The sequence below is a fragment of the Prevotella falsenii DSM 22864 = JCM 15124 genome (genome assembly GCF_000613945.1).
In the GTDB taxonomy this organism is placed as follows: Bacteria; Bacteroidota; Bacteroidia; order Bacteroidales; family Bacteroidaceae; genus Prevotella; species Prevotella falsenii.
In genome coordinates, this window is record NZ_BAJY01000019.1 from 1 (window position 1) to 51,825 (window position 51,825).

Annotated in this window: 39 protein-coding genes, 1 tRNA gene and 3 pseudogenes; 19 read left to right on the forward strand and 24 right to left on the reverse strand. The window is 42.2% G+C overall.

Translation table 11 applies throughout. The features are described from left to right. Nucleotides 1-216 precede the first annotated feature (216 nt). Nucleotides 217-1,035: a hypothetical protein gene (locus JCM15124_RS16625; protein ID WP_232220132.1), complete on the reverse strand. Its 819-nt coding sequence runs from the start codon at nucleotides 1,033-1,035 to the stop codon at nucleotides 217-219. A gap of 20 nt (nucleotides 1,036-1,055) precedes the next feature. Continuing rightward, entirely contained in the window at nucleotides 1,056-1,793 is a 738-nt protein-coding gene (locus JCM15124_RS16630) for a tetratricopeptide repeat protein (protein WP_232220133.1), read from the reverse strand. A gap of 294 nt (nucleotides 1,794-2,087) precedes the next feature. On the opposite strand from JCM15124_RS16630, the gene JCM15124_RS08045 reads away from it, so the two are divergent. The 5 genes from JCM15124_RS08045 (at nucleotide 2,088) to JCM15124_RS08070 (ending at nucleotide 10,651) form a co-directional block, all read left to right on the forward strand. After that, complete coding sequence (locus tag JCM15124_RS08045; protein ID WP_024999014.1) at nucleotides 2,088-3,908, forward strand: leucine-rich repeat domain-containing protein; 1,821 nt, start codon at nucleotides 2,088-2,090, stop codon at nucleotides 3,906-3,908. 231 nt (nucleotides 3,909-4,139) lie between these two features. Next, nucleotides 4,140-5,912, forward strand: coding sequence for a leucine-rich repeat domain-containing protein (locus JCM15124_RS08050; RefSeq protein ID WP_024999015.1), 1,773 nt, complete (start codon nucleotides 4,140-4,142; stop codon nucleotides 5,910-5,912). 718 nt (nucleotides 5,913-6,630) lie between these two features. After that, nucleotides 6,631-8,688: a protein-disulfide reductase DsbD family protein gene (locus JCM15124_RS08060; RefSeq protein WP_024999017.1), complete on the forward strand. Its 2,058-nt coding sequence runs from the start codon at nucleotides 6,631-6,633 to the stop codon at nucleotides 8,686-8,688. A gap of 313 nt (nucleotides 8,689-9,001) precedes the next feature. After that, the gene (gene rsmI, locus JCM15124_RS08065; RefSeq protein WP_024999018.1) at nucleotides 9,002-9,724 is read left to right on the forward strand and encodes a 16S rRNA (cytidine(1402)-2'-O)-methyltransferase; all 723 of its coding nucleotides are present in this window, start codon (nucleotides 9,002-9,004) and stop codon (nucleotides 9,722-9,724) included. A gap of 18 nt (nucleotides 9,725-9,742) precedes the next feature. Further along, a complete protein-coding gene (locus JCM15124_RS08070) occupies nucleotides 9,743-10,651 on the forward strand; it encodes a Cbp1 family collagen-binding glycoprotein adhesin (RefSeq protein WP_024999019.1) in 909 nt (302 codons plus the stop codon). Nucleotides 10,652-11,018: 367 nt separating this feature from the next. On the opposite strand, the gene JCM15124_RS08075 is transcribed toward JCM15124_RS08070, so the two are convergent. Then, complete coding sequence (locus JCM15124_RS08075) at nucleotides 11,019-11,471, reverse strand: nucleoside deaminase (RefSeq protein ID WP_024999020.1); 453 nt, start codon at nucleotides 11,469-11,471, stop codon at nucleotides 11,019-11,021. A gap of 132 nt (nucleotides 11,472-11,603) precedes the next feature. Here JCM15124_RS08075 and JCM15124_RS08080 point away from each other — a divergent pair, with 132 nt between their 5' ends. The 3 genes from JCM15124_RS08080 to pyrH are packed head-to-tail and all read left to right on the forward strand — an operon-like array spanning nucleotide 11,604 to nucleotide 13,489. Then, nucleotides 11,604-11,969: a YraN family protein gene (locus JCM15124_RS08080; protein WP_024999021.1), complete on the forward strand. Its 366-nt coding sequence runs from the start codon at nucleotides 11,604-11,606 to the stop codon at nucleotides 11,967-11,969. Nucleotides 11,970-12,003: 34 nt separating this feature from the next. Then, on the forward strand, nucleotides 12,004-12,792 hold the full coding sequence (locus JCM15124_RS08085) for a biotin--[acetyl-CoA-carboxylase] ligase (RefSeq protein ID WP_024999022.1): 789 nt from the start codon (nucleotides 12,004-12,006) through the stop codon (nucleotides 12,790-12,792). Beyond that, nucleotides 12,779-13,489 carry a UMP kinase gene (gene pyrH, locus JCM15124_RS08090; protein WP_024999023.1) on the forward strand — a complete coding sequence of 237 codons (711 nt, stop codon included), beginning with the start codon at nucleotides 12,779-12,781 and terminating at the stop codon, nucleotides 13,487-13,489. Before JCM15124_RS08085 ends, pyrH begins: the two co-directional genes overlap by 14 nt. Nucleotides 13,490-13,735: 246 nt before the next feature. Here pyrH and tsaE read toward each other — a convergent pair whose 3' ends face one another. The 6 genes and pseudogenes from tsaE to JCM15124_RS13805 form a co-directional block, all read right to left on the reverse strand. Beyond that, complete coding sequence (gene tsaE / locus JCM15124_RS08095; protein ID WP_024999024.1) at nucleotides 13,736-14,146, reverse strand: tRNA (adenosine(37)-N6)-threonylcarbamoyltransferase complex ATPase subunit type 1 TsaE; 411 nt, start codon at nucleotides 14,144-14,146, stop codon at nucleotides 13,736-13,738. A gap of 6 nt (nucleotides 14,147-14,152) precedes the next feature. Further along, a pseudogene (gene porX / locus JCM15124_RS13800) lies at nucleotides 14,153-15,747 on the reverse strand (T9SS response regulator signal transducer PorX). 73 nt (nucleotides 15,748-15,820) lie between these two features. Next, nucleotides 15,821-19,372: a type IX secretion system periplasmic lipoprotein PorW/SprE gene (gene porW / locus JCM15124_RS08105; RefSeq protein ID WP_024999025.1), complete on the reverse strand. Its 3,552-nt coding sequence runs from the start codon at nucleotides 19,370-19,372 to the stop codon at nucleotides 15,821-15,823. A 71-nt stretch (nucleotides 19,373-19,443) separates the two neighbouring features. Then, a complete protein-coding gene (locus JCM15124_RS08110; protein WP_024999026.1) occupies nucleotides 19,444-19,842 on the reverse strand; it encodes a hypothetical protein in 399 nt (132 codons plus the stop codon). 18 nt (nucleotides 19,843-19,860) lie between these two features. After that, complete coding sequence (locus JCM15124_RS16640) at nucleotides 19,861-20,040, reverse strand: carboxyvinyltransferase (protein ID WP_232220134.1); 180 nt, start codon at nucleotides 20,038-20,040, stop codon at nucleotides 19,861-19,863. Then, the gene (locus tag JCM15124_RS13805; protein WP_232220135.1) at nucleotides 20,025-21,113 is read right to left on the reverse strand and encodes a carboxyvinyltransferase; all 1,089 of its coding nucleotides are present in this window, start codon (nucleotides 21,111-21,113) and stop codon (nucleotides 20,025-20,027) included. Before JCM15124_RS13805 ends, JCM15124_RS16640 begins: the two co-directional genes overlap by 16 nt. 158 nt (nucleotides 21,114-21,271) lie before the next feature. Here JCM15124_RS13805 and JCM15124_RS08120 point away from each other — a divergent pair. Further along, nucleotides 21,272-21,346, forward strand: a tRNA-Pro gene (locus tag JCM15124_RS08120). 445 nt (nucleotides 21,347-21,791) lie between these two features. Here JCM15124_RS08120 and JCM15124_RS16650 read toward each other — a convergent pair. The 6 genes from JCM15124_RS16650 to JCM15124_RS08140 form a co-directional block, all read right to left on the reverse strand. Next, on the reverse strand, nucleotides 21,792-23,027 hold the full coding sequence (locus tag JCM15124_RS16650) for a T9SS type A sorting domain-containing protein (RefSeq protein ID WP_232220136.1): 1,236 nt from the start codon (nucleotides 23,025-23,027) through the stop codon (nucleotides 21,792-21,794). 23 nt (nucleotides 23,028-23,050) lie between these two features. Beyond that, on the reverse strand, nucleotides 23,051-23,647 hold the full coding sequence (locus JCM15124_RS16655; protein ID WP_232220137.1) for a hypothetical protein: 597 nt from the start codon (nucleotides 23,645-23,647) through the stop codon (nucleotides 23,051-23,053). After that, on the reverse strand, nucleotides 23,620-23,901 hold the full coding sequence (locus JCM15124_RS16660; protein ID WP_232220138.1) for a hypothetical protein: 282 nt from the start codon (nucleotides 23,899-23,901) through the stop codon (nucleotides 23,620-23,622). The genes JCM15124_RS16655 and JCM15124_RS16660 overlap by 28 nt, the downstream gene beginning before the upstream one ends. Before the next feature lie 944 nt (nucleotides 23,902-24,845). Further along, a complete protein-coding gene (locus JCM15124_RS08130) occupies nucleotides 24,846-25,112 on the reverse strand; it encodes a hypothetical protein (RefSeq protein WP_024999027.1) in 267 nt (88 codons plus the stop codon). Nucleotides 25,113-25,157: 45 nt separating this feature from the next. Next, nucleotides 25,158-25,853 carry a CDP-diacylglycerol--serine O-phosphatidyltransferase gene (gene pssA / locus JCM15124_RS08135; RefSeq protein WP_036885252.1) on the reverse strand — a complete coding sequence of 232 codons (696 nt, stop codon included), beginning with the start codon at nucleotides 25,851-25,853 and terminating at the stop codon, nucleotides 25,158-25,160. Nucleotides 25,854-25,874: 21 nt separating this feature from the next. Next, nucleotides 25,875-26,567: a phosphatidylserine decarboxylase family protein gene (locus JCM15124_RS08140; protein ID WP_024999029.1), complete on the reverse strand. Its 693-nt coding sequence runs from the start codon at nucleotides 26,565-26,567 to the stop codon at nucleotides 25,875-25,877. A 133-nt stretch (nucleotides 26,568-26,700) separates the two neighbouring features. On the opposite strand from JCM15124_RS08140, the gene dnaE reads away from it, so the two are divergent. Further along, nucleotides 26,701-30,417 carry a DNA polymerase III subunit alpha gene (dnaE, locus tag JCM15124_RS08145; RefSeq protein WP_024999030.1) on the forward strand — a complete coding sequence of 1,239 codons (3,717 nt, stop codon included), beginning with the start codon at nucleotides 26,701-26,703 and terminating at the stop codon, nucleotides 30,415-30,417. Between the two features lie 79 nt (nucleotides 30,418-30,496). Next, on the forward strand, nucleotides 30,497-30,811 hold the full coding sequence (gene trxA, locus JCM15124_RS08150) for a thioredoxin (protein WP_024999031.1): 315 nt from the start codon (nucleotides 30,497-30,499) through the stop codon (nucleotides 30,809-30,811). Nucleotides 30,812-31,344: 533 nt separating this feature from the next. On the opposite strand, the gene lpxA is transcribed toward trxA, so the two are convergent. The 6 genes from lpxA to JCM15124_RS08185 form a co-directional block, all read right to left on the reverse strand. Then, nucleotides 31,345-32,127, reverse strand: coding sequence for an acyl-ACP--UDP-N-acetylglucosamine O-acyltransferase (gene lpxA / locus JCM15124_RS08160; protein WP_024999033.1), 783 nt, complete (start codon nucleotides 32,125-32,127; stop codon nucleotides 31,345-31,347). Nucleotides 32,128-32,152: 25 nt separating this feature from the next. After that, nucleotides 32,153-33,532 carry a TolC family protein gene (locus JCM15124_RS08165; protein WP_024999034.1) on the reverse strand — a complete coding sequence of 460 codons (1,380 nt, stop codon included), beginning with the start codon at nucleotides 33,530-33,532 and terminating at the stop codon, nucleotides 32,153-32,155. A 25-nt stretch (nucleotides 33,533-33,557) separates the two neighbouring features. Beyond that, nucleotides 33,558-36,818 carry an efflux RND transporter permease subunit gene (locus tag JCM15124_RS08170; protein ID WP_024999035.1) on the reverse strand — a complete coding sequence of 1,087 codons (3,261 nt, stop codon included), beginning with the start codon at nucleotides 36,816-36,818 and terminating at the stop codon, nucleotides 33,558-33,560. A 19-nt stretch (nucleotides 36,819-36,837) separates the two neighbouring features. Beyond that, nucleotides 36,838-38,175, reverse strand: coding sequence for an efflux RND transporter periplasmic adaptor subunit (locus tag JCM15124_RS08175; protein WP_024999036.1), 1,338 nt, complete (start codon nucleotides 38,173-38,175; stop codon nucleotides 36,838-36,840). Between the two features lie 282 nt (nucleotides 38,176-38,457). Next, nucleotides 38,458-39,882 carry a CCA tRNA nucleotidyltransferase gene (locus tag JCM15124_RS08180; protein ID WP_024999037.1) on the reverse strand — a complete coding sequence of 475 codons (1,425 nt, stop codon included), beginning with the start codon at nucleotides 39,880-39,882 and terminating at the stop codon, nucleotides 38,458-38,460. Between the two features lie 693 nt (nucleotides 39,883-40,575). Continuing rightward, complete coding sequence (locus tag JCM15124_RS08185; protein ID WP_232220139.1) at nucleotides 40,576-42,825, reverse strand: TonB-dependent receptor family protein; 2,250 nt, start codon at nucleotides 42,823-42,825, stop codon at nucleotides 40,576-40,578. A gap of 452 nt (nucleotides 42,826-43,277) precedes the next feature. Between JCM15124_RS08185 and JCM15124_RS08190 the strand changes: the two genes are divergently transcribed. From JCM15124_RS08190 to folK, 6 genes and pseudogenes are all read left to right on the forward strand, one after another. After that, nucleotides 43,278-44,156, forward strand: a complete 879-nt coding sequence (locus JCM15124_RS08190) for a cell division protein FtsX (protein ID WP_024999039.1) — start codon at nucleotides 43,278-43,280, stop codon at nucleotides 44,154-44,156. Nucleotides 44,157-44,222: 66 nt separating this feature from the next. Then, nucleotides 44,223-44,464, forward strand: a pseudogene (locus JCM15124_RS13815) (DUF3098 domain-containing protein). Then, nucleotides 44,464-45,279: an undecaprenyl-diphosphate phosphatase gene (locus JCM15124_RS08200; RefSeq protein WP_024999040.1), complete on the forward strand. Its 816-nt coding sequence runs from the start codon at nucleotides 44,464-44,466 to the stop codon at nucleotides 45,277-45,279. The pseudogene JCM15124_RS13815 and the gene JCM15124_RS08200 overlap by 1 nt, the downstream one beginning before the upstream one ends. Nucleotides 45,280-45,305: 26 nt before the next feature. Further along, nucleotides 45,306-46,013, forward strand: a complete 708-nt coding sequence (gene truB / locus JCM15124_RS08205) for a tRNA pseudouridine(55) synthase TruB (RefSeq protein ID WP_024999041.1) — start codon at nucleotides 45,306-45,308, stop codon at nucleotides 46,011-46,013. Continuing rightward, a pseudogene (queA, locus tag JCM15124_RS13820) lies at nucleotides 46,010-47,196 on the forward strand (tRNA preQ1(34) S-adenosylmethionine ribosyltransferase-isomerase QueA). Before truB ends, queA begins: the two are co-directional and overlap by 4 nt. A gap of 36 nt (nucleotides 47,197-47,232) precedes the next feature. Next, nucleotides 47,233-47,643 (forward strand): 2-amino-4-hydroxy-6-hydroxymethyldihydropteridine diphosphokinase, encoded by a 411-nt coding sequence (gene folK, locus JCM15124_RS08215; protein WP_024999042.1) that lies wholly within the window; start codon nucleotides 47,233-47,235, stop codon nucleotides 47,641-47,643. Between the two features lie 67 nt (nucleotides 47,644-47,710). On the opposite strand, the gene JCM15124_RS16665 is transcribed toward folK, so the two are convergent. Beyond that, nucleotides 47,711-47,929: a hypothetical protein gene (locus tag JCM15124_RS16665; RefSeq protein ID WP_084608971.1), complete on the reverse strand. Its 219-nt coding sequence runs from the start codon at nucleotides 47,927-47,929 to the stop codon at nucleotides 47,711-47,713. A 454-nt stretch (nucleotides 47,930-48,383) separates the two neighbouring features. Here JCM15124_RS16665 and JCM15124_RS08230 point away from each other — a divergent pair, with 454 nt between their 5' ends. Together JCM15124_RS08230 and JCM15124_RS08235 are read left to right on the forward strand one after the other, a co-directional pair. Then, entirely contained in the window at nucleotides 48,384-50,339 is a 1,956-nt protein-coding gene (locus JCM15124_RS08230) for a leucine-rich repeat domain-containing protein (RefSeq protein ID WP_024999044.1), read from the forward strand. A gap of 22 nt (nucleotides 50,340-50,361) precedes the next feature. After that, the gene (locus tag JCM15124_RS08235; RefSeq protein ID WP_024999045.1) at nucleotides 50,362-50,550 is read left to right on the forward strand and encodes a hypothetical protein; all 189 of its coding nucleotides are present in this window, start codon (nucleotides 50,362-50,364) and stop codon (nucleotides 50,548-50,550) included. Nucleotides 50,551-50,698: 148 nt separating this feature from the next. On the opposite strand, the gene JCM15124_RS16965 is transcribed toward JCM15124_RS08235, so the two are convergent. Both JCM15124_RS16965 and JCM15124_RS08240 read right to left on the reverse strand, forming a co-directional pair. After that, nucleotides 50,699-50,833 (reverse strand): hypothetical protein, encoded by a 135-nt coding sequence (locus JCM15124_RS16965; RefSeq protein ID WP_262499275.1) that lies wholly within the window; start codon nucleotides 50,831-50,833, stop codon nucleotides 50,699-50,701. Between the two features lie 79 nt (nucleotides 50,834-50,912). Next, the coding region (locus JCM15124_RS08240) for a WG repeat-containing protein (protein ID WP_024999046.1) at nucleotides 50,913-51,825 on the reverse strand (913 nt) is incomplete at its 5' end.

A 51,825-nucleotide genomic window follows, 5' to 3' on the forward strand; every position in this document is an offset into this window, starting at 1 on the left:
GAAACCAAGTAGCTCGCTCGTTTCCAAATCGTTACCTGTTTAGTTATAGCAACAAGGTAACTTCTTTATTTTCAATAAGTTGTATTTTAAGAATTATCTTGCAATGCAAAACAGCCGCTTTTGGAATGCAAAACAATAGGTTTTATAATGCACTGATAACAAGGTGGTTATATAAAAGATACCCTTTGAAAAAATATTTACACTTTTGTGGTGTTTTTAATAGGTTGTTCTGCGCTTGTTAATCCTCGAACGAATGGAACGGATAGAGCCGTCTGCCAGTCCCATAATGCGCATAATGTCTTTGTCGGTCTTGCCCAAATGTTCCACGACGAGGAAGAATTTATATTTCGGAGAGAGGGTATCGTATTCCGAATCCATAGCGTCTACAAAACTCATGTCTACCAAACGATAGTATTCTATGAAGTTCTCGAATTCTTTTTTCCGCCAAAGCACTGTCGTTTGCCCCTCCATAATGTGGGTATAGAGTCTGTGCCCCTCGCTGAGTGTCTTTCGGTGCTTGTCGAGCAGTATCTCCTTTTTTCTGTATAACGATTCTATTTCTTTCTCTTTTTCTTGTCCCTGCTTCTCAAATTCGACTATTTGGTATTCAAAATCCTTGATGCGCCGTTGGTCGATGGCAAGTGCATTCTTGGCTTTATAGGTTCTGTATCGCAGGAAAAAGAAGACTACGACGAACGAGAGCGACAGTAAGATGATGGCAAAGACACCCGTTTCTATCTTCCGCTCGTATTCCTGCCTTGCCTTTATATTGTCGAAAGCCATTTGGTTGCTCCGTATGTCGTTCTCTCTCCAGCTCATATACAGGCTGTCTTTCGTTCTTATAAGTTGTCGTGCCGTCTTTGTGGCTCCCTTATAGTCGGCAGTGGCACACTGATGGTTGAACCTTGAGTTCATTACATCGGTTCTCACTTGCATGTCGTTCGTCTTCAATGCCTTGTCCCACAGCTCGTTTGCCTTGGCTGTGTCGCCCTCCCCGACGTAGATTGTGGCGAGATTGTCGTATGCAGCCCCCATCGGCGCAATGCTAATTGCTTTCAGCAGCGTTGCCTTTGCCTTTTGCGGTTGGTAGCTATGAGTTGTGCTCCGATGTTGTTGAGTATGTATATTTGTTCCTTTCGAGGTATGTAGTGCAACATTTCCATACTTTTCTTTATATAAATGTTGGCACTGTCGGCTTTGTTCAGCTTGTTGTAAGCCACTGCAATATTGTTGTAGGCGCGGGCAAGCTGTATCTTATCCTTTGCCGCAGTGGCAAGGCGAAGTACTTTCTTGGCATATCCGAGGGCAAGTTGCCGCTCGCCTGCCTCCTCGTTCATAATGAAAAGGTTCTCGTAGATTTTAAGTTTTATATTGTCAGAAGCGAGTTTTTCGGCAGTATATTCGGCTTTTTTCATACAGACAATGGCATCTTTCACCTGTCCTTGGTCGTAGACAATTGCCCCTTTGTAGAAGTAAGCATCTGCCAACTGCTCTACATTGCCTTTCCGATTTTCGTAGTATTTGATGCTGTAATCTATCATATCGGTAGACTCTATGGGCTTGTAGAGTTTGTAAAGAAGTTGTGTTTTCTGAAGAAAGAAAGCGGCAGAATCGGCACTACTCGTCAAGTTGCCGGCATCTACCATATCTATTATTCTAAAGGCAGAGTCGAGTTGGTTGTGTCGAATCAGCGAGTCAATTTCAGATAGGCGGTTGCTTGTCTCGGACGGAGTACGCCTACAACCGCATAATATGACCGTAAACAATAGCAAAATAAGGAAAGGTTTGTTCATTTCAGTTTGTTTTGTCGTGCTACAAAAGTACATTTTTTTTCTTAGAAATCGGCAGATTTTAAGTATTCACATACTTTTTTTTTGTTGCATTTTTATATTGTATAGCTCTTTCAGCGAGCCTGAAAAGCATTGCAACAGTCTTATAATCAGATACTTCTTACTTGTCTTATGTTGCAACGGCGCGTTTTAATAAAGCGATGGAAAACTTGCATTTCTGAATAATTAATTCTATTTTTGTCTTATAAACACAAATAAAGTACACTGAAATAGATAACGACTTAAACAATTATCAGTATGGAAAAGAACATAAAGAAAATGCTATTGTTGCTTACAATCTTCCTTGTAGGCTTTTTGAATGTTGCGTGGGCACAAGATAATCAGCCTACCGAACCTTATGTGAAAATGCACTTTGCAGGTGCAGTCAATAGCAAATATGCACTGTTGATTATGGGTGCGGAAGAAGGAGAGTACACCCTTGATTGGGGCAATGGCAAGACTTACAAAGGCAAACTCCACACAACAGCCACGCGTCTACAAGGCAATACCGAAGGACAAGACCTGACTATATACGGAAACATTGCAGTTTTGGAGTGTTCCAACAACCAACTGACGACCCTTGATGTTACAAAACTGCCCGCACTGACGCATCTTATATCGCGCAAGAACTTTGTCAAGGCATTGGACGTATCAGCCAATCCCGAACTGCGACTTATCTATGTGCAGGACTCACCTTTAGAAAAGCTCAACCTAACTGCCAATACTAAGATAGACAGTCTTATTCTTACAAACAACAGATTGCAGGAACTGACGCTCGCATCGCACCCAACGTTGGAACTGCTGATGTGTACATCGAATGCGCAACTGAAGAAACTGAACCTTAAGGATTGCCCTAAGCTAAAGCATCTTGATGCCTTACAAACCTTCGTAGACGAATACGACTTGAGCGCGAATGGTGAGTTGAAGTATGTTGCCGTAGGAATGGGACGGCCGTTGCGTACACTTACATTGCCCCAAGACAACAAGATTGATACGCTGATGGTACCTGCTGCGGGACTGAAGAAGATAGATTTGTCGCAGACAAAGCACTTGAAGCTGTTGGGAATAGACAACAACTACGAGCTATCACAGCTTGATTTGACGGGCATGAAGCAACTACGGGATTTGTCGTGCGAGGGAAATAGCATAACGAGTCTGAACTTATCGGACTGTCGAAACCTTGTGTCGCTGGTTTGCAACAATAACCAACTGTCGGCACTTGATGTGAGTGGATTGGATAAGTTAGAGATTTTGACCTGCTTTTCCAACGACCTTTCCTCGCTGAAACTGACAGGTTGCACCGGTCTTACTAACTTGGACTGCTCGGTAAATCCCAACTTGAGTACGACCGAATTTCCCCATTCGCTGACCTCTCTCAATTGTAGCAGTTGCAGTTTCTCGCAGATAGAAACAGCAAAACTGCCGTTGCTGACCAACCTTACTTGCGATGGTAACCGGATTAGCACGCTTGATTTGTCGGCACAAACAAAACTTACTGCTATCAATTGTGGCAATAATAAAATCGAACAACTCGATTTCAGCAACTGTACCAATCTGCTTGACGTCGTCATTGCAGAAAATCCAATCAACGGCGGTGTCAGTTTCGCTAATTGCAACAACCTGCGTTATGTTTCTGTGAACAATACAAAGCTGGACGCTTGCGCCCTGAACGATATGTATCGCTCTCTCAGAAAGAAGCGTCCGGAGGACGATGAGAACGACCTGCACGGCATTCTTCTGTTCAATAATGTCCCCGGAGCAGCAGAAGTAAGTCGTACACAGATTGCAACAGATAAGGGTTGGTTGGTTTCTGTCGTTGGTGATGGCACGGGTTGTCAGGAGGACGGAATTGCCAAAGTCGGTACCGAAAACCATTTCTACGTCAATGTAACCGACAACGGTTGGGTAATTGGCAACCTTCCCGACGATGCACGTGAGGTTCTGCTTACCACTCTTGGCGGACAAGTAGTGGCTCGCTACCACGTTACAGCACCATCGTTACGTGTCAAAGCTCCACGGAAAGGAGTATATATCGTTTCGGTAGATGGCGGAAACAGCAAGGTTTGCATACAAAAGTAGCGAAAGCGTGTAAACATCACCAAGTGTTAATGTACTTGATTGGTAAATATAGATATTGTAGATTATGAAAAAGTTGATGACATTGTTTCTCTTTCTGTGCGCTTTTGCACAAGTTTCTTTCGTCTCTGCAGCAGTTAAGGCAGTTCCCGAAGGGAAGATGGTGAGAGAGTAAAGAAAGTTGTAGTCCACGTTGATAAAGCCGGCGAACTCGAAGACAAGGCTCCGGAGAATGTGTGGCTTGATGTTGTGGACACGCTGAAGATAGTTGGTCCACTGAACAGCTACGACCTGCGCTGGGTGAGAAGGTTCTGCGGTTCTGACGAATATGGCGCATTGATTCACAAGACACTGAAAAGATTAGACCTTTCCGAGGCTACTTTCGTTCCTACCGGCGATACATCGGACAGCTACTATATCCTTACCGATGATTTGGGAAAGGATAGAAAGTACTTCGTCGATGGCACTAAGCCAACCCTTCTGCCCGAGAAACTCTTCTTCAAGTGTTGCAGCATAGAGTCGGTAGTACTTCCTAAATATATCCGAGAATTAGGTATTGGCGCATTCTACAGGTGCGTCAGTATGAAAGAAGTCATCATTCCGGACGATGTAACCGAGATACAGCACACGGTATTCGGTGTTTGCAGTGCAATGGAAACCATTAAGTTGCCATCTCAGCTTAAGACAATGGGAAACTATGTATTCACCTATTGCGAGCAGCTGAAGGAAGTTGTTATCCCCGATGGTGTAACGAAAATAAACAAACGAACATTCGACCAGACACCTAACATGAAGAAGCTGACCCTTCCAAAGAGCCTTAAAGAACTGTCAATCGAAGCATTTTTCGGTGCAAACGGGTTAGAAGAAATTCAAATCCCTGAAGGAATCACGTTGCTGCCCGAAGGTTCTTTCGGCTTTTGCGAAGCTTTAAATAAGGTGGAATTGCCTGCATCAATCACAAAGATAGACAAAAACGCTTTCCAAGATTGCCACAATTTGGAGACGTTAGAAATGAAAGAAGGACTCAAACACATCGCCGTGTATGCGTTTCAGAACTGTAAGAAGCTGCACAATGTGAAGCTCCCGAACTCGTTGGAAACCATTGAGAACGAAGTATTCCTCAATTGCAACGATATGTCGGGACTGAAGTTGGGAAATGGATTAAAGACGATAGGCGAGAAAGCCTTCTTCCACAATCACGGTATAGAGTCGCTCGATTTCCCTGAAACGGTAGAGAAAATCGACTATGCTGCCTTTGCCGAGTGTCTCGGATTGAAGCGTGTATCGCTCGGTAAGTCTGCTGCGGAAGTTGTTGATAATCCGTTTCTCGGTTGCACTGCGCTGCAGGCGTTTGAAGTAGATGCCGACAATAAGAACTATGCAGTGGCAGACGGCACGCTTTATTCTAAGGATTACACCATACTTTATATTTATCCGAACGGAAAAGGAAGCAAGACTTTCGTGATGAATCCTGCCACAAAGAAGATAAACGACTTTGCTTTTTGGTATTGCAAGAACCTTGAGAAGGTGGAATTTTCGCCTGTTTTCAATGAGTTTGGTTACAGAGCGTTCTGCGGTTGCAGTGGTTTGAACAATCTGATAGTCAAGACTGAAACACCGGTAGAGAACCCCTATACAGACGATGTGTTTGAAGAAGTAAAGAAAGAGACATGCACGCTGACCGTACCAACAGGAAGCAAGCGGGCTTATCTTGCATCTCGTACTTGGAAAGACTTCAAGATAGTAGAAGCGGTTCCTGATGCTGTGGAGAATGTATATAGCGAGAAGGCAACTGTGAAGAACGTTGGAAACAGCATCGTTGTGTCAAACGTAGCATCCGGTTTCCACACGGCTACACTGTACGACCTTATGGGGCGTAAGATTTCGGAAGTTGCCGTGCAGTCGGGTAGTGCCCACATCGATACCTCCGATGTTCCTTCCGGAACCTATGTGGTTACGCTTCGCGGTACACAAGGCAGTTGTTCAATGAAACTGACACGCAATTAATCAATCACATTATTAATATTGAAAACGATATGAAACGGAAAGACGATGCAGCCTTGAATGCTTCAGAGCAGCATCGTCTTTGCGTATATAGACATCTGTAATATATGTTTTAGCTGAAATCTGACGATGAACAGTAGAACTTTACTTAGGGTACGATTTTCTTTTTGTGGCTTAAGGTAAATACCGGAAAGCCTCTCCGACTTTGTTAAGATAATTCCGAAGAAAAACGATAATTTCGATTTGGCACTGCGAAAGCGGCTGTTTTGCGTTGCAAAACCTACGCTTTTACCGTGCAAAACCTACGCTTTTAGAATGCAAAACAATAGGTTTTGTAATGTATTGATATATAGTAAGTTATTCGATAGCTATGCATGTGAATAATGTTTACAGTTTTATAATGCTCTTTTTGTTCATAAAGTAAGCTGTTTTTATCAAATTATTACCGTTCCTTTATTATTAATATTCAACATCTGCAAGGTTCTGTACTTTCATTACAATGTATCTGCAAACCTGCTTTAACCCGTATCGAATAATTCTATTATGAGTTTTATAAAACTGAAAAAAAACGTAATAACAAACCACAAATGTAGTGTAATGGTTTTGTTTTTAAAAAAAATAACATTATCTTTGCACGCAAGTAATATTTTTACTTTAAACGCTACATCTCATGAAAACGAAAGAACAAAAATATAGCAATAATTTAAATAAAAAGAAAACAATGAAATCTAAGATTCTTTTAGCCTTATTTGCGCTATTCAATTTAACGGTGATGGCGCAAAATCCTGTACGTTTTAGCGTACAGCAAAAGAAAGTATCGCCAACAGAAGTAGATGTTATCTTCACGGCTAAGATTGATGCTGGTTGGCATGTTTATTCTACCGGGCTTCCTGCCGGAGGCCCTACATCAGCTTCTCTTACAACCGAAAAGGCTGAAGGTGCACAACCTGTAGGAAAACTTACACCGCGTGGTAAGGAGATAAACGTGTTCGATAAGGTATTCGAGATGAAACTTCGTTACTTTGAACACAATGTAAGCTTCGTACAGAAATATAAAATCACGGGTAAAACCTATAAGATTTCCGGTTATCTGGAGTATGGTGCATGTAATGACGAGATGTGTATGCCACCTTCTTCTGTAGAATTTAGTTATACCGGTAATGGTCCTGCTGATGCTCCTGCAGCTACAGAAACACCCGATGCAAAAGAAGGTGAAACTGCAGAAGCTGACGGAGCTGTGGTTTTGAGCGCAACTATGGATACTGCAAAGACGGCACAGAGCGGCGAAACATTGCAAGGCGACTCTGCACAAGCTGCAGGAGTAGATGCTGCAAGTCCGTCAGACCTTTGGCGTCCTGTAATTAAAGAGTTAGAAGCCTTCAGTTCCGGGCAGGGTAACGAGAGCCATTCTTTGTGGTACATCTTTATCATGGGTGTAGTAGGCGGCTTTGTTGCATTGCTTACACCTTGCGTTTGGCCAATTATTCCAATGACCGTTAGCTTCTTCTTGAAGCGTGCCAAGGACGATAAAAAGAAAGGAATACGCGACGCAGTAACGTACGGTATCTCTATCATCGTAATTTATATGGGTTTGGCAGCTGTTATTACGGCTCTCTTTGGTCCACAGAAACTGAACGAATTGGCAACAAATGCACCATTCAACATCTTCTTCTTCCTTATGTTGGTAGTGTTTGCATTGAGCTTCTTCGGTTGGTTCGAACTCCGTTTGCCTTCATCATGGGGAAATGCAATCGACAATAAGGCAGCTGCAACAACAGGTTTGCTTTCTATTTTCTTGATGGCTTTCACCCTTTCTTTGGTGTCTTTCTCATGTACGGCACCTGTTGTAGGTTTGCTTCTTGTGCAGGCAGCCACCAGCGGCGACTGGGTAGCACCTACCATCGGTATGTTTGGCTTTGCTTTAGCGTTGGCATTGCCTTTCACACTCTTTGCTTTGTTCCCTACATGGTTGAAGCAAGCACCTAAATCAGGCTCATGGATGAATATGATTAAGGTTGTATTGGGTTTCATAGAATTGGCATTTGCATTCAAGTTCTTGTCTGTTGCCGACCTTGCATACGGCTGGCATATCCTTGACAGAGAGACTTTCCTCGCTATATGGATTGTTATTTTCGGACTAATGGGCTTGTATCTCATTGGCAAACTAAAATTTCCACACGACGACCCAACCCAAATGGCAATGCCGGTGCCGGCTATTATGCTCGGTATGATTTCTTTAGCCTTCACCATATATATGGTACCGGGCTTGTGGGGGGCACCTTTGAAAGCCGTTAGTGCATTTGCGCCACCTATTTATACACAGGATTTCAACCTGCATCATCAGGAAGTAGAACCCAAATTCAAGGATTACGAAGAGGGAATGCGTGCTGCTGCACAGGCAGGAAAGCCGGTATTGCTAGACTTTACAGGCTTTGGCTGTGTGAACTGTCGCAAGATGGAAGGTGCAGTATGGACAAATGCCGAAGTAGCAGAGAAGCTAAACAACGACTACGTATTGATTTCGCTCTATGTAGACGACAAAACACCGTTGAAAGAACCTATCAAGGTAAAGCGTTCTGATGGTACAACACGCACCTTGCGCACCATCGGCGACAAGTGGAGCTACTTGCAAGAGTCTAAGTTTGGCTACTTGGCACAACCTTTTTATGTAACGGTAGACAACCAAGGAAACCCACTTAGCGGCAGCTTTGTTTATAAAGAAGACATTCCGGGCTACCTCGAATTCTTGAATAAAGGAGTGGAAAACTATAAGAAATAAAAGTTTTTAAGTTTATGCCTCGCAATAGTGGGGCTGTATAACCGGACTTGAAATTTATTTATCAACACAATCAGACCGGCAAGTTTTAGTTCTCAGAACAAATACTTGCCGGTCTTTTTCTGTGCCTGATATTTCCTATTTCACAAGAATGTTGTTGCTATTCTTTCTTTATTATAAATATGGAGTATAGAATAATAAAATGTTTAAATATAGGAAAATATGGATATGTTATGTGAATAGGGTTTAAAATGACATCTAAAAAATCCTAATTTGTTTTGGTGTTCAATACTTTTCGTTTACATTTGCAATACTTATGGGTATTTTATATCTTGTACCGACACCTGTGGGGAATATGGAAGACATGACATTTCGTGCCGTTCGAATTCTCAAAGAAGCAGACCTGATACTCTGCGAAGATACTCGCACGTCGGGTATTTTGCTGAAACATTTCGAAATAAAGAACCATTTGGTGTCGCACCACAAGTATAACGAACACGGAACAGCAGCAGGAATCGTGAACCGACTAAAGGCTGGCGAAACCATTGCGCTTATTTCCGATGCCGGCACACCCGGTATCAGCGACCCCGGTTTCTACTTAGCGCGGGAAGCTATTGCAGCCGGCATTACCGTTCAGACCCTTCCGGGGGCAACAGCCATGATTCCTGCCTTGGTGTCGAGTGGCTTTCCTTGCGACCGTTTCTGCTTCGAAGGTTTCCTGCCACAGAAGAAAGGACGCAAAACCCAAATAGAAAGCCTTGCCGAAGAAAGTCGGACAATGGTCTTTTACGAGTCGCCTTACCGCATCGTAAAAACATTGGAGCAGTTCATAGAGGTATTTGGCGAAGACCGTTTGGTGAGTTGTTGTCGCGAAATATCCAAGCTGCACGAGGAGAGCGTGCGCGGAACATTGGCAGAAGTGCTTGCCCATTTCAAGGAGACGGTGCCCCGAGGCGAGTTCGTTATCGTGTTGGCAGGCAAGTCAAAAGAGCGAAAGAGTAAAAGCATCAGCGAAGAAGAATATTCTTCAAAATTATGAATGAAAATAAAATAGAGTATGAAAAAGCTATTAATTTATGCAGCTTGCGGTGCCATGGCACTTGCTTCTTGCAACCAAAACAAATCAATTAATCCGGCAGAAATCCAAAACGATTCCTTGCGTGCAATCATTAATGCTCGTGATAACGAGGTAAACGACATGATGGCAACAATGAATCAGATTCAGCAAGGCTTTGCTGAAATCAACGCTGCTGAAAATCGTGTAACTTTAGCAAAGGAAGGTGAGAGAGCTGATAAAGCTACACAGATAAAAGAGAACATCCAGTTTATCGCTCAACGTATGCAAGAAAACCGCGAGTTGATAAAGAAACTGCAAAAGCAACTTCAAGAAACAGGTTTCAAGGGTGAAGAAATGAAGAAGACACTCGTTCAGCTGACAGCCCAACTTGCTCAGAAAGACAACGAGCTGAAGGTGCTTCGTGCAGAGTTGGCATCAAAGAACATTCACATTAAGGAACTCGACCAGACCATTACAGGTTTGAATACGGACGTTACTAATTTGAAGACTGATAAGGAAAACCTGACTGCTGCAAAGCAAACACTCGAAACCGAGAAGGCTAACTTGCAAACCGAGTCTAAGCAAAAGAGCGAAACCATTTCTACACAAGACATGCAGCTGAACACCGGCTGGTATGTATTTGGTACAAAGAAGGAACTTAGAGAGCAGCGCATTCTTGCAGATGGCAAGGTATTGCAAGGCAGTTTCAATAGGAACTACTTTACAAAGATTGACATTCGTTCTACACGCGAGGTTAAATTGTATAGCAAGAGCGCAAAACTTCTTACTGCTCACCCAAGCAGCAGCTACTCGCTTACGAAAGATGCAGCAGGTCAATACGTTCTTCGTATTAACGATCCGCAAACATTCTGGAGCACAAGCAAGTATCTTGTAGTACAGGTAAGATAAAGCAATAAGGTATTCAAACAAAAGGCGAGCATCTTGTTTTCAAGGTGCTCGCTTTGTTTTTAGGGCGTCTTTCAGTCTATTTTATTTCCCGTTTTACAGCGGAAATAAAGCTATAAAAACGTAAAGATTTTTCCAAACAGATGCTTTCGTTTAACTATTTCATTATCAGTGCATTATAAAACCTATTGTTTTGCGTTCCAAAACCGTAGGTTTTGCACGGTAAAAGCGTAGGTTTTACAACGCAAAACCTACGGTTTCGCAACGCCAAAGCGATTATATCACTTTTTAACAGAATTATCTTTACAAAAAGAAGGCGATTTCCTACCAAATTTAATCTCTACGGAATGCCTGCCAAGTCGAATTCTATTTATCTTCGTTCTTTGAAGAACTGCTGCATTAGCCTTTTGCATTCTTCTTCTCGAACACCCTTTGTTACGATGGTTTTGCTGTGAAGTGCCTGTGGAGCAAAGGCGGAAAAGCCTCGTTTCTCGTCGCTGCAGCCGTAGACAATCCGCTTGATTTGCGACCAACCCAATGCGCCTGCACACATAATGCACGGCTCTACCGTAACATAAAGGGTGCAGTCCTGCAAGTATTTTCCGCCTAACTCGTTGGCTGACATTGTTATTGCCTGCATTTCCGCATGGGCGGTAACATCGGTCAGTGCTTCCGTAAGGTTGTGTGCACGTGCGATAATTCTGTCGCGGCATACTATCACGGCACCAACGGGAACTTCGCCTTTTTTGAACGCTTCTTCAGCCAATGCCAAGGCTCGCCCCATGTAATAGTCGTCTTTCTTTATTTGTTCTTCACTGCTCATACATTGTTATATAATCTTCGCAAAATTACAATATTAATTCTATAATTCAGAAAAAAAACTCTATCTTTGTAGTATGGTTAAGATAGACTTGAAGTCTGTCTGTTGCTTTGGCAACCTATCATTCTGAATAATATGGCATTACACAACGAAACTGGTAAATGGGGAGAACAGCTGGCGTGCGAATATCTTATGCGCGAAGGCTACAGAATAGTGGAAAGAGACTGGAAATGCGGTCAGCGCGATTTAGATATAGTCGCAATAGAAAACGATGTTTATGTTTTTGTAGAGGTGAAAACACGTAGAAACGAGCGTTTTGCCAATGCCGATGAGGCTGTAACGACACAGAAAATCCGTTCTGTTTCCATTGCCGCAAATGCTTATGTGAAAGGGCATTGTATCGACAGAGTTTTGCGTTTCGATATAATAACGATAGTTGGAACACCCGATAAATACGAAATTCGCCATATTAAAGATGCCTTTCTCCCATTTGTACGATAGAAGAATGTAGAACAGTAACAATGTATTTACTTCGATGAACATCATTCATAAGATACGAGCAGCTTTCCGAAAGGAAAATAGGTCTGCCACTAACGTTGTGCGATTGGAAACCATCGGCAGTACCAACGACTTTCTGAAAACTTATACGCCTTCGGAAGGAGAGCAGATGACCGTGGCTGTTGCTGAATTTCAGACAGCAGGACGTGGGCAAGGAACGAACTGTTGGGAGAGTGAAGCCGGCAAGAACCTATTGTTTTCTGTACTTTTGCACCCCGTTGAGGTGCCTGTTTCCTGTCAGTTCCTGTTGTCGGAATATGGCGCGTTGTCGCTCAAGGAAGCATTGACAGACTATGTGGGCGAAGGTAGCATTACGCTGAAATGGCCGAACGACATATATTGGAACGATAAGAAGCTGAGCGGAACGCTGATAGAAACCAAGTTGAGCGGCGGCAGAATAAAGGACTGCGTGTTTGGCGTGGGACTGAATGTGAACCAAACGGAATTTAAGAGCGATGCTCCTAATCCCGTTTCGCTTTGTCAGATTTTGGGCAAAGAGGTGAATAGGGAAGACCTTTTGCAAAAGATTATCGCCTCGTTTGAACGCAATTACGAATTAATTCGTAGTGCTGATTATGGCACAATCTCGGCAATGTATCACCAATCGCTGTATCGTGCAAAGGGATTTTACCCTTACGAAGATGCCGACGGAGTGTTTGAAGGTGCTATTGTGGAAGTTGAAGACGACGGACACTTGATTCTTCGCGACCGCGAAGGCATGATAAGAAGTTACGAATTTAAAGAAATAAAGTATGGCAAGATTTAAAAGAATTCTCTTAAAGCTTTCCGGCGAGAGCTTGATGGGCAAGCAAGGATATGGCATCGATGCGGAACGCCTTGAAGATTATGCCCGCCAGATAAAGGAAATACACGAAATGGGCGTGCAAATCGGCATTGTTATTGGTGGTGGGAATATCTTCCGCGGACTGACAGGCAGCCAAAAAGGTTTCGACAGAGTGAAGGGCGACCAGATGGGTATGTGTGCAACGGTGATTAATTCGCTTGCATTGAGTTCGGCGTTGGGTGCTTTTGGTGTGAAGTCGAAGGTGATGACGGCTATCCGTATGGAACCTATCGGCGAATTTTACAGCAAGTGGAAAGCTGTTGAAGCACTCGAAGCAGGTTATGTCTGCATCTTCTCGGCGGGTACGGGCAATCCTTATTTCACTACTGATACGGGGTCAAGTCTGCGTGGCATCGAAATAGAAGCTGACGTAATGTTGAAGGGTACGCGTGTAGACGGTGTTTATACGGCAGACCCGGAGAAAGACTCTACGGCAACGAAGTTTACTGAAATTACTTACGATGAGATATACAACAAGGGGTTGAAGGTAATGGACCTTACTGCCACAACGATGTGCAAGGAAAACAATCTCCCTATCTATGTGTTCAATATGGATATTGTCGGCAACTTAAAGAAAGTAATCGACGGTGAGGACATAGGTACTTTGGTGCACAATTAAGGGAATAAAAAACTGCAAGGCTGTTTATTCAATCGTAACACAGCCTTGCAGTTTATACGAAAAAATAGGGCAGGAGAAACACATAATAAAGTGTCTGCTCAATTCAATATTTAGGCGTTCAAATAAATATGACGTCATTTTCGGACAAATATGACGTCATATTTGCTTGAATATGACGTCATATTTTTTATTCCTACTTATGATATTGAATTTGCATATAGGTTTCGTTGCCCTATTGAAGTCAGATTAGAACGACACCAAACGCGTTCCGTCGGCTTGTTCTTCTATTTTTACTTTGACCGCATTTTCGGGTAAAATGTCCTCAATCAGTTCGGGCCACTCCAATAAACAAAGGTTTCCGCTGTAGAAATAGTCTTCATAGCCCATGTCGTAGACTTCTTCCAATTTCTTGATGCGATAGAAATCGAAATGATAAATAGGCTTGCCTTTGCCGTCGGTATATTCGTTTACAATGGCGAAAGTAGGCGAAGTAATCACGTCTTCCACACCTAAAACTTCGCAAATGGCTTTGGTAAAGGTTGTTTTCCCGGCTCCCATCTTACCGTAAAAGGCAAAAACTTTGTTGTCGCCGATGTTTTCTATAAACTTCTTTGCAGCCTCGTGAATGGTTGCAAGGCTTTCTATTTTAATATCCATTGTTCGTTATCTTTTTGCGTTCTGTGTAAGTTTAACGCTTTTGGGCGTTAGCGTTATAATTGGAATTATCATTTCTTCGATAGAAATTCCACCGTGCTGGAAGGTGTTTTTATAGTACGACACATAGTAATTGTAGTTGTTCGGATAAGCAAAGAAACTATCACCTGTTGCAAAGACATAGGTTGTGCTGAGGTTCAGAGCCGGGAGTTGTGCCTGTTGTGGCGTCTTAATGGTGAACACTTCCTTTGAATTGTAGTTCAGGTTCTTACCCAATTTGTAGCGGAGATTGGTGTTTGTGTTTCGGTCGCCAATTATTTTTATGGGTTTGACGGTACGAATAGAACCGTGGTCGGTGGTTAGAATGATTTTAAAATCAGACTTTGCCAACTCTCGGAACACATCGGAGAGGACGTTGTGGCGGAACCAACTTAATGTTAAAGAGCGATATGCGCTTTCGTCGCTTGCCAGTTCGCGAATCATTTTCATTTCCGTGCGAGCGTGAGAAAGCATGTCAATGAAGTTCACAACCAACACATTTAAGTCGTTTTGTTGCAGATTTTTAAGTTGTTGCATAAACTTTTCCGCACCATTCGAGTTGAAAATTTTATGATAAGAGAACTTGTCATGGCGTCGATAGCGGTCTATCTGCGTCTGAATAAGTGGTTTTTCGTTCAAGTTTTTACCTTCTTCTTCGTCCTCGTCTATCCATAAATCAGGAAACATTTGGGCAATTTGAAGCGGCATTAGCCACTGAATATCGCATTGCGGGCGTATTGAGTTGCCGTTGGAAGTATGCTCATATAAAAGTCTTCCTCTATGTCGAACAGTTCGGCGAGCTCCTCTGACAAGATGCGCCATTGGTCTACGCGAAGATTATCCATTACGATTAGAAAGACTTTCTCACCTTTATCTATTGTCGGAAATACACGACTTTTGAAAATATCGGGACTCATAAGAGGGCGAGATGCTTTCTCCTTGCTCTTTCCATCGTTTGGTGCAACCCAGTCAAGATAGTTTTTAGCAATGTATTTGGCAAAACCGTTGTTAGCATCTTCTTTCTGCATGGTGAGCATTTCGGTCATATTGCTGTCTGCGCTGCTAAGTTCTAATTCCCATTTCACCAATCGTTTGTAGACCTCTACCCAATCGTTGAAGTCTCGGCAGTCGCTTATTTGCATTGCCAGCTGTTGATACTCCTGCTGATAACCCGTTTGTGCAACTTCGGTTACAATCTCTCTGCGGTGGATATTCTTTTTTAATGTCAGCAATATCTGACTGGGATTGACAGGTTTTATCAAGTAGTCGGCTATCTTTGCGCCGATGGCTTGGTTCATAATATCTTCCTCCTCGCTTTTTGTTACCATAACAATGGGCGTGGCAGGCTGTATTTCTTTCATTTGCTGCAGGGTTTCAAGCCCTGACAGACCGGGCATTTGCTCATCAAGAAGTACAAGGTCGAACGTTTGTGTGCGACATTGTTCTATTGCATCGGCACCGTTGCTGACAGTTACAACCTCGTATCCTTTTTTCTCAAGAAATATGATGTGGGCTTTGAGAAGTTCTATTTCATCGTCTACCCATAATAAAAGTCCGTTGCTCATATCTTGTTTTTATCCTTTCTTTCGTTATTTAAATGTTGCCTGAACACCTTTTGACTGATATTTCAGCTTTCAACTAAAAACCACCTAAATCGTAGTATTCATCGTCGAAATCGTAATCGAGCGGCTGTTGTTTCTGTGGTTCTTTCTTTTTCTTTTCCACAGGTTTAACATCGTCGTCGAAGTATATTACAGGACCATCTGTGTTCTTTTTCTTCGGCTGCTCTTTCTTTTCGGCAGGTTTCTGAGCCTTTTGAGTGTTCTCGGCAGGCTGTTGTTTCTTCTTTTCCGAAGGATTACTGCTGTCCTTTGCCTTTGTTGTCTTCGGTTTATTGGTAGGAGTACCGACTGTATCTTTAGGCAAAGCGGTTTCAGAATCCAAAGGAATTTCCATAACATTATTGTCTATTGGTGCAACCTTTTGCTTGTCCTTATCGACCGGTTTCTCCTCTTTTTTAGGTTCAACAGGCTTTGGTTGCTGTTTCTGAGTCGGAGTTTCCTCTATTGGAATTACCATTTCCGTATTGTCAATGGCGTTCTTTTGCTCTTTTTTCTTTGCCGTTTCTTCTGTTGGAATTACCATTTCCGTATTGTCAATGACGTTCTTTGGTTCCTTCTTTTTTTCAGTTTCTTCAATAGGAACAACCATTTCGATAGGAGCGACACCATTGTTTTCGGTCGTTTTTTCCTCTTCAAGGGGTATCGTCATACCATTATCTACGGGCTCTAATGCTTGTTTGCGTGCATTGAGATCGGTTTCTGTCGGATTCCTGCTTTCTATTTCTTCTTGCAAATCGCGCTCTTTCTCACGTGGTGTTGCCACTTCGGCAGGTTCGGAGAGAAGGTAACGCTTCGTTACTTGCAATGGTGCGAAGTGCTTTGCATAGAAGTCTTCGTAGTCTTTATAGCTGAATGCCGTTCCAATTAGCTGCAAGTTCTTATCGCTAATAATAATGGCTTTGGTGTCTTTGCTTAGCTGTGCCATTATATTTTTATTATTAAAGAGCTGGCGTGCATATTGGAAAGCCTCGTCGAAACTTCTAAATCCGGACAGCTTCATTTGGTGCAGACCCTCAATGTCTTCTATTTCTATCTCGAAATTGCGTACATAGAAACTTGTGAAATTAAATCTTGCCATCTCGAACAACAGCTTGTTCTCCGATAAAGAGTCGGGGTTATACACCAAAAGGAACTTGAAGTCAATGTCTCTGTCGGGCGAGAATTTCACTTGTTTTATACTGTCGCTATCGTTCAAGACATTGGTGCGATAGTTCCAAACATCGCCAAGGTCGAATTTACTGTTGCGGATTTTCTTTCCGGCCTCTACGCCATTGACAATCATTCCTGCCATTTCGCTGATGCGACTTTGTGGAAATTTCTCTACAACAGTTTTCATTTCGTCTAAGCAACCATTAACATCGCCTTGGTTAAGTTTGCTTAATCCGCCGATAAACAAAAACTTATCGCGGTTTGCTCCCATAGGGAAGCGTTCGTCGGAAATGCGTTTGTTGGCAGTAACTTCACCAAAACGATTGTTCTTAAACGCTTCGTAGGTAGACGCATAGAGCGAATCTTCAATGTGTTCGCCAAACTTTGCATTCTCTTTAAAGTATGGATCGGTGAGCACTGCTGTCCATTGGCTCTTCGGGAATTTCGCTTTTAGTTTGTCTATGTAACTGTTTGCGGTGGCAGATTGGCTTTTACGCATATACAATAAGTAGAGATGGTAGTACACATCGTCCATCTCTTCGTAGTCAGGATAGTTGTCGCTGACACGGCGCAAAGCCTTTTCGGCTAAGCGAAGATTGTCTAAACGGTCTTTGAAAATCACACCGGAATGGTGCAAGCCGGCTTCAAGGATTTTGTTGCTTGCTTCCAATTGCTCCGGCGTAAACGGTATTTGCGCCAAATAGTATGCCCCTTGATGCGGATCGTTCTGTGCCGAATCCTTTTTATTGCTTATCGAATCCAACCTTGCTTCTTCCTTTGCGATGGAATCTCGTTGTGCATCGGTAAGTTCAAGCGTATTGTTTATTTTGCCAACTACAGTCTGATTGATGCGTTGCCAGTTGTCTATGTTCTCACGTTTGCCCCATAACTGTTGGAAAGTAGCTTTACCTTGCTGCACCACCATGGGGTTATAGAAGTACCATGTGGCATCTTGTCCTTGTCTGTTAGAAACGGTAGAGCGTCTAAGAGCGTTCTCGTTGTTGGCGTCAATGCCTCCGTTTTGTGCCATTTGCTGAGCTGCTTCTTGCTCGGACAACCTGTTTCGTTCTTCTTTCTCTTTCTTTTTAAGTTCGTTTATTACTCTATCGATAGCTGCAAAGCGTTCTGCTTCCGGGCATTTCGCAAGATATTGCAGCGAATCTTGCAGATGTACCGCTTCGGTGTGCGGCGTCAGTTCGTCAAGAACCTTTGCACGCTCCGACAACAGTTCATAGTCTTTGCGGTCTTTGTCCAACAAACCAAGGGCTTCGTTGTAGCAGCGGCGGGCATCGCTGAACTTTTCCTTTGCCCAATACAAGTCGCCAAGTCGCAAAAGCAATACTCCTTTCTCTATTCCGCTACGTGTGGACTTCTTGTTGCCTTGCTCATAGGCGGCAATAGCGTTTGCTGTATCTTTATTGGCAAGGTAGATGTTGCCCATTGCGTAATATACTTGGTCGAGATACTCCTTGTTTTTGTCGGAAGCAACCATACGTTTCAGGCGGCTCACCATTTGTTTGGCTTGTCCTGCTGCCATCACTTCGGTTGCTGCAACGCGCGCATTAAACTCCAACTCGTAGGGTGGGTTGGCACGAATAACGTGTTGAAATGCGTTGTAAGCTGCATCTTTATTGCCAAGAGCAGCCTGAATTTGTCCCATAAGATACCATTCGCGTGCTTTTTGCTTACGTCGCATTTCCTGTTTAATGACTCTACGCAAGTAGGGAACGGCTTTTTCGAGTTCGCCCGTGTGTATATAATAGTCGGCAAAGGTGTAATCCCATTCGCGAACCGCACGCCAATCTATCGAATCGCGCTGCATATTGCGGATTACATCTTCTGCATCGTAAAGCCACCCTGCCTCTATATACGACTTTGCAAGCCATGCCCGCGCCTTGCCATAAATGGCCGGCTGTGTTCGGTAGAGCCTGCTCATATACGCAAAAGTAGTGGCAGCCTCTTCAAAAGCCCCTTTATGAAACTGCGAACGCCCCATTAGCATCCACGCTTTCCAAAGGAATGGGTTGTATTCTCTGCGCGATAGCCATTCAATGTCTCTTTCCGTCTTGCGCCTTGACTTGTTCCATTCCGGCTTTTTCTTTATGCTGTGGCGCGCAATGGCTTTTTCTGCTTTTTCAATGGCACGCTCAAAGTTGCTTTTTCCTAATTCCTTGCTCGCCTTATTGCTTACCGTGTAGAGCGGAATCATCTCCGTGAAGTTGTCTTTATTGCCATTCTCTTTTTCCAATGATGCATCGATGTAGGCCTGTGCACCATTATAATATGTGTTGTATTTGGCATGGAAAGAGTGCCACCATCGTGTTTGCGAGGTGTTATTCTTTGTAGAACAGCTTGCTATAACGATGGCAAGCACTGCTACGAATGCGATATAAATATATTTAGCGTATCTAAACTTCACGTATTAATAAACTCCTGAAAGTTTGTTTTTATTGTCTTTTAAGCCGATTACTTATTGTATTTTCTTGTTTGTCAGCCTTCAATCATCGCTATTAATTCGTCTTTTATTTGGTTGGGGACATTGATTCCACGAAGAATTAAGCTTCTGTTCCAACCTTTCGCCTCATCGGGGCGCATGGTGTTGAGTACTTCCGAGAACTCTTCAGCTTCGTCGTCGGTGTATTCGTTTGACTCTTTTCCTTTAAAACGGTCGAGTTCTTCGTCGTCGTAATATTCCACTTCTTTCGTGGCAGCTTCCATCATGCACGTCTGTTCGCAGCTTTCGTCGATGCCGCTGCAAGTAGCGCAATCGCCCGATGCAGGCACAATGATGTCGGGCTCGTTGCTGTTGCGTCGGCTAATCCATGTAGAAACGCCTACAAGCACGCCCATTCCGACAATTGCCAAGATACCTATTATAATAATGTCCATATACAGTTTACTTCGTTTTTACTTTATCTCCTCTATGGAGAACCCTGCTTTTCGTAAGTCGTTCCAAAAGCGTGGGTACGATTTTGAAACCACTTCAGGGTTGTTGATGGTCAGTTCTCCCAACTTAATACTTAAAGGGGCGAAAGCCATTGCCATACGATGGTCTTTGTAAGTGTCTATTACTATCGGGTTTGCCACTTCGCAACGTTCGCCATTCCATGTAATTTCCGAATCGTTCGAGTCGTGCAATACATAGCCAATTTTGCCATTTCGGTTTTCATAGCCTCTATGCGGTCGGTCTCTTTCAGCTTCAAACTGCTTAGACCCATAAACTTAAAGGGAATGTTCATAATAGGGCAGAGGGCTATCATGGTTTGTGCCAAGTCGGGCTGATTTTTAAAATCGTATTCCAATCGAGGCAACATTCGAGGCTTACGAACAATGGTTACATCTGTAAGTTCCTCCATTTCCTTGTCTGCAAAATTGGTTTTTACGCCCAATAACGAGAATATATATTTTACTGCAGAGTCGCCTTGGCGCGAGCCGTTTTTTAATCCCGGAAAGCGAATGCACGACTTGCGGTCGTCCAGCAAAGTGAGTATGGCATACCAATAGCCGGCTGCCGTCCAGTCGTTTTCTATCGTGTAGCTGCGTTCTTCGTAGCGTTTGGGGCGAATGGTAATCGTATCAACATCTGTCCACTCTGCATCGGCACCGTATTCATGCATTAAATTCAGCGTAAGGTCGATGTAGGGACGCGAAATAACATTGCCTAACAACTTCAGTTCGAGTCCTTTTTCTAATGTCGGACCTATCATCAGCAATGCCGAAACATATTGCGAACTAACGTCTCCGGCTACTTCTACGCTGCCTCCTTTTAGCTTCTTGCCCTTTATGAGCAGTGGCGGAAACCCCTCTTCGCCCATATATTGAATGTCTGCCCCTAAGAAACGCAACGCATCGACCAATATTTTTATGGGGCGTTGCTTCATTCGTTCAGTTCCCGTCAGCACGTGTTCGCCTTCTGTAACAGACAGATAGGCAGTCATAAAGCGCATTGCCGTGCCTGCCGCCATAATGTCTATTACGTACGGATTATCTTTAAAAGCGCGTGTTATAACTGCTGTGTCGTCGCAAGTAGAAAGGTTTTCGGGCATAATGTTTCCGCCTGCGAGTGCGTGGATAATCAGTGCGCGATTGCTAATGCTTTTCGATGCGGGAAGCTGTATGGTATCTTCGATATGCGATGGAGGTGTTATTTTGTATTGCATTCTATCTAACCGTTATTTTTTTTCTGCTGTTTTTATGGAGTATTATAAGCTCTCTTTCACTATACAAAAATACAAATAAAAGTCGGGAACGTAGAAAAATAACTCTAAAAGTTTGCTAATCTCTTAAAAAGTAACTAATTTTGCACCATCAAACAGAACGGGATGTAGTTCAGTAGGTTTAGAATGCTGGTCTGGGGGACCAGTGGTCGCTGGTTCGAGTCCAGTCATCCCGACATAAAAGTGTAGAGGTTAAACTTATAAACCTCTACACTTTTTTCTTTTGAACAGGTCTTTCTTTCCGTATTACTTAATCTGAATTTAGCATGGAATGGTTCTTTCTTTATTGCTTAAGGCAGAGGTTGTGTTGTAAAGATAATTCTGTTAAAAGGTGATAACTGCGCTTTGGCATTTCAAAACCTACGCTTTTACTCACCAAAACCTATTGTTTTGCCCGGTAAAACCTACGCTTTCGGAATGCCAAACAATAGGTTTTGTAATGCCTTGACAGCGAGACAGTTGAACGATAGGTACGCTTCTAAAAAATATTTACGCCTTTATAATCTTATTTTCGAATGTATAATACGAAGTGAACCCTAAAAGTTTTTTGTCTGACTTTTGGGGTTCACTTCTTATTTCGCTACACCATCACAAAGAATGTGTGTTGTGTTTTTATAATGATTATGATACAACAAACTTCGTTGTCTTCATGCCTTGCACCTTTGCAATATAGATTCCGGCAGGTAGTTGTATTGTTACAAAACCGTTGGCTTTTATTTTGCGACTTTCTATTTGTTTGCCTTGAACATTATAAATATGTACGGTTACATCGCTTTTTGAAGAAACTGTTACGGCATTGGCGAACTGATAGATTTCTATTTGCCTTTCGTTACTTTCTATATTGCTTACCTTATTGGTTACACCCTTCATTGTAATAGGTTTTGTGCGGTAGCTTTGGGTGTCTGAAGCTAAGTCCGGGAAAGCTTCAGTCTGCATGCTGCAATACATTTTTGTTGTTGCAGGGAGTTTGAAAGTAAATATGCCGTCTTTCTCGTCGTAATGTAATGCTTTGATAATAGGTGTCGATGAGTTGTCGGCTGTGAGCCACATATATGTCGTAGGCTGTGGTTTGCCCGTTACACCTTTTAAGTTGTTGAACTTTGAAAGGTCTACCGTGTACTCGTTAATCAGCTCCGTTGGTATATCGTACGATTCTTGTGGCGCATACGTATATACGTTCATATTCTTCTTTTCGGGCAGCATATACATTGGAATGGCATTATAGCCACACTTCATTTCAGCGAGTTTGGCATAATCGGCATTCAGTTTTAAATTGCTGATTTTGTTGTGCTCGATATTCACTTTTGTGAGCTTGTTGAGCCGGCTGAAGTCTATTTCTGTGAGTTTGTTTCGTTCCAAACTCAGTTCTTCCATATTTTTGTAAGCACTAAGCATAATTTGTGTGATATTGTTTCCATTCAAAGACAGCTTCTTCAAGGTTGCAGTTGCGGGTAGTTTTATTTCGTCGGCATAGCAACCATTAGCAGAAATTTCTTCGCATTCTTTAAAATAAGTAAGGTCGAGCGTTGCAATGCGGTTGTTGTCGAGCAACAAACGTTTTACAGGACTATCAACGTTGCCGGCTTCAAAACGAATAAGTCCGCATACTTCAGGAAGTTTCATCAAGTCAATATCGGCACATTCTATTTGTACCAAATGTTGTTTGTCTACCTTTGCATCGATGAAGTTGTGCTTAACAACCTTTGCTTCCTTGTTTAAAACTATTTCCTCTATTACACCATCGCCCCAGTTTATGTTGCATGGACTGTTGTCTTTCAGGCTTGATAGCGTAAGTTCGAAAGGTAAACCATCGGTTGTAAACTTATCGGTAATGAAGGCTGCATGTACCTGTTCCAATTCTTTCGACTTGCCATTCAGTTCTATAGCATAATGCCATAATGGTCGTTGATGTTGTTCAAACGTGGCAATGCAGTGTTGGCAACAACACAATACACCTTTCCTTCAACGGCTTGATTAAAAGTGAATACGCCGTTTTCTTCTTTATAGGTTTGCGGGTCGATTAGCATTGCCGGGTCGGCATTGTTGCCTTTGCCATTATAACGATACCATTTAAATGTAGAAGTAGTTTCGTTGTATTTCAAAAAGTCGGTCAAATCTACTGTTAGTTCTTTTATTTTGTCGTTTGCTAAATAAGCAGGGCGCATAGGTCCATAATTGTACATGCCGTTTTTCTTTGGGAAATCGGCAAGTGCGAGTCTGTTTAGTTTAAAGTCTAACCATGTAACGTTGTCAGGAATAAGTAGTTTGTCTATTTCGTTTGCATTACAAATTACTTTCTTTAGCTTTGTGCATTTCGATAGGTCGAGTTTCTTTAGCAAACTATTTGCACATGAGAAACTTGTCAGTTCGGTGCAGTCTGTTAAGTTTATTTCGGTTACTTGCTGGTTGCTGATGACCATAAACTCCGTGAAATCGGCTCCCCATACTTTCACTTCGTGTACTTTAACTTTTGCCATATCGGCAAATGGTGGTCTGTATATTCGTTGTATCCGCTACCCTTTTTGGTTGTTTTTTCTGTTCCGTCTCCATAATCAATATAGTATGTAGCTCCTTTAGGTGCATTGATTTTGAGTTTAAACAAAATAGATTTGGCAGAATTTGTCTCTAATTGTGTTTTCAAAACAATTTCTTGTGCTTGTACCGGCTGCAATATTCCTGCTAAAAAGAGCAAGAATTGCAGCAACAAAGTTTTTTCTACAATTTTCTTCATAATTTTAAATGTTAGTAAATAGTATTGTTAGGTGGTGTTTTGCAAAAGTAATAAAATATCATCAAAACGGAAAATATTGTTGCAAATAAATTTATTTGCATGATATTTCTTCTTTTATAAGGAACTATTAAGGCGATAAATTTGTCGTTTTGTCGTATTTCAATGTGAGTTCGATATAAGAATTGTGCCAGTATATTATTAATTAAGAGATTTAAAGAAAGTGTTGATAATGATTTAATATGCTTATAATCAATAAGAAGTGGAAGTAACTTCGTCCTTAAATTCTTACACCGAATTCGTGTTATTCATGAACGTTTTCGTTTAGCCAAATGAGCAATGCTAAATTTATTTAAGCATTGCCATGGCGAGAAAACGCACTTTTCGAGGAACGAGAAAAGAACGTTTGCAAGCTGCCAAATGCGCAATGCCAAATTTATTTAAGCATTGCCATGGCGAGAAAACGCACTTTTTGAGAAACGAGAAAAGAACGAAAATAAGGCGATAAATGTGTAAATATTTTTCGCAAGAGTAGCTGTTGTGTAACTATCTTTGCATCAGCGCATTACAAAACCTATTGTTTTGCATTCCAAAACCGTAGGTTTTGCACGGTAAAAGCGTAGGTTTTACAACGCAAAACCTACGGTTTCGCAACGCCAAAGCGATTATATCACTTTTTTAACAGAATTATCTTTACAAAGTTAAGCCGAAAAACGCTCAATATTTCATTAGCGAGCTTGCTTAAAAACACCTGTGAGATTACTTGCTTAATCTGCTTTCTTATGCCGAACCCATGTTATTTCAACAAAATGGTAGAATTACTGATAATATACAAAACCGCCCAATAAGTTGATAGAAACTTATTGGGCGGTTTTGTATGGAATTGACAAGATTTTATGGAAACCTATCTTGTCAGTGTCTTTTTATAGAACGATAAAATGTTATTGTCAGAGCTTTTTATTTTCAGAAGTAGTGTCGCTATCAACAAAATCAACATATTCGCCTTCGTCGTCGCCTATAACTTGCTTGTTGCGTTTGTAGTCCGGACGATGGTCTACTATGGTATTGCCGTTTACATTCACCCCTTTTTCTCTGTCTTCGGGGCGAAATCTGCGTCGCGTGCGTGTTATTACCTTGTAAAATTTATAGGCAATGAACAGCAACATAACGAAAACTGCAATGAATATAAAGAATATAAACTTTAATAAAATCATAGCCTTTTATTTATAAAATCAACATAGAATAAGGGAAAAATACCTTTATTTTTTTATGATATACGATATTATGACATACCATGCAATGATGATTGCCAATGCCGCAATACCGAATATTACCAGTAAAGGAATACAAGTGAGCAGGAAAATGTATTTTACTTGGTTGCCTTTCCAACCCCATTCCTTGAATTTAAGTGCAAACATTGGTATTTCTGAAACCATCAGCCAAGAGCTGATAAGAATGCCGCCTAAAAGGAAGAAAACCATAAACGGAGTAGCTTCTAACCACTTTCCTGCACCAATGATGAGCGAACCCCAAAAGAGAGCATTAGCCGGCGTTGGCAGCCCGATAAATCCGAGTGCTTGCCGTTCGTCGAGATTGAATTTCGCTAACCGTAGGGCAGAGAATGCTGCTATGATGTATGCCGTGAAAGGAAGTATGGGGCGTAGCGGCTCAAGTATAGATGGATAGCTCATAACGCTCAGTTCGCTGAACAAAATAGTTGATGGTGCCACACCAAAAGTAATGACATCGGCAAGCGAGTCGAGTTCTTTCCCAATCGGAGAACTGACGTTTAACAGTCGTGCAGACATACCATCGAAGAAGTCGAACACAGCTCCAATGATAATCCAAGTAAACGATAGTTCAATATTACCGCTGAAAGCGTATGCAATAGCCACGCAGCCGGAAACGAGGTTGCAGCAAGTTATTGTGTTGGGTATGTGTTTCTTAATTGCCATTTTCCACCTTTCTTTATAGGCTTAACTAAGTTTTGCGATTACTGTTTGGTCGCCTGTGGTAGATTGTCCCATCTTTACACAGATTTCAGAATCTATAGGCAAGAATACGTCTACGCGGCTACCTAATTTAATAAAGCCCATGTGTTCGTCGATGAAACATTCTTCTCCTTCTTTTGCATAGGTAACAATGCGGCGTGCAACTGCGCCGGCAATCTGTCGGCAGAGAATGTCTTTACCGTCAGGAGTTGTGATGATGATGTCCGCATGCTCGTTTTCTTCGCTTGCTTTTGGCAGCCATGCTTTGTGGTAGTTGCCATTAAAATGTTTCACGAACTTTACAGTTCCGTCTACAGGAAACCAGTTGGCATGCACGTTCCAAAGACTCATAAAGATAGAAACCATAATACGGCGTTCGTGGAAATACTTGTTTTCTTCCACTTCCTCTATCACAACGATGTGTCCGTCAGCCGGAGCGACGACTATCTTGTCGGTATCTTCTCCGCCAAAATAGCGAATTGGACAGCGATAGAAGTTCAGAACAATGCTATAGATGGTTCCAAAAGTTGCAATAAATATCCAAAAAGGTATTTTATTTTCTATGCCGAACCACAGCAACAGAGCTATCAGCCCTATTGCAATGCCTCCATACAGAAGCTGGTCTGTGCCTTCGTGATGTAGTCTTATCTTCTTGAGTTTCCTCTTAATCTTTCCCATTCTGTGAGAGTACGGTTTTAAATGAATGCAAAGATAATTATTTTTTATTAGTCTCACAAATTTTTATTCTTATTCTTTGGCTATGTCGTCGATAAGTTGTATCTTTGAAACTCAAAAACAGCACTCATATAAAATGGAAGATTTCGTACATTTACACGTACATACACATTATTCAATCCTTGACGGTCAGTCGAAGATTTCGTATCTTGTTGATAAGGCTGTGAACAATGGAATGAAAGGTATGGCTATTACCGACCACGGTGTAATGTTCGGAATAAAAGAGTTTTCTGATTATTGTGCCAATATAAATAAAGTACGTAAAAAGAACGGTGAAGAGCCTTTTAAACCTATTTTCGGTTGCGAGATGTATGTAGCTCGGCGACGCAAAGAAGACAAGGTGAAAGAGATGCACGACAATTCCGGCTACCACCTTATTGTATTGGCGAAGAACTACCAAGGTTACAAGAACCTTATTAAATTGGTATCACATGCGTGGGTAGATGGTTATTATTATCGTCCGCGTACCGACCGTGCCGATTTGGAAAAGTATCACGAAGGCTTAATCGTGTGTACAGCTTGCTTGGCAGGCGAAGTTCCACGCAATATATTGAAGGGAGACATGGCTGCTGCTCGTGAAGCAGTGGAATGGTATCAGCGGGTTTTCGGCGATGATTTCTATCTTGAACTGCAGCGACACGAAGTGAAAGACCCGACGCTGTTGGCCAATCGTGAAGCTTTCCCTTTGCAACAAAAGGTAAACCGTGTGCTTTTGCAGTTTGCAAAGGAATACGGGATTAAGTATGTGTGTACCAACGACTGCCATTTTGAAGACAAAGAGACGGCAGAAGCACACGACCACCTACTCTGTCTTTCTACTCAAGAAGACTTAAACTCTCCTACACGAATGCGTTACTCTAAGCAAGAGTGGTTCAAAACGCGGGAAGAGATGAACGAAGTATTTGCTGATTTGCCGGAAGCGTTAAGCAATACATTGGAAATTCTTGATAAGGTAGAGTTGTATAGCATAGACAATGGTCCTATTATGCCTTTCTTTCCCATTCCGGAGAGTTTTGGTACAGAAGAAAAATGGCGAAAGAAGTTCAGCGAACAGCAACTTTATGACGAGTTTACTACTGACGAGAATGGCGAAAATCAGCTTTCTCCCGAGGACGGACAGGCAGTAATTGAACGTTTAGGCGGATACGAAAAGATTTACCGCATTAAGTTCGAGGCTGACTACTTGGCGAAGTTGGCACACGATGGTGCAAAGCAACTCTATGGCGACCCTATTCCCGAAGATGTTCAGAAGGCGATAACGTTTGAGTTGCACGTTATGAAAACAATGGGTTTCCCCGGCTACTTTCTTATCGTGCAAGACTTTATTAATGCTGCTCGAACCGAGCTTAACGTAATGGTGGGTCCCGGACGTGGGTCGGCAGCAGGTTCCGTGGTGGCTTATTGCTTGGGAATAACGCGCATAGACCCCTTGAAATATGACTTGCTGTTTGAACGTTTCCTAAATCCCGACCGTGTCAATCTTCCCGATATTGATACAGACTTCGACGATGACGGACGCGGAAGGGTGCTGCAATGGGTAATGGACAAGTATGGCGAGGAGAACTGTGCTCACATCATTACCTATTCTACTATGGCAACCAAGAACTCGCTTAAAGATGTTGCGCGTGTGGAAGGCTTGCCGTTGGAGATTTCAAACCGTCTTTGTAAAGCCATTCCCGAGCGTCTGCCCGATGGTATGAAGATGAATTTAAAGAACGCCATCGCCTGTACACCACTGTTGCAGGAGGCTGAAGTGAGCGAAGATGCACGAGAACGCAACACGATTAAGTATGCAAAGATGTTGGAAGGAACGGTGCGTGGAACAGGTATTCACGCTTGCGGATTCATTATTTGCCGTAATCCTATCAGCGAATGGGTGCCAATATCTACTGCAACCGACCCTGATTTCCCCGACCAAAAAGTGCCTGTTACCCAATATGATGGGCACGTTATTGAAACAACAGGACTGATAAAGATGGACTTCCTCGGACTGAAAACACTGTCCGAGATAAAGGAAGCCTGCAAAGTAATCAAGCAAACCACCGGCGATATAATAGACATCGACAACATACCAATCGACGACGAACTCACTTATCAGCTTTATCAAAGGGGGCAAACCGTAGGAACATTCCAGTTTGAATCGGCGGGTATGCAGAAATATCTGCGCGAATTGCACCCAACCGTGTTTGAAGACCTTATTGCGATGAATGCCCTTTATCGTCCGGGACCAATGGATTATATCCCGGACTTCATTAAACGCAAGAACAACCCAGCGTTGGTGAAGTACGATATTCCTTGTATGGAGAAATATTTGAAGGACACGTATGGCATTACGGTCTATCAAGAGCAAGTGATGTTGTTAAGTCGTCAGCTTGCAAACTTTACTCGTGGCGAGAGCGATGCTTTGCGTAAGGCAATGGGTAAGAAGAAGAAAGCCATTGTAGACCAAATGAAACCTAAGTTTCTTGCGCAAGGAAAGGCAAACGGACACGACCCCGAAGTGTTGGAAAAGATATGGGGCGACTGGGAAAAATTTGCCAGTTATGCCTTCAATAAGTCGCATGCCACTTGCTATTCTTGGGTAGCTTACCAAACTGCTTACTTGAAAGCACACTACCCGGCCGAATTTATGGCTGCCTTGATGACACGCCGTTTCAGCCAGATTACCGAAATTACGAAGCTGATGGAAGAGTGCAAGGCACTCAAAATATCGACCTTGGGTCCTGATGTAAACGAAAGTCAGATGGGTTTTGGTGTGAATAAGAAAGGTGAAATTCGTTTCGGACTTTCTGCCATTAAAGGAATGGGAACCGGTGCTGCTACGGCAATTGTGAACGAGCGTGAGAAGAATGGTGCTTATAAGAGCATTTTCGACTTCGCCGAACGTATCGACCTTAACAATGTGAACCGCAAAGCCTTCGAAAGTTTGGCTTATAGCGGTGGTTTTGATAGCTTCGGATTACAACGAGAAGAGTATTTCGGTGTTAATTCAAAAGGGGTAACGTTCCTCGATTCTTTGGTTCGCTATGCACAGTTGTTCCAGCAAGAGAAGGCGCAGATGCAAAATTCGCTCTTCGGTGGCGACGATGCTGTCGAGATAGCACAGCCCGTTGTGCCTAAAACCGACCGCTGGCCAAGCATTGAAAAACTGAACAAAGAGCGTGAATTGGTGGGGATTTATCTTTCTGCACACCCCTTAGACGAGTACAGCGTAATATTGAATAATCTATGCAACACACACACCGAAGAAATCGGACGTGGTGCTGATATGGAACAATTGTCGAAGCGCGAAGAGATAACTTTCGGTGGAATAATTACCGCAGTGAACGAGCGTTTCTCGCAAAAAACGGGTAAACCTTTCGGTTTTGTTACGATAGAAGACTTTGAAGGCTCGGGCGAATTAGCGTTGTTTGGCGACGACTGGGCACGATGGAACGGACTGATGAAGGAAAACTATACAATTTTTGTAACGGCAAAATGTCAGCCTCGCTATCGTAACAGCAATCTTTACGAACTGAAAGTGCAGAATGTGGAACAACTTTATGATGTGAAAGCACACAGGTTAGAACGTTTTACGATTTCGGTAGATGCCTCGTCTGTGAACGACCAAACGGTTTCCGACCTTGTTACGCTCGTAGAACAAAACGAGGGAAGCACACAGCTTTACATAGAACTGCATACTGCCGACCGGTCGTCGGTAACCCTTCATTGTCGCAATAAGGGTGTGAATGTAGACCGTGCGTTGCTTGACTTTATTGCCAACGAAGAAAATATGGGTTATAAGATAAACTGACATATCCGAAAAGTTGGCACAGTGTTTGGAAGAACATAAATAGTACAGAATAATTGTTTAACAAAAAAATCTAAAAAACATGGAAGTAGAAATTACAACCGCAAACTTTGAGAGTTATAAGAATGGCGAATTGCCATTGGTAGTAGACTTGTGGGCAACTTGGTGTGGCCCTTGCAAGATGATTGGCCCAATCATTTCAGAATTGGCAAACGATTACGATGGCAAGATAGTTGTTGGTAAATGCAACATTGAAGATAACGACGACATCGCTATCGACTATGGTGTGCGCAACATTCCTACAATCCTCTTCTTCAAGAATGGTGAGTTGGTAGACAAGTTTGTTGGTGCTGCATCAAAAGACAAGCTCGAAGAGAAGTTCAAGACTTTACTTTAATCGGTCAAACTGACAACACAAACAAAGGCATTAAGTGGTAACGCTTAATGCCTTTTGTTGTTTTGCCCCAATACAAAGACTCTGTACTCTTAGTATAAACAGCATTGCAGAACCATAAAAAGTTAGTGTGGATAATCTATTTCACAGACGAAAATAGGGGGATAAATCTGTAAATATTTTTCGCAAACATAGCTGTCGTCTAACTGTCTCGTTATCAATGTTTTGCAAAACCTATTGTTTTGCGTTCCAAAACCGTAGGTTTTGCACGGTAAAAGCGTAGGTTTTGCATCGCAAAACAGCCGCTTTCGCAACGCCAAAGCGATTATATCACTTTTTAACAGAATTATCTTTACAAAATCAATGCGGTTTGGGCATTTACATCGGGCAGTAAAAAAGGGAAATCGTTCTTCGAATACAGTTTTACCGAATTGTTTTTTTAATGGTTTCTCTTGCTTATGTATGAAACAAAAAATCCCAACAAACGCTTGTTGCAAGCTGTTTGTCAGGATTAGATATATAATGTTTTTGTAATGTTATATTTTGCAGATGATACCCTCGTTGGTGTTACGGATAAATTCAACAATATTACGAATTTCAGGCGAGTCGGGCACTTGCTCGTCCACTTGTATGCAAGCATCGAACACAGAGGTTTGTCCGTGGAATACAAGACGATAGGCGTTTGCTATGTGTTTTATAATTTTGTCGTCTATTCCTAATTCTTTGCAGATAGTGGTATTTACACCTCCGTATTCAATCGGACTGCCACCTGCAATAATATAAGGTGGTATGTCGCGCCCAAATGTTGTGCCGGCTTGCACTACGGCAGCCGTTCCGACACGTGTTTTTGCCTTTTGAATAACGCCGGACGAGAAGATGGCGTGGTCGGCTATTTCGCAATCGCCTGCTATCTTCGCACCGTAGCTGAATATACAGCGGTCGCCCACCTTCGTGTCGTGGCTGATGTGTACGCCTTCCATAAGGAAGTTGTTCGACCCGATGACGGTTTGACAACCACGATGGGTAGCACGGTTGATTACAACGTTCTCTCTGATAACGTTGTTCTCGCCGATGACACACTCGCTTTTTTCGCCAACGAAGTTAAAATCTTGGGGCAATGCGCCGATAACGGTGCATTGATGTATTTTGTTTCCATTACCTATTCGGCTACCATTCAGAATGCTGACGAATGGAAACACGATACAGTTGTCGCCAATTTCTACATCGTCTTCGATGTAAACGAATGGAAATATTTTACAGCCGTCGCCTATCTTCGCTTTCGGAGAAACCTCGGCTTTTGGACTAATCTCACTACTCATACTTATAAATCTGTTTTAAGAAAACTTATTTTGACCCACCACCAAGCGCATAGTAAAGGTTTACGATGGCTTGCAGCTTAGAAAACTGGTCTTGAACTTGAGAAATTTCAGCATTCAGCAAGTTCTGCTGTGCCGTAATAACTTCAAGATAAGAACTTGAACTTTGGCTATACAACATCTGTGTCTGCTCTACGTTCTTTTTCAATACTTCTATTTGTTGGGTATAAAGAGCGTTTTTCTCCTCGGCAGCGTTGTATGCTACCAATGCGTTGCTTACTTCCGATCCGGCAGTTAGAATACTGTTTTGCCATCTGTTGTATGCTATTTTATACTGGTCTTCAGCTACACGCAGTCCTGCTTTCAGCTTTCCTTGCATGAAAATAGGCTGTGTGAGGCTGCCCACAGCATTGAAAAGCAGCTTTGCAGGGTTTACCAATCCGTTGCCGTTGCTCCAACCGCCCGAAGCTGTAATGCTTAAAGAAGGATAGAAACGGCTGCGCGCTTCCTGAACGTTATAGAAGCATTGAGCCAACGCCATTTCGTTTGCATGCACGTCGGCACGGTTGCTTAGAATTTCGACACCTATGCCGCCGGAAAAGTTTGAAGGCAGGTTTTGGTTGTCTAACATGCCTCGGGCAATGCTATGTACCGGCTCGCCCATAAGCAAACTCAACGAGTTTTCAGTCTCACGGATTTGTCTTTTTATGTCGGTAGCACGGGTTTGGACACTGTAATAAGCTGATTGTGCACTCTGCACGCTTGTTGCACGCGCTCTGCCATAGTCCATTTGAAGTTGCATCATATCCCACGTGCTCTTTGTCAAAGCAGCCATATCGGTTACAATTTGGTTCTGACGGTCAAGCATCAACAAAGTGTAATACATGTTTGCAACGTTGCAAATAAGTCTTGTTTGCACTGCCACCTTATAGTCTTGCAGTTGAATCATTGACATCTGAGCCGCTTTCTTCGCATTGCGGAGTTTGCCGAAGAGGTCTATTTCCCAGCTGGAAGCTATCGGCAGTACATACGACTTGGTGGCTTCGACGTGCGAACCGAAGTGTGTAATCGTTCCTTGCGGTGCAAAAGCCAACGATGGGAGGAATGCCAACTTGGCAGCACGGAGCTGCTGTTCGGCTATGTCGATGTTGAGCGCAGCATTGAGAAGGTCGGGGTTGTTAGTCAATGTCTTCTCAATAATGGCTTGCAAGTCAGGGTCGGTGAACACGTTGCGCCATGGAAGTTGTCCGAAGTCGTTTGCTCCTTCCAATGTTGCTTCAGCATTTAGCGGGTCGCGCACAAGGCCGTCGGCTTTCACTTCAGGACGTTTGTATGTTCCATATAGGCTCTTGCAACCCGTCAGAGACAGTGTTGCAAGTCCTAAAATGATGATATTTCTTATTTTCATAACTTTCTTACTTCGTTAGTAATCTTTACTCTTCTATCTTGTAGCTCTCTGCAGGACCACCAAGAAATTGTTTCAATTCCTTTGCCACTTGTCTGTTTTCTTCGTCTTCGAACGACATCGGCTTAACTTTTTCTTGTAAGTATTCAAAGATAACGAAAAGCGAAGGAACAATGAACACCTGACAGAGTGTACCTATAAGCATACCACCTACGGCGGCAGCACCCAATGTTTGGTTACCATTTCTGCCCACACCACTTGCAAACATCAATGGCAGCAAGCCAATAACCATTGCAAGAGAGGTCATGAGGATAGGGCGCAAACGAGCACCGGCACCAAGAATGGCGGCATACTTGATGGCCATACCTGTACGGCGGCGTTCCAATGCAAACTCTACAATCAAGATAGCGTTCTTAGCCAACAGACCAATCAACATGATAAGCGAAATCTGCATATAGATGTCGTTGTTGTGCCCGAATAGCATTGTGAAGAGGAAAGCACCTGCCAAACCGAATGGGATAGACAGAATAACCGCCAACGGAAGGATATAACTTTCGTATTGCGCACTGAGAATAAGGTACACAAAGACAAGACATAGAGCGAAGATAATGGCTGTTGAGTTGGAAGCTTCTTGCTCTGAACGTGTCAAACCTGAGAATTCGTAAGTATATCCTGCGGGAAGTTTCTCTGCAGCAACCTCTTCTACGGCTTTAATAGCATCGCCGGATGAATAGCCATCAGCAGCTTGCGCATTCACGGTAATGGCTGTAAACAGGTTGAAACGGGCAATGTTTGAAGGACCGTACACACGTTTCAGTGTGCAGAACTCGCCCACCGGTGCCATGCCTCCCTTGGTTCTGACATATATATTGTTCAGTCCGCTTTCGTTGATACGGCTTTCCACTGTTCCTTGAATCATTACACGGTATAGTTTGCCGTAAGCATTGAAGTTCGACGCATACATACCGCCATAGTAGCCTTGCAATACAGAGAGGATAGCGGCAGGCGAAGTTCCGGCTTGTTTAGCCTTTGCCACGTCCACATCTACCATATATTGAGGGTAGTTGGGGTTGTACGAAGTCATTGCATTGCTGATTTCAGGGCGTTCGTTCAGTGCTTTCAAGTAGTCTTGAGTAATGCTGAAGAACTTATTTAGGTCGCCACCGGTGCGGTCTTCCATTGAGATGGTAAGACCGTTCGACATGGCAAAGCCGGGAACCATAGGCGGTCCGAATGCCAATACGCGTGCTCCCTTGATGCTTGCCGTTTGCTTGTAAATCATACCCAATATCATGTTAGACGATGTTGGGTCGATGAATAAACCTGCAATACCGGCACCGTTGAATACAGATTTAATGCGGTCGAACAAACCATACTTTCTTTCTTCAAATGGTTTTAGCTTGACAATGAAAGTCGCTTGGTCTGAACCTTGACCTGCAATAAAGTTGTAACCGATAAGCTGGACACGACGTTCAACGTATGGATTGGTCTCCAACATCTTGTCTATTTGTTTGGTTACCTTCTGTGTTTCTGCTTGCGACATACCCGGTTCCAAAGAAACGGTAGCGAAAAGTACGCCCGTATCTTCGTCAGGGATAAGTCCTGTCTTTGTGGTTGCCATCGTAATAACCAATGCCAAGATACCCAAAACAACGGCAGTGCCCGTTACAATGCGATTGTTGATAATCTTTTCGACCGATTTTTTATACTTCGCATTAATCTTTTCGTATTGTGTATTGAATGCAAGATGGAAGCGGTCGATACGGCTCAACTTCTTGTTTTCTTCCTCATTGTGAGGTTTCAAGAAGATAGCACACAAAGCCGGAGAAAGTGTTAAAGCGTTCAATGCCGATATAATAATAGATACAGCCATCGTAACACCGAACTCACGATAGAACGTACCCGATGTTCCGCTCATGAAAGATACAGGAACGAACACAGCTGCCATTACCAATGTAATGGAAATAATGGCTCCAGAAATTTCGTTCATCGCATCGATAGCTGCTGTTAGCGAACTCTTATAGCCCAAATCGAGCTTTGCATGGACGGCTTCGACTACCACAATGGCATCGTCTACCACAATGGCAATCGCCAGCAAGAGGGCAGAAAGGGTAAGCAGGTTGATAGAGAAACCAAACATCCATAGGAAGAAGAAAGTACCTACCAATGCCACCGGTACGGCAATCATCGGTATCAATGTAGAACGGAAGTCTTGCAAGAAGATATAAACTACAAAGAACACCAAAACCAAAGTCAGGAAGAGCGTGAAGATAACTTCTTCGATAGATGCAAACAAGAACTCTGTTACATCTTGTTGTATGCTTACTTTCATGCCCGGAGGCATATTTTTCTGCACATCGTCAAGAGCTGCTTTCACATCTTTGGCTATCTGTGTAGCGTTAGAACCGGCAATTTGCTGAACCATTCCAACTACTGACGGTTGCTTGTTGTTCAGCATTGATACTGAATACATCAATCCACCGAGCTGAATATCGGCTACATCGCGAAGATGAAGAGTTTGTCCGTTGTTATCGGTTGAGATGATAATATCGCCATATTCCTTTTCAGTCTTGAGACGTCCCTTATAGCGCATGGTGTACTCATACTTCATATTGCTCTGTTCACCGAATGCACCCGGAGCCGCTTCAATGTTCTGTTCAGCCAATGCACCTGAAATATCGCTTGGTACGAGGCCATATTGCTTCATCTTTTCAGGTTTCAACCATATACGCATAGAGTAGGTTTTCATACCCGGAGTCTGCACATCGCCGACACCATTGATACGTTTCAGCAAAGGTATAACATTGATAGCGTTGTAGTTTGTGAGGAATTCGTCGTCGTAACGGCCATCGTCGGTTGTCAATGAATACATTACAACGTTAGAAGACTGACGTTTCGACACGGTTACACCTGCACGTGTAACTTCCGCCGGCAACAAGGCTTGTGCCTGCGACACACGGTTTTGCACGTTCACCGATGCCATATTAGGGTCGGAACCTTGCTTGAAATATACTGTAATCATTGCACTACCTGCGTTGGTAGCTGTTGATTGTATATAAGTCATATTCTCAACGCCGTTTATACTCTCCTCCAACGGAGTAACAACGGAGTTCAATACGGTTTGTGCGTCAGCTCCTTGATAGTTTGCCATTACCGAAATGGTTGGTGGCGCAATATCCGGATACTGTTCAATTGGCAGCGAAATCAATCCAATCGTACCCAATAGCACGAAGAAAACCGACACTACCGTTGAAAGTACTGGACGCTTTATAAAATTAGTAAATGTCATAATTCTTTTGTTTTACGGTCTATTTCTTATCGTCGTCTCCCTTCATTGCTTTTAAGAAACCACCTGCCGAACTTTGATTTTCGCCAAGTTGGGCAGCTTTCTTCAATGCTTCGTCATATTGAGCAGGGGTTAAAGGCTTTATTTCCATACCGTCTTGCAAGGTTGTTAAGCCCTTGGAAACTATTCTCTCGCCAATCTTCAAACCTGAAGTAACTACGTAGTTCACACCGTCGTTCTGCGGATTAACCTTGATTTCGCTGTAATGTATCTTGCCGTTGGCATCTACCTTGTAAACAAAAATCTTGTCTTGAACCTGAACGGTAGCATCTTGAGGAATCATTAAAGCGTTGTTGTCATTCTTCGCAATCACAACTTTTCCACTGCCGCCGCTCTTCAACAAGTGCTCCGGATTAGGGAAACGAGCGATAACACTTATGGTTCCTGTTGTCGCATCAATCATTCCGCTGGTCTTCACAATCATGCCTTCGTGGTTGTAAATAGAGCCATCAACCAACTGGAGGCTTACTTTGGGGAACTTATTGATAGCATTGCCCAAGCCATTGTTAGTGCGCGAGAGTGCAAGAACGTCGGCTTCGGTCATAGAGAAGTAAACTTCCATTGTCGAAATATTACTGATGGTTGTTACCGGCATTGCCGATGATGGGCTTACCAATGCACCTTCTTTATAAGGAAGGCTACCTACAAAACCGTTGGAAGGGCTCTTTACATAGCAGAAACTTAAGTTCTCTTTTGCCGTTGCCAAGCCTGCCTGTGCTTGTTTCAAAGCTGCTTCGGCTTGTTTTACACTTGAATGTGCTGCCTGAACGCTGCTTCGTGCTTGGTTTACAGATGCCTGTGCTGTTTCGTAAGTATTCTTTGCAGTTTGCAGCTCGTAGTCGCCAATCACCTTATTATTATATAGGTTCTTGCTATTGTTGTAAGTCAGCTGTGCCGTAGCGGCTTGTGCCTGTGCCGAATTTAAAGCAGCTGCAGCTTGCACTACGCTTGCTTGTGCACGACTAATGCCACTTTGCGCTGACGCTACTGTAGCCTCAGCTTGGCGAACTGCCGACTGATACACGGCATTATCAACAACAAACAAAACTTGTCCTGCACGAACAGCCTCGCCTTCGTGAACATAAAGTTTTGTAATAAAACCGCTTACTTTTGGGCGAACTTCCACGTCCTGAATACCTTTGATAGTGGCCGGGTAGGTGGTTTTCATCTGTGCATTCGCTGCACCAATCGTAATTACGGGGTACTCGTTGTTTTTGGGCAACTCACGTTTACCACCCCCACAACTTGAAAGCACTGTTATGGCTAATGCTGCCAACAGTAAAAACTTGCTTTTAATCATACTTCTTTCTGTATTTTATTATCTTTCTTATTTTATTTCTTAGCTTATTGTAAGTTCTTTTAAATACTATTCTTTTGAAAACTTAAACAAAAATACGAGTTTTCTTAGTGCAAAGGTAACGCTTTTGCTTAATTGTAACATCATATAACCATAATATTTAACAATAATTACAATCATTTTGAAATGTCAAGAGCGACTTGTATCTTCCCATTCTATATATCAAGCATATAAAATATTGATATACAGCGTTCTTAAAACATTTTACATTATAAGCAAAACGCCTTACACCAAGCCCATTTCCGCTGCTTTTTCCTTTAATAATGCCATAAGCGGTTCACGCTCGTTGGGCACACGATTGTCTAACACAGCTTCTTTCATAGCTTTCTTTAGTTCGCCTACTTCCCTACCGGGTTTTAGGTTGAACAATGCCATAATTTCGTCGCCATCGATGCACGGTTGCAGCAATCGTTTGTAATCGCGTTCTTTCAGGTCGTCCAACTTTTCACGAACCGTTTTGAAATTGTCTAAGAAGCGTTGCTTGCGTGCAGCATTCTTGCTTGTTATATCGGCTTCGCAAAGCGTCATCAGGTCGTCAATATCGTCGCCGGCATCGTTCATCAGGCGACGAACGGCAGAGTCTGTAACTTCCTCATCGGCTATGATAATAGGGCGCATGTGCAGATCTACCAACTTGCGCACGTATTTCATCTTGGCGTCCATTGGGAATTTCAGACGTTTAAAGATAGACGGTATCATCTTTGCACCTATTATATTATGGCTGTGGAAGGTCCAACCGGCAAGTGCGTCCCAACGCTTGCTCTTCGGTTTACCTATGTCGTGGAACAGTGCTGCCCACCTCAACCAAAGGTTGTCGGTTGCCTTTGATATGTTGTCGAGCACTTCCAATGTATGATAGAAATTGTTTTTGTGCGCTCTGCCGTTGCGTGTTTCCACCACGTCCATCGCTACAAGCTCGGGTAAGATAATCCGGAGCAGCCCGCAACGATACAAGTCTATAAAGCCTTTGCTCGGCGTACGGGTTGCCATTATCTTGTTCAGCTCGTCGGCAATACGCTCTCCGCTTACAATATTTATGCGGTCGGCATTGCGTTCCAATGCTTCAAAGGTTTCGTCTTCGATGAAAAAGTTGAGTTGTGTGGCAAATCTTACACACCGCATCATGCGCAGCGGGTCGTCCGAAAAAGTAATATCGGGGTCTAACGGAGTGCGAATAATGCCGTCCCAAAGGTCGTCTACACCGCCGAAAGGGTCTACCAATTCGCCAAAACGACCTTTGTTTAGGCATACTGCCATTGCATTTATGGTAAAGTCGCGTCGGTTTTGGTCGTCTTCCAGCGTGCCGTCTTCCACGATTGGTTTACGGCTGTCGTGGCTGTAGCTTTCCTTTCGTGCACCGACAAATTCTATTTCCATGCCTCCAAATTTCACTTGTGCTGTACCGAAGTTGTGGAAAACAGATATATGCGCACGTTTTCCTATCCTCTGTTTCAGTTCGTTGGCAACGCTGATACCGCTTCCCACCACCACAACATCGATGTCGTTAGAGGGGCGTTCAAGGAATAAGTCGCGGACATAACCGCCCACAACGTAACATTCCAAGCCGAGTTTGTCGGCTGCATCAGAGATTTTATGAAATATATCCTTGTCTATCAACTCTGCCAATTCGGCATCAGTCAAGTCTCGCATACTGTATTTAACTATTTGATAGTGCAAAGTTACACATTTTTAGCTTAGTATTTGCACAAACCAAAGCATATTTAACGTGAGTTCGGTATAAGAACCATGCCGGTATATTATTTGTTAAGATACTGAAAGAAAGAACCGGTTATGATTTAATATTCTTATAATCAGAAAGAAGCGGGGCATCTTCGTCCTCAATTTCTTACACCGGCCCCACGTTATTCATGAACGTTTTCGTTCAGCCGAATGAGCAATGCCAAATTTATTTAAGCATTGCCATGGCGAGAAAACGCACTTTTCAAGGAACGCGAAAAGAACGAAAATAAGACGATAAATATGTAAACATTTTTCGTAAGCGTAGCTGTCGCGTAACTATTTATTTATCAACGCATTACAAAACCTATTGTTTTGCGTTCCAAAACCGTAGGTTTTGCACGGTAAAAGCGTAGGTTTTACATTGCAAAACCTACGGTTTCGCAACGCCAAAGCGATTATATCACTTTTTAACAGAATTATCTTTACAAAACCAAACCGAAAATCTCTCACTACTTCATTACCGAACTTGCTTAGAAAACATCTGCGAGATTACTTGTTAAACCTGCTTTCTTATGCCGAACTCACGTTATTTAATTCCGAAAAAACAATTCTTTCTTCATTGCGTATAACTGCCAATACAGTAGTTTTCTTCCCTCTTTTTTCCTAAAAACGGTTGATTTCGCTGTTGCCTGCACCCTTTCCTTTATACTTGCTGCGTGCCGTATTGAAACTGTAACGAACGGTTAGGGTGAAACTTTGCGTATCGCCTTTCAGCCATTTGGTAGCTTCTACATTCGGTGCTTTTATCGTCCAACGTTCTCGCGAGGTATGGAAAATGTCCTCCATACTTAATGCTACCAGCAAGCCGAAGGGGAAATTCTTGATGAATGATGCTGATGCAGTGAAGTTCTGTTTATAGTAAAGCAATCCATCGTTGCCTGCTGTGTATCCCGAAAAGTTCAATGTAACGGTGTAAGACTTCGGAAATGAAAATAAACTCTTGAAGGAAAACTTCGCTATTGGCTTTGTATACTTCATGCCGTTGTAGTCAAGCTGTTGGAAATAAGCCTGCAATGTTACCGACGGTTTCCATATTCCGAGGGTTGGAGCATAAGATGCCATAAGATTGAAACTTTGGTAATCAATGTTTATAAACGAATTTAATCGAACCGGTTTGTCTTCTAATACTTGTTCGTAAAACGATATTGCGTTTTTGTAAATAATGTAGTTTGAACTCAAAACAAAGTCTTTATAGCGCAGAAGCAAGCCTAAATCGTAGATATTTGCAGGTTGCAAAGACGGATTTCCACCCTCGTAGGCATAGCGATTATTATAAGCTCGGCCGGCTTTTAATTGCATATACGATGGACGTGCGATGGTGGAACGCAACGATAATGTAGTTCCGAACTTGTCCTTAGAATAGTTTAAAGAAAGTGTTGGCAATAAGTTGCTGTACTTTTTCGATTGTGCGTCTTGCTTGATGCCATTCAAACTATAATCGAAAGCTACCCACTCGTACCGTAATCCAATATTGGTGCTCCAATGTTTCCACGCTTTACCGTACTCGCCGAATAGTGCTAACGAGTTTTGTTTTGCCTGATTGCCATTCGATGTTAAAGAAGAAGCGTGGTCAGGGTCGGCTAATTCAAAGGCTTGCGTGTTGTCGGTGTAAGAGTATTCCTCGCCAAATGTAAACTTACCAATAGGCATTGACTTTGTCAGCATTACGTTTTCGGCAAACATATCTGTCTTTCGGTTGTTCTTGCTGCCTACTGTTATTGTTTTATCGTGCTCTGTTTCAATGGTATTCAAATCGCTTGTAAAGTCGATACGAGCATAGGTGGTGTTCATTTCCAACTGCCATTTGTTCTTGAAAGTCTTTAAAAGGTAGGCTGCTGCATTATGCCGTCCGCCGTAATTGTCTTGGAAATAATGATTATTAAATGTATGGTTGCCTTCTAAATCGGTTGATGTTAGTATGGAATAGATGTTGAAAGGCGTTTTTATGGTACGAGAATATATATACTTCAGTCCTGCGTACAAACTGTTATCAAGCGAAACATAGTTTGCCCCTGCTTGAGAAAGAAGAAACTTACTATTATTGTTTTGTGTATTTGCGTTATGCGATGTAATGGTTGTTCCTGCGTAATTGAATTTCACATCGTTGGTTTGTTCCTCGTCCGATTTGCTTTCTTTGTAATAGACAGAGCCGAAAACATCAAGTCCGCTCTTACGATAGTTGAGTTTAAGAAAGTCGTCTTGGGAGAAGCCATGGTTCAGTTTTCCGTTCCATTGCATCATACCCGACCAGCCGTTGCCTTGTGTACGAATAGTTGTGATGCGTATTACTGCTCCTACATTTGAGGGGTAACGGCTGCCGGGGTTCATTATTACGTGCACATCCTTTATTTGATTGCCTTTCAAACCTGTAAGTTCTGTGTTGTCTGTTACTTTTCTTCCGTCAAGATAAACAAGCGGTTTGCCTTTCCCCAATACATTGATTGCATTGTCTGAAGCACTAAGGAAAGGCAGTTGGTTGAGTACATCGGAGAGCGAAGGCAGTTTCCCTAATGCGCTGCCTTGTATGTTAGACGTAAGTCCTTCTGCATTCATTGTATAAAGACGTCTGTTGCCTTTCACCACAACTTCAGCCATTTCGTTGCTGCTTGGAGTTAAGATAATGGTGCCTGCATCGGCAGAATGGCAGTCTGTGTATTTTGTTTCGTAGCCCATACACGAAACTCTTAAGATTCCATCAATGGTTTTTGTTTCAATGGTAAATAGCCCGTCAGCCTTGCTTACTGCTCCGCTAATAAACGAAGAGTCGGCTTTTGCAAGCAAACAAACGTTTGCAAACTCAAGGGGAGCACCTTGTGAATCGATAACTTTTCCTTTAATACTTTGCGCCATCATATTTAATGATGTAAAGAAAAACAATAGTAGTAGAGCTGTTTGGTTACTTTTTCCCATATTATAAGTTACATTAGTTGTATCGAAGTTGAGGAACAATCTGTGCAAATGCTTCTTCGTTCATTTATGTTTTATCAACTTACACCTATATAACACATTATCGTGGCTTCTTCAAACCGAAATTAAGCTTTCTTAACGCAAAAACACCAATATACCGTTTTTTATTTTTATACTTTTATAATGCAGTATAAAACGAACTTATTGCAAAAATAATTATATTTCATCATGTTTCATCTTGTCCGGTCGGTAAAGTTGTATCTTTTTGCTTGGAAAACGAAAAGGCAATATCGGAATTTTTGTTACGTGTGTAAATAAAATATAAATTCTTTTGCCATTACCTTATTTTACAGTATCTTTGCATCAACTTTGGTGTATTATCCCCAAATTTATAACAGATGGCGAAAAGACATAAAAAGACTGAAAAGCCTCGCAGCTTACAAGTAATAACACTCTGCATAAGCACGGCAATGGTGCTTATCCTTATCGGAATGGTGGTTTTAACGGTGTTTACAAGCCGAAACCTCAGTCAATTCGTGAAAGAGAATTTGACGGTAACGATGATTCTTCAGCCCGATATGAGCAACGAAGAGTGTGCAACACTGTGTGCGCAAGTAGACCAATTGCCCTATATCAGTAATCTGAACTTCGTTTCCAAGGAAGAAGCCTTGAAGGAAGGCACACGCGAATTGGGAGCTAATCCTGCCGAATTTGCAGGCGAAAACCCGTTTACGGCAGAGATAGAAGTGAGGTTAAAGGCAAATTATGCCAACAACGACTCTATAAAAGCCATTGCCGGACAGTTGAAAAAGTTCAAGGGTGTCAGCGATATAACCTACCGACAAGACTTGGTGGAAAGCGTAAACCGAACGTTAGGCAAGATAAGCATTGTGCTGCTTGTTATTGCAGCCTTGCTTACGGTGGTGTCGTTCTCGCTCATTAACAATACGATACGTTTAAGTGTATATGCTCGTCGTTTCACCATTCACACGATGAAGCTCGTTGGTGCATCGTGGAACTTCATACGAATGCCATTCCTGCGCACCGCCATTTTGCAAGGTTTTATATCGGCTTTGATTGCCATTGCCGTGCTTGGATTTGGCATGTACCTATTATATACTTACGATTCGGAGATAACTGTAGTGCTGGATTGGAATGTAATGGTGATTACCGCCATTATTATGATGGCGTTTGGCATTCTCATTACTTTCTTCTGCTCGTGGCTTTCGGTTAATAAGTTCTTGCGAATGAAAGCGAGTTCGCTGTATAAAATTTAAAACAAAGATATATTTAAGAAGTGTTGCCGGCAAGCAAGTCGGTAGCATTTCATAATTTATAATGAAATGAATAAACAGAATTTGGCATTTAGCAAAATCAATTTCATCTTGTTGGCTATCAGTGTTGCATCGTAGTGTTGGGCTTTATATTGATGGGTGGCAGTGGTTCTACAGAAACACAGTATAATCCGGAAATCTTCAGTGCTATGCGAATAAAGGTAGCCCCGGTGGTTACATTCATTGGTTTCATCTCTATTATTGGTGCAATCATGTATCAACCGAAACGTAAAGACGACACCGAAGCGTAATGGACCTACTTCAAACGATTATTATTGCAATTGTTGAAGGCTTGACAGAGTTCCTTCCGGTTTCTTCAACAGGCCACATGATAATAACCCAACATCTGTTAGGCGTAGAGCAGGGCAATCCGTTTGTTCATGCCTTTACGTTCATCATACAGTTCGGAGCTATTCTTTCCGTTGTCTGCCTGTATTGGAAGAAGTTCTTTTCCTTCAAGCCTGAAATGTGGAAACTGTACGGACTGCTTATTATAGGTGTGTTGCCGGCGGTTGTTGTAGGCTTGGCAGCCAAGAAAAGCGGTTTGCTCGATTGGTTGCTGGACTCTATTTGGGTGGTAGCCATAATGCTTGTGCTGGGTGGTATCTTTATGCTTTTCTGCGATAACATATTTAATAAGGGCAGAGAAGAGAACGAGGTAACGCCCAAGCGTGCATTTCTCATAGGCTTGTTTCAGTGTCTTTCGGTCATTCCCGGTATGAGTCGTTCTATGGCAACCATTGTGGGCGGTATGGCAAACAAGCTGACGCGCAAGAAAGCAGCAGAGTTTTCGTTCTTCCTTGCCGTACCGACGATGGCGGGCGCAACCGTTCTCGATGTGTACGATATGATGAAAGGAGATGTAAACTGGGCTACAAGCGACAACCTTTTCTTATTAGGCGTAGGCTGTGTAATCTCTTTTGTGGTTGCCATACTTGCCATGAAATGGTTTGTCAGCTTCCTTACGAAATATGGTTTCAAAGCCTTTGGTTGGTATCGTATCATCGTTGGTGTTATCCTTTTGGCGATGTTGCTTTCCGGAATGTCGCTGAATATGGTCGATTAGCGTTTAAACCTTTCAGTTAAAACTGCATGAATTTCAAGGAAGGTGTTATTATTCCCATCGACAAACCGTATGGCATAACAAGCTTTAAGGCATTGGCGCATGTGCGTTATCTTTGCTCGAAGGCGCAAGGAGGACGTGTAAAGATAGGTCATGCCGGTACGCTCGACCCATTGGCAACGGGAGTTCTCGTTCTTGCAACAGGCAAAAAGACCAAGCAGATAGAGACTTTGCAGACGCACAAAAAGGAATATGTAGCCACAATGCAGTTGGGAGCGACCACGCCAAGTTACGATATGGAGCACGAGGAAAACGAAACTTTCCCCACAAACCATATCACGAGAGAGCTGATAGAAGCGGCAGTGCGGCAGTTTATCGGCGATATAGAGCAGGTGCCGCCTACTTACAGTGCTGTAAAGGTGAACGGACAACGTGCGTTCGACTATCGCAGAAACGGCGAAGACGTCGTTCTGAAACCTAAGAAAATAAGAATTGACGAAATAGAAATCACTCATTTCGATGCCGAAAAGATGCAACTCACACTGCGAGTTGTTTGCGGCAAAGGCACCTACATACGCGCATTGGCACGCGATTTAGGGCGTGCTGTCGATAGCGGTGCTTATCTTGTTGCGCTCCGACGCACCCAAGTAGGCGATATAAGAGTAGAACAATGTATAAATTACGACCATTTTCAAGAATGGTTGAACGAACAGAATATAGAAATTACAGATAAATGAAGCTTTCACAATTTAAATTCAACTTGCCCAACGAGCAGGTAGCTTTGTATCCACATTCGTCAGAACGTGTGCTAAACCGTGCCGACGGAACAAGTCAAGTATTCAAAGTAACTCGCAGAGACGAAGCCCGTTTGATGGTTGTACATAAGAAATCGGGAACGATTGATATGTATAACAACAAGAAAATAAAGGGTGAACCTACGGAAGAAGACTATATCCGCTTTAAAGATGTAGTGAATTATTTTGATGAAGGCGACACCTTTATATTCAACGACACAAAGGTTTTCCCCGCTCGTCTTTATGGTACGAAAGAAAAGACCGATGCTAAAATCGAGGTGTTCTTGTTGCGAGAGCTGAACCAAGAAATGCGTTTGTGGGACGTTTGGTAGAGCCGGCTCGCAAAATACGTATCGGCAACAAACTCTTCTTCGACGAATCGGGGTCTATGGTTGCCGAAGTGATTGACAATACAACATCGCGTGGACGTACACTTCGTTTTCTTTACGATTGTCCGCACGAAGAATTCAAGCGCGAACTCTATGCTTTGGGCGAAGCACCGCTGCCTCGCTACATCATAGACAACCGTCCGAAAGCTGCCGGCGAGGACTTTGCACATGCCGATGCCGACGATTTGGAGAACTTCCAAACAGTGTTTGCAAAGCACGAAGGGGCTGTTACTGCGCCCGGAACAAACCTCCACTTCTCGGAACATCTGATGAAGATAATGGAAATTAAAGGCATTCAGTCGGCTTATATCACCTTGCATTGCGGCTTGGGCACTTTCCACGACATTGAAGTAGAGGACCTTACGAAGCACAAAATGGACTCTGAAGAGATGCATATCTCCGCCGAAGCATGTAAGATAGTGAACAATACCAAACTCGCCGGACATCGTGTGTGTGCCGTTGGAGCAAGTGTTGTAAAGGCAACGGAAACTGCTGTGGGCACAGACGGAATGTTAAAGGAGTACGATGGTTGGACAAACAAGTTCATTTTCCCACCTTACGACTTCGGTTTGGCAGACTCTATGCTCGTTAATTTCTATCACCCGTATTCCACTTTGTTGATGGAAACAGCGGCATTTGGCGGCTACGACCTTATTATGGAGGCTTACGACAAGGCTGTTAAGGCAGGTTATAAGTTCGGTTGTTTCGGCGACGCACTGCTCATCTTGAACGATTAATTCCGCATTTATCGGATTTTGAACAGACAAACATAGATGCAGCACACTGTTTATCTTGGGTTAGGCTCTAACCTTGGCAACCGTAAGGCAATCTTAAACGAAGCTATCTCCCTTATTCAGAACAGGGTAGGGGAGGTGGTTCGACAATCGTCGTTCCTCGAAACCGAACCTTGGGGGTTTGAAAGTCCCAACAATTTCCTCAATGCCTGCCTATGTGTAAGTACCCGGCATGCCCCACACCGTCTGTTAGAAACCACGCAAGCCATTGAAAAAGAAATGGGGCGTGCCCATAAAACCGTTAATCGGCAGTATCAAGACCGTATCATAGACATTGATATTCTGATGATTGACGACCTTAAAATCAATGAACCGGATCTCAAAGTGCCACACCCTTTAATGGAAGAACGCGACTTCGTAATGGTGCCTTTAAAAGAAATTATGCCGTAAACAATTATTTCTTTTCACATTAATATAATGTGAGTTCGGCATAAGAGAGCAGGTTAAGCAAGCTATCTCACAGATGTTTTCTAAGCAAGTTCTCTAATGAAACAGTGAGCGTTCTTTTGTTTAACTTTGTAAAGATAATTCTCTTAAAAAGTGATAACTGCGCTTTGGCATTGCGAAACCGTAGGTTTTGCAATGTAAAACCTACGCTTTTACCGTGCAAAACAGCCGCTTTTACAAGCCAAAACAATAGGTTTTGTAATATGTTGATAACAAGCAAATTAGTCAATAGATATGCTTTTAAAGAATGTTTACATTTTTGTTGTCTGTTTTCTCTCTATAAAACGAGGAATAGAGAGGCAAAAATGTGAGACTATAAAGGGTATTTATCGTTCCTTTAACAACTTTGCAACAAATTTTATAGCTTACAAACTATTGCTCAAGAAACCGTTTATGAACATTGAAACCATTGTCGAAAGCAGGCTCATTGCACAGGGAATATATCGGATTCATGCTATGTAGAGTTTGAAAAATCGAACTCTTTATCTTGTTTTTATAAAATATAGCCCCCATTTAAAGCATATTTGTGTGTTAAATAAGCGAATATTAAAGTTAATAAATGCTAATGGGGGGGGTAAAAATAAATAGTATTACCTTTGCAAAAAAATTAAAGGCGATGGCTCGTTTTGATATTTTACTTACTAAACTATATTTTGAATAAGATATACAAAAACAATTTATATATGAAGAAAATTTTATTTTTATGTATTAGCTTGCTAATACTTGGTAATGCTAAGGCAGAGCTTAAGCATTCTACAGCTGCCGATGGCACTGTTACACTTACATTACAGCGAACAGGAGATTTAAAAGATGGCTACAATGGATTACCGGAAACAGTTAAAAATGCTACCAAAATGGTGGTTGTTACGCAGAATGGAGCACAGATAAGTTCTGAAGATGCGTATTTCTTGTTTGGTAGTTGGAATTACCAAAATCAATTTCCTAACATTCTAAAACTTGATTTGGAAAATGCTAAATTAATGAATGATGCTGATTTGCAATGGTTGGGAATGATGTCAAAGTTAGAATATCTTACTTTTCCAAAGACTACAAAAGAAGTACCTACTCAATGTTTGGTTAGTAAACGAAATAATTGTATCAAAGAAGTTATTTTCCCTGATAACTTAGAAAATCCTGATGAAGTTGTGAATATAGGGGTTCAAGCATTTCAACAATCAAAGACATTAGAAAAGATAATCTTTAAAAAAGGTGTTGGCACAATAGGTCTTCAATGCTTTGCACAATGTACAGCTTTAAAATATGTAGAGTTTTATAATGGAACAAAAACCATAGATGCACAGGCATTTAAAGATTGTGCTAAGTTGGAAGATATAGTATTACCCGAAGGATTGGAAGAAATTAGAAAAGGTGCTTTTCATGGTTCGGCAATAAAGACTATCCGTTTGCCCAATTCACTTAGATATATTCGCGAACAAGCATTTGGGTTATGTTATGAATTAAAAACAATAACAATTCCTGCTAATGTTGAACTTATAGAGAGAACAGCTTTCCAACAGAATTACAATCTTTCAGATGTATATGTTCTTGGTACAGAAACAAAATGTGCCGAGCAAGGATTTGAGCCTGTTAATACTCAGTCGTACACGTACAATGGTGTAGGAGCAGGAGAAAAAGTAACAAGAAAAGATTACCACCCTCACGATGAAACGAAAATGAAAACACGTACTGTATTTCATTATCCAAAAGATGCTTATGAGAAATATGTGAATGAAGATGCAAGAACATTAGGAACTTCTTCTAATACTCGAGCATACACGACAGGCGAATATGGACACAAATGGGCAAAGACGGAAGACGGACGATACAACAATGGTAATAATTCAAATACCTATCCTGACTATAAAGGTTGGCAAGACTTCATGCTTATTGGTGGCGAAGTAAAAGACAATACTTGGGAAGATACGAAAGGCGATAAGTGGTACACGATGTGTTTTCCATTCGATATGACACGCGAGCAATTGGAAAGTGCATACGGTGCTACTGTCGAAGTTGTTGAATTCTCTGGTGTTAAAGTAACCAAAGACGAAAAGAACAATAAGACCATCAAGTTGGAATTTAAGAAAGTAGTAGAAGGAAATACAGAAGCGCATCATCCTTATATGATTCACCCGGGATTTCATACGGGCGATAGAAAAGGCGTGCTGTGCACTATTACAGGTGTCGATATAAAGAAAGCAAAAGAAAATGAAAAGGAAAACTTGCTGAAGAAAGTTTCTATCGAAGCCGACGGCGTTACTTATACGTTTGTAGGTAACTACGACGATAATAAGCAATTGGCAGAACACTCTTATTATTATTACTCCGGCGACGATGAAAGCAATTATAAAAACAATTTCTATAAAACGAAAACAACTGCCGGAACTAAATGGTCTAAATATGCTGCCTGCATTCTTCTTAACAAAGACGATGGGGTAAGGGCTAAAGTTGCTATAGAATATGCTGACGACAAAGCAGATTCTCCTACGGAAATAGGTGCAATATCAGTAGCTGCAGGTGTGCATAAAGTCAATAAGGTATATAATATTAACGGTCAGTTGATAAATGCCAACGCTCAAAATATGGATAAACTTCCTAAGGGTATCTATATTATCGATGGTAAGAAATTTGTAAAACAATAAATAATTAAGCTTTTTATTTAACATGAAGAAAAGTTATATTGCTCCGCAGATAAGTATTATAAATGTGGAAAATGAATACATTCTTGCCGGTAGCGGTACAAAAGCCGGTGCAAGTATCGGTGGAGAAGGAAGTCCAAATGAACAAAATCAAGATGAAATTCATGAGGGCGGTCCCGGTATAGCAGGTGCTAAATGGACTGAATTTGATTAATCGAATTGATAATAATCATAATAGGAAAGCGATGCAGGTTATTACCTTGCATCGCTTTTTCTGTAGATATTTAACCTTATATAATTCAAAAAGGTATGTCGAAAAAACGACATACCCTTTTGAAATTTAATCTGTATAGTCTTGTTGCTTACTTCTTTTCGCAACCACAGTCGCCTTTGTGGTGGTGTTCAGCGAAAGCGTAGCGGGCTACGGCGAGATGGAATGGCGGCACAGATGTCGGCAAACGGACGAAAGCAGTAAGGAAGCATGACGGTAATAACAAATCTAAGCAAATGCGTCCTAATGCTCGATAGGGGTTAATATAATAAGGTTTGCAAAAGCGAACCTTATTTGTTATTTACCTATTGTTCCTTTTTTATTTCCTTCAAGTTGCAGTCTAATTCAGGATTGTTTCTGCTTATGTCCATAATTTGGAAAGAATCGCTGTAAGCAATAATAGGGTGGGGAATCATACCATAGATGATTTCGTTCTTTAAATTGATGATACCATATTGATTATCTTTCTTTACTACAAACTTATTACCGCACGAAGGGTACAGCGGTTCGTCGTATATGCATGGAATAAACACTTTGTCGTTTTTATCAACAATACCATATTTTCCATTCAGACTTACTGTAAAAAGACTGTCTTTGGTCGATTCTGAAATATCTTCGTATTTAAAAGGAAAGACCAACTCGAGCGTTACCTTATTTAAAAAGGCTGCTTTTCCACCTTTTTTAATTAAGGCATACGGACCGCTTGATTCTCTTATATAGTCGAAATGCAGCGATTGAAAAATGCTTTTGTCTTTCAGTGAGTAAAGCATATACCCCTCTTCGTCTTCCAAAGCAATATGGTCGCGTATGTAAATGTTGGCAAACGATTTGTATTTAAGTGGGACTAAAACCTCATTTGAAAGACTTATTATTCCATAGAGCGAGTTTTGTTGCACAACAAGATAGTCGGTTCTGCCGCTCGATATATTGTAGTATGGAGCCATACTTTCGTATTGTGGTTTTATCTGTACATTGCCCTCATTGTCTAACAAGCCGGTTTTTCCGTCCTTATCTTCAAATATAAAATAATTTAATCTCTTCGATTCACCGTTTTGTTTTATCCAATTGGTTATCTTGTCTTTTATTGTAATGCCTTTTATCAGTGTCTGTTTGTGTTTCATCAGATAGTCTTTTTCGTTACCTCTTATAAAGATTTGGTGTTGGTCGGCATACTTTACTTCGTCGTATTCCGGCTTTATCAGACATTCGCCTTTAGCA

Coding starts and splice junctions, on each gene's coding strand:
- JCM15124_RS16625 (WP_232220132.1), bottom strand. CDS start 1,035: ATGGGGGCTGCATACGACAATCTCGCCACAATCTACGTCGGGGAGGGC.
- JCM15124_RS16630 (WP_232220133.1), bottom strand. CDS start 1,793: ATGAACAAACCTTTCCTTATTTTGCTATTGTTTACGGTCATATTATGC.
- JCM15124_RS08045 (WP_024999014.1), top strand. CDS start 2,088: ATGGAAAAGAACATAAAGAAAATGCTATTGTTGCTTACAATCTTCCTT.
- JCM15124_RS08060 (WP_024999017.1), top strand. CDS start 6,631: ATGAAATCTAAGATTCTTTTAGCCTTATTTGCGCTATTCAATTTAACG.
- rsmI (WP_024999018.1), top strand. CDS start 9,002: ATGGGTATTTTATATCTTGTACCGACACCTGTGGGGAATATGGAAGAC.
- JCM15124_RS08070 (WP_024999019.1), top strand. CDS start 9,743: ATGAAAAAGCTATTAATTTATGCAGCTTGCGGTGCCATGGCACTTGCT.
- JCM15124_RS08075 (WP_024999020.1), bottom strand. CDS start 11,471: ATGAGCAGTGAAGAACAAATAAAGAAAGACGACTATTACATGGGGCGA.
- JCM15124_RS08080 (WP_024999021.1), top strand. CDS start 11,604: ATGGCATTACACAACGAAACTGGTAAATGGGGAGAACAGCTGGCGTGC.
- JCM15124_RS08085 (WP_024999022.1), top strand. CDS start 12,004: ATGAACATCATTCATAAGATACGAGCAGCTTTCCGAAAGGAAAATAGG.
- pyrH (WP_024999023.1), top strand. CDS start 12,779: ATGGCAAGATTTAAAAGAATTCTCTTAAAGCTTTCCGGCGAGAGCTTG.
- tsaE (WP_024999024.1), bottom strand. CDS start 14,146: ATGGATATTAAAATAGAAAGCCTTGCAACCATTCACGAGGCTGCAAAG.
- JCM15124_RS08110 (WP_024999026.1), bottom strand. CDS start 19,842: ATGGACATTATTATAATAGGTATCTTGGCAATTGTCGGAATGGGCGTG.
- JCM15124_RS13805 (WP_232220135.1), bottom strand. CDS start 21,113: ATGCAATACAAAATAACACCTCCATCGCATATCGAAGATACCATACAG.
- JCM15124_RS16655 (WP_232220137.1), bottom strand. CDS start 23,647: ATGGCAAAAGTTAAAGTACACGAAGTGAAAGTATGGGGAGCCGATTTC.
- JCM15124_RS16660 (WP_232220138.1), bottom strand. CDS start 23,901: ATGAAGAAAATTGTAGAAAAAACTTTGTTGCTGCAATTCTTGCTCTTT.
- JCM15124_RS08130 (WP_024999027.1), bottom strand. CDS start 25,112: ATGATTTTATTAAAGTTTATATTCTTTATATTCATTGCAGTTTTCGTT.
- pssA (WP_036885252.1), bottom strand. CDS start 25,853: ATGGCAATTAAGAAACACATACCCAACACAATAACTTGCTGCAACCTC.
- JCM15124_RS08140 (WP_024999029.1), bottom strand. CDS start 26,567: ATGGGAAAGATTAAGAGGAAACTCAAGAAGATAAGACTACATCACGAA.
- dnaE (WP_024999030.1), top strand. CDS start 26,701: ATGGAAGATTTCGTACATTTACACGTACATACACATTATTCAATCCTT.
- trxA (WP_024999031.1), top strand. CDS start 30,497: ATGGAAGTAGAAATTACAACCGCAAACTTTGAGAGTTATAAGAATGGC.
- lpxA (WP_024999033.1), bottom strand. CDS start 32,127: ATGAGTAGTGAGATTAGTCCAAAAGCCGAGGTTTCTCCGAAAGCGAAG.
- JCM15124_RS08165 (WP_024999034.1), bottom strand. CDS start 33,532: ATGAAAATAAGAAATATCATCATTTTAGGACTTGCAACACTGTCTCTG.
- JCM15124_RS08170 (WP_024999035.1), bottom strand. CDS start 36,818: ATGACATTTACTAATTTTATAAAGCGTCCAGTACTTTCAACGGTAGTG.
- JCM15124_RS08175 (WP_024999036.1), bottom strand. CDS start 38,175: ATGATTAAAAGCAAGTTTTTACTGTTGGCAGCATTAGCCATAACAGTG.
- JCM15124_RS08180 (WP_024999037.1), bottom strand. CDS start 39,882: ATGCGAGACTTGACTGATGCCGAATTGGCAGAGTTGATAGACAAGGAT.
- JCM15124_RS08185 (WP_232220139.1), bottom strand. CDS start 42,825: ATGATGGCGCAAAGTATTAAAGGAAAAGTTATCGATTCACAAGGTGCT.
- JCM15124_RS08190 (WP_024999039.1), top strand. CDS start 43,278: ATGGCGAAAAGACATAAAAAGACTGAAAAGCCTCGCAGCTTACAAGTA.
- JCM15124_RS08200 (WP_024999040.1), top strand. CDS start 44,464: ATGGACCTACTTCAAACGATTATTATTGCAATTGTTGAAGGCTTGACA.
- truB (WP_024999041.1), top strand. CDS start 45,306: ATGAATTTCAAGGAAGGTGTTATTATTCCCATCGACAAACCGTATGGC.
- folK (WP_024999042.1), top strand. CDS start 47,233: ATGCAGCACACTGTTTATCTTGGGTTAGGCTCTAACCTTGGCAACCGT.
- JCM15124_RS08230 (WP_024999044.1), top strand. CDS start 48,384: ATGAAGAAAATTTTATTTTTATGTATTAGCTTGCTAATACTTGGTAAT.
- JCM15124_RS08235 (WP_024999045.1), top strand. CDS start 50,362: ATGAAGAAAAGTTATATTGCTCCGCAGATAAGTATTATAAATGTGGAA.